This window comes from Kribbella sp. NPDC050124 (assembly GCF_044460355.1).
Taxonomy (GTDB): Bacteria; Actinomycetota; Actinomycetes; order Propionibacteriales; family Kribbellaceae; genus Kribbella.
Map to the genome: position 1 here is coordinate 55627 of NZ_JBITJU010000008.1, position 54417 is coordinate 110043.

General features: G+C 68.4%; 60 protein-coding genes, 1 tRNA gene and 1 pseudogene (1 of these 62 only partly in view). 28 read left to right on the forward strand and 34 right to left on the reverse strand.

Annotation, left to right across the window (positions count from 1 at the left end):
• Positions 1-220, forward strand: the 3' end of a protein-coding gene (locus ACIBL3_RS20040) for a response regulator (protein WP_396354919.1). The gene continues 440 nt to the left of window position 1, outside the view; only the last 220 of its 660 coding nucleotides appear in the window; its start codon lies beyond the left edge, outside the window; the stop codon is at positions 218-220.
• Positions 221-227: 7 nt separating this feature from the next.
• On the opposite strand, the gene ACIBL3_RS20045 is transcribed toward ACIBL3_RS20040, so the two are convergent.
• Positions 228-509, reverse strand: coding sequence for a zinc-binding dehydrogenase (locus tag ACIBL3_RS20045; protein WP_396354920.1), 282 nt, complete (start codon positions 507-509; stop codon positions 228-230).
• A gap of 32 nt (positions 510-541) precedes the next feature.
• On the opposite strand from ACIBL3_RS20045, the gene ACIBL3_RS20050 reads away from it, so the two are divergent.
• Together ACIBL3_RS20050 and ACIBL3_RS20055 are read left to right on the forward strand one after the other, a co-directional pair.
• Positions 542-946 (forward strand): winged helix-turn-helix transcriptional regulator, encoded by a 405-nt coding sequence (locus tag ACIBL3_RS20050; protein WP_396354921.1) that lies wholly within the window; start codon positions 542-544, stop codon positions 944-946.
• Positions 943-1545 carry a DUF2064 domain-containing protein gene (locus ACIBL3_RS20055; RefSeq protein ID WP_396354922.1) on the forward strand — a complete coding sequence of 201 codons (603 nt, stop codon included), beginning with the start codon at positions 943-945 and terminating at the stop codon, positions 1543-1545. Before ACIBL3_RS20050 ends, ACIBL3_RS20055 begins: the two co-directional genes overlap by 4 nt.
• Positions 1546-2343: 798 nt before the next feature.
• Here the strand turns inward: ACIBL3_RS20055 and ACIBL3_RS20060 are convergent.
• A complete protein-coding gene (locus ACIBL3_RS20060; RefSeq protein WP_396354923.1) occupies positions 2344-2904 on the reverse strand; it encodes an NUDIX hydrolase in 561 nt (186 codons plus the stop codon).
• A gap of 83 nt (positions 2905-2987) precedes the next feature.
• Entirely contained in the window at positions 2988-4277 is a 1290-nt protein-coding gene (locus tag ACIBL3_RS20065) for a zinc-dependent metalloprotease (protein ID WP_396354924.1), read from the reverse strand.
• A gap of 250 nt (positions 4278-4527) precedes the next feature.
• On the opposite strand from ACIBL3_RS20065, the gene ACIBL3_RS20070 reads away from it, so the two are divergent.
• Genes ACIBL3_RS20070 through ACIBL3_RS20090 form a run of 5 tightly spaced genes read left to right on the forward strand, consistent with a single transcriptional unit; the run spans position 4528 to position 9950 of the window.
• The gene (locus tag ACIBL3_RS20070) at positions 4528-4953 is read left to right on the forward strand and encodes a molybdenum cofactor biosynthesis protein MoaE (protein ID WP_396354925.1); all 426 of its coding nucleotides are present in this window, start codon (positions 4528-4530) and stop codon (positions 4951-4953) included.
• A 30-nt stretch (positions 4954-4983) separates the two neighbouring features.
• Positions 4984-5253, forward strand: coding sequence for a hypothetical protein (locus ACIBL3_RS20075; RefSeq protein ID WP_396354926.1), 270 nt, complete (start codon positions 4984-4986; stop codon positions 5251-5253).
• The gene (locus tag ACIBL3_RS20080; protein WP_396354927.1) at positions 5250-6287 is read left to right on the forward strand and encodes a PDZ domain-containing protein; all 1038 of its coding nucleotides are present in this window, start codon (positions 5250-5252) and stop codon (positions 6285-6287) included. Before ACIBL3_RS20075 ends, ACIBL3_RS20080 begins: the two co-directional genes overlap by 4 nt.
• A 43-nt stretch (positions 6288-6330) precedes the next feature.
• Positions 6331-6948, forward strand: coding sequence for a PPA1309 family protein (locus tag ACIBL3_RS20085; protein WP_396354928.1), 618 nt, complete (start codon positions 6331-6333; stop codon positions 6946-6948).
• The gene (locus tag ACIBL3_RS20090) at positions 6945-9950 is read left to right on the forward strand and encodes a UPF0182 family protein (protein ID WP_396354929.1); all 3006 of its coding nucleotides are present in this window, start codon (positions 6945-6947) and stop codon (positions 9948-9950) included. Before ACIBL3_RS20085 ends, ACIBL3_RS20090 begins: the two co-directional genes overlap by 4 nt.
• Before the next feature lie 101 nt (positions 9951-10051).
• On the opposite strand, the gene ACIBL3_RS20095 is transcribed toward ACIBL3_RS20090, so the two are convergent.
• Positions 10052-10624: a hypothetical protein gene (locus tag ACIBL3_RS20095; protein ID WP_396354930.1), complete on the reverse strand. Its 573-nt coding sequence runs from the start codon at positions 10622-10624 to the stop codon at positions 10052-10054.
• Between the two features lie 114 nt (positions 10625-10738).
• On the reverse strand, positions 10739-11701 hold the full coding sequence (locus ACIBL3_RS20100) for a GNAT family N-acetyltransferase (protein WP_396354931.1): 963 nt from the start codon (positions 11699-11701) through the stop codon (positions 10739-10741).
• 115 nt (positions 11702-11816) lie between these two features.
• Here ACIBL3_RS20100 and ACIBL3_RS20105 point away from each other — a divergent pair.
• A tRNA-Met gene (locus tag ACIBL3_RS20105) sits at positions 11817-11890 on the forward strand.
• Between the two features lie 365 nt (positions 11891-12255).
• Here ACIBL3_RS20105 and ACIBL3_RS20110 read toward each other — a convergent pair.
• Positions 12256-12975, reverse strand: a complete 720-nt coding sequence (locus ACIBL3_RS20110) for an endonuclease/exonuclease/phosphatase family protein (RefSeq protein WP_396354932.1) — start codon at positions 12973-12975, stop codon at positions 12256-12258.
• 86 nt (positions 12976-13061) lie between these two features.
• Here ACIBL3_RS20110 and ACIBL3_RS20115 point away from each other — a divergent pair, with 86 nt between their 5' ends.
• From ACIBL3_RS20115 to ACIBL3_RS20130, 4 genes are all read left to right on the forward strand, one after another.
• Positions 13062-13355, forward strand: coding sequence for a hypothetical protein (locus ACIBL3_RS20115; protein ID WP_396354933.1), 294 nt, complete (start codon positions 13062-13064; stop codon positions 13353-13355).
• A 10-nt stretch (positions 13356-13365) separates the two neighbouring features.
• Positions 13366-14928 (forward strand): LuxR C-terminal-related transcriptional regulator, encoded by a 1563-nt coding sequence (locus ACIBL3_RS20120; RefSeq protein ID WP_396354934.1) that lies wholly within the window; start codon positions 13366-13368, stop codon positions 14926-14928.
• A gap of 90 nt (positions 14929-15018) precedes the next feature.
• Positions 15019-16098: a flavin-containing monooxygenase gene (locus ACIBL3_RS20125; protein WP_396354935.1), complete on the forward strand. Its 1080-nt coding sequence runs from the start codon at positions 15019-15021 to the stop codon at positions 16096-16098.
• Between the two features lie 17 nt (positions 16099-16115).
• Positions 16116-16538: an SgcJ/EcaC family oxidoreductase gene (locus ACIBL3_RS20130; protein WP_396354936.1), complete on the forward strand. Its 423-nt coding sequence runs from the start codon at positions 16116-16118 to the stop codon at positions 16536-16538.
• Here ACIBL3_RS20130 and ACIBL3_RS20135 read toward each other — a convergent pair.
• From ACIBL3_RS20135 to ACIBL3_RS20145, 3 genes are read right to left on the reverse strand one after another with little or no spacing between them, the layout of a single operon-like run.
• Positions 16531-16854 carry a putative quinol monooxygenase gene (locus ACIBL3_RS20135; RefSeq protein ID WP_396354937.1) on the reverse strand — a complete coding sequence of 108 codons (324 nt, stop codon included), beginning with the start codon at positions 16852-16854 and terminating at the stop codon, positions 16531-16533. The two genes, ACIBL3_RS20130 and ACIBL3_RS20135, sit on opposite strands and share 8 nt — an antisense overlap.
• Before the next feature lie 26 nt (positions 16855-16880).
• Positions 16881-17867, reverse strand: coding sequence for a proline racemase family protein (locus ACIBL3_RS20140; protein WP_396354938.1), 987 nt, complete (start codon positions 17865-17867; stop codon positions 16881-16883).
• Complete coding sequence (locus tag ACIBL3_RS20145) at positions 17867-18757, reverse strand: MurR/RpiR family transcriptional regulator (protein ID WP_396354939.1); 891 nt, start codon at positions 18755-18757, stop codon at positions 17867-17869. Before ACIBL3_RS20145 ends, ACIBL3_RS20140 begins: the two co-directional genes overlap by 1 nt.
• An 81-nt stretch (positions 18758-18838) precedes the next feature.
• Between ACIBL3_RS20145 and ACIBL3_RS20150 the strand changes: the two genes are divergently transcribed.
• From ACIBL3_RS20150 to ACIBL3_RS20160, 3 genes are all read left to right on the forward strand, one after another.
• Positions 18839-19927: a C45 family autoproteolytic acyltransferase/hydolase gene (locus tag ACIBL3_RS20150; RefSeq protein WP_396354940.1), complete on the forward strand. Its 1089-nt coding sequence runs from the start codon at positions 18839-18841 to the stop codon at positions 19925-19927.
• Positions 19928-20063: 136 nt separating this feature from the next.
• Positions 20064-20237 carry a hypothetical protein gene (locus tag ACIBL3_RS20155; RefSeq protein ID WP_396354941.1) on the forward strand — a complete coding sequence of 58 codons (174 nt, stop codon included), beginning with the start codon at positions 20064-20066 and terminating at the stop codon, positions 20235-20237.
• Complete coding sequence (locus tag ACIBL3_RS20160) at positions 20234-21046, forward strand: alpha/beta hydrolase (protein ID WP_396354942.1); 813 nt, start codon at positions 20234-20236, stop codon at positions 21044-21046. The genes ACIBL3_RS20155 and ACIBL3_RS20160 overlap by 4 nt, the downstream gene beginning before the upstream one ends.
• Here the strand turns inward: ACIBL3_RS20160 and ACIBL3_RS20165 are convergent.
• From ACIBL3_RS20165 to ACIBL3_RS20175, 3 genes are all read right to left on the reverse strand, one after another.
• Positions 21033-21680: a response regulator gene (locus tag ACIBL3_RS20165; RefSeq protein ID WP_396354943.1), complete on the reverse strand. Its 648-nt coding sequence runs from the start codon at positions 21678-21680 to the stop codon at positions 21033-21035. The genes ACIBL3_RS20160 and ACIBL3_RS20165 overlap by 14 nt on opposite strands.
• Positions 21665-22876 carry a sensor histidine kinase gene (locus ACIBL3_RS20170; protein ID WP_396354944.1) on the reverse strand — a complete coding sequence of 404 codons (1212 nt, stop codon included), beginning with the start codon at positions 22874-22876 and terminating at the stop codon, positions 21665-21667. Before ACIBL3_RS20170 ends, ACIBL3_RS20165 begins: the two co-directional genes overlap by 16 nt.
• Before the next feature lie 221 nt (positions 22877-23097).
• The gene (locus ACIBL3_RS20175) at positions 23098-23319 is read right to left on the reverse strand and encodes a hypothetical protein (protein WP_396354945.1); all 222 of its coding nucleotides are present in this window, start codon (positions 23317-23319) and stop codon (positions 23098-23100) included.
• A 97-nt stretch (positions 23320-23416) separates the two neighbouring features.
• Here ACIBL3_RS20175 and ACIBL3_RS20180 point away from each other — a divergent pair, with 97 nt between their 5' ends.
• Positions 23417-24577 (forward strand): cytochrome P450, encoded by a 1161-nt coding sequence (locus tag ACIBL3_RS20180; protein ID WP_396354946.1) that lies wholly within the window; start codon positions 23417-23419, stop codon positions 24575-24577.
• A gap of 203 nt (positions 24578-24780) precedes the next feature.
• Here ACIBL3_RS20180 and ACIBL3_RS20185 read toward each other — a convergent pair whose 3' ends face one another.
• Positions 24781-25554, reverse strand: coding sequence for an ABC transporter permease (locus tag ACIBL3_RS20185; RefSeq protein WP_396354947.1), 774 nt, complete (start codon positions 25552-25554; stop codon positions 24781-24783).
• 15 nt (positions 25555-25569) lie between these two features.
• Positions 25570-26514, reverse strand: coding sequence for an ATP-binding cassette domain-containing protein (locus tag ACIBL3_RS20190; protein WP_396354948.1), 945 nt, complete (start codon positions 26512-26514; stop codon positions 25570-25572).
• A gap of 88 nt (positions 26515-26602) precedes the next feature.
• On the opposite strand from ACIBL3_RS20190, the gene ACIBL3_RS20195 reads away from it, so the two are divergent.
• On the forward strand, positions 26603-27343 hold the full coding sequence (locus tag ACIBL3_RS20195; RefSeq protein ID WP_396355245.1) for a TetR/AcrR family transcriptional regulator: 741 nt from the start codon (positions 26603-26605) through the stop codon (positions 27341-27343).
• Here the strand turns inward: ACIBL3_RS20195 and ACIBL3_RS20200 are convergent.
• The 9 genes from ACIBL3_RS20200 to ACIBL3_RS20240 all read right to left on the reverse strand — a co-directional run bounded on the left by ACIBL3_RS20200 (position 27331) and on the right by ACIBL3_RS20240 (position 34718).
• On the reverse strand, positions 27331-27963 hold the full coding sequence (locus ACIBL3_RS20200; RefSeq protein WP_396354949.1) for a nucleoside/nucleotide kinase family protein: 633 nt from the start codon (positions 27961-27963) through the stop codon (positions 27331-27333). The genes ACIBL3_RS20195 and ACIBL3_RS20200 overlap by 13 nt on opposite strands.
• 43 nt (positions 27964-28006) lie before the next feature.
• Complete coding sequence (locus ACIBL3_RS20205) at positions 28007-28684, reverse strand: urease accessory protein UreD (RefSeq protein WP_396354950.1); 678 nt, start codon at positions 28682-28684, stop codon at positions 28007-28009.
• Between the two features lie 34 nt (positions 28685-28718).
• Positions 28719-29432, reverse strand: a complete 714-nt coding sequence (ureG, locus tag ACIBL3_RS20210; protein WP_396354951.1) for an urease accessory protein UreG — start codon at positions 29430-29432, stop codon at positions 28719-28721.
• Positions 29425-30183, reverse strand: a complete 759-nt coding sequence (locus ACIBL3_RS20215; protein WP_396354952.1) for an urease accessory protein UreF — start codon at positions 30181-30183, stop codon at positions 29425-29427. Before ACIBL3_RS20215 ends, ureG begins: the two co-directional genes overlap by 8 nt.
• Positions 30183-31880, reverse strand: a complete 1698-nt coding sequence (locus ACIBL3_RS20220; RefSeq protein ID WP_396354953.1) for an urease subunit alpha — start codon at positions 31878-31880, stop codon at positions 30183-30185. The genes ACIBL3_RS20215 and ACIBL3_RS20220 overlap by 1 nt, the downstream gene beginning before the upstream one ends.
• A complete protein-coding gene (gene ureB, locus ACIBL3_RS20225; RefSeq protein WP_396355246.1) occupies positions 31873-32205 on the reverse strand; it encodes an urease subunit beta in 333 nt (110 codons plus the stop codon). Before ureB ends, ACIBL3_RS20220 begins: the two co-directional genes overlap by 8 nt.
• Before the next feature lie 74 nt (positions 32206-32279).
• On the reverse strand, positions 32280-32582 hold the full coding sequence (locus ACIBL3_RS20230) for an urease subunit gamma (protein ID WP_396354954.1): 303 nt from the start codon (positions 32580-32582) through the stop codon (positions 32280-32282).
• On the reverse strand, positions 32579-34219 hold the full coding sequence (locus ACIBL3_RS20235; RefSeq protein WP_396354955.1) for a purine-cytosine permease family protein: 1641 nt from the start codon (positions 34217-34219) through the stop codon (positions 32579-32581). Before ACIBL3_RS20235 ends, ACIBL3_RS20230 begins: the two co-directional genes overlap by 4 nt.
• A gap of 103 nt (positions 34220-34322) precedes the next feature.
• Positions 34323-34718, reverse strand: coding sequence for a MarR family winged helix-turn-helix transcriptional regulator (locus ACIBL3_RS20240; RefSeq protein ID WP_396354956.1), 396 nt, complete (start codon positions 34716-34718; stop codon positions 34323-34325).
• A 103-nt stretch (positions 34719-34821) separates the two neighbouring features.
• Here ACIBL3_RS20240 and ACIBL3_RS20245 point away from each other — a divergent pair, with 103 nt between their 5' ends.
• The gene (locus tag ACIBL3_RS20245; RefSeq protein WP_396354957.1) at positions 34822-35874 is read left to right on the forward strand and encodes a substrate-binding domain-containing protein; all 1053 of its coding nucleotides are present in this window, start codon (positions 34822-34824) and stop codon (positions 35872-35874) included.
• Positions 35875-35989: 115 nt separating this feature from the next.
• Here ACIBL3_RS20245 and ACIBL3_RS20250 read toward each other — a convergent pair whose 3' ends face one another.
• Positions 35990-37330, reverse strand: a complete 1341-nt coding sequence (locus tag ACIBL3_RS20250) for an FAD-dependent monooxygenase (RefSeq protein WP_396354958.1) — start codon at positions 37328-37330, stop codon at positions 35990-35992.
• 84 nt (positions 37331-37414) lie between these two features.
• On the opposite strand from ACIBL3_RS20250, the gene ACIBL3_RS20255 reads away from it, so the two are divergent.
• A complete protein-coding gene (locus ACIBL3_RS20255) occupies positions 37415-38017 on the forward strand; it encodes a TetR/AcrR family transcriptional regulator (RefSeq protein ID WP_396354959.1) in 603 nt (200 codons plus the stop codon).
• On the opposite strand, the gene ligD is transcribed toward ACIBL3_RS20255, so the two are convergent.
• Genes ligD through ACIBL3_RS20270 form a run of 3 tightly spaced genes read right to left on the reverse strand, consistent with a single transcriptional unit; the run spans position 38014 to position 41344 of the window.
• Positions 38014-38994 carry a non-homologous end-joining DNA ligase gene (gene ligD, locus ACIBL3_RS20260; RefSeq protein WP_396354960.1) on the reverse strand — a complete coding sequence of 327 codons (981 nt, stop codon included), beginning with the start codon at positions 38992-38994 and terminating at the stop codon, positions 38014-38016. The two genes, ACIBL3_RS20255 and ligD, sit on opposite strands and share 4 nt — an antisense overlap.
• A gap of 39 nt (positions 38995-39033) precedes the next feature.
• Positions 39034-40143: a branched-chain amino acid aminotransferase gene (locus ACIBL3_RS20265; protein ID WP_396354961.1), complete on the reverse strand. Its 1110-nt coding sequence runs from the start codon at positions 40141-40143 to the stop codon at positions 39034-39036.
• A gap of 10 nt (positions 40144-40153) precedes the next feature.
• Positions 40154-41344 (reverse strand): helix-turn-helix domain-containing protein, encoded by a 1191-nt coding sequence (locus ACIBL3_RS20270; protein WP_396354962.1) that lies wholly within the window; start codon positions 41342-41344, stop codon positions 40154-40156.
• 177 nt (positions 41345-41521) lie between these two features.
• On the opposite strand from ACIBL3_RS20270, the gene ACIBL3_RS20275 reads away from it, so the two are divergent.
• The gene (locus ACIBL3_RS20275) at positions 41522-41908 is read left to right on the forward strand and encodes a hypothetical protein (RefSeq protein ID WP_396354963.1); all 387 of its coding nucleotides are present in this window, start codon (positions 41522-41524) and stop codon (positions 41906-41908) included.
• An 84-nt stretch (positions 41909-41992) separates the two neighbouring features.
• The gene (locus tag ACIBL3_RS20280; RefSeq protein ID WP_396354964.1) at positions 41993-42748 is read left to right on the forward strand and encodes a hypothetical protein; all 756 of its coding nucleotides are present in this window, start codon (positions 41993-41995) and stop codon (positions 42746-42748) included.
• On the opposite strand, the gene ACIBL3_RS20285 is transcribed toward ACIBL3_RS20280, so the two are convergent.
• The 3 genes and pseudogenes from ACIBL3_RS20285 to ACIBL3_RS20295 form a co-directional block, all read right to left on the reverse strand.
• Positions 42745-43824, reverse strand: a complete 1080-nt coding sequence (locus tag ACIBL3_RS20285) for a hypothetical protein (RefSeq protein ID WP_396355247.1) — start codon at positions 43822-43824, stop codon at positions 42745-42747. The two genes, ACIBL3_RS20280 and ACIBL3_RS20285, sit on opposite strands and share 4 nt — an antisense overlap.
• Positions 43816-45420: pseudogene (locus ACIBL3_RS20290) on the reverse strand (S8 family serine peptidase); the annotation flags it as partial. The pseudogene ACIBL3_RS20290 and the gene ACIBL3_RS20285, both read right to left, overlap by 9 nt.
• Positions 45421-45468: 48 nt before the next feature.
• Positions 45469-45750, reverse strand: coding sequence for a hypothetical protein (locus ACIBL3_RS20295; RefSeq protein ID WP_396354965.1), 282 nt, complete (start codon positions 45748-45750; stop codon positions 45469-45471).
• A 279-nt stretch (positions 45751-46029) separates the two neighbouring features.
• Here ACIBL3_RS20295 and ACIBL3_RS20300 point away from each other — a divergent pair, with 279 nt between their 5' ends.
• The 5 genes from ACIBL3_RS20300 to ACIBL3_RS20320 all read left to right on the forward strand — a co-directional run bounded on the left by ACIBL3_RS20300 (position 46030) and on the right by ACIBL3_RS20320 (position 51233).
• On the forward strand, positions 46030-46284 hold the full coding sequence (locus ACIBL3_RS20300) for a hypothetical protein (protein WP_396354966.1): 255 nt from the start codon (positions 46030-46032) through the stop codon (positions 46282-46284).
• Between the two features lie 15 nt (positions 46285-46299).
• Entirely contained in the window at positions 46300-47790 is a 1491-nt protein-coding gene (locus ACIBL3_RS20305; protein ID WP_396354967.1) for a chitinase, read from the forward strand.
• Positions 47791-47884: 94 nt separating this feature from the next.
• Positions 47885-49546: an FAD-dependent oxidoreductase gene (locus ACIBL3_RS20310; protein ID WP_396354968.1), complete on the forward strand. Its 1662-nt coding sequence runs from the start codon at positions 47885-47887 to the stop codon at positions 49544-49546.
• Positions 49546-51012 (forward strand): ATP-binding protein, encoded by a 1467-nt coding sequence (locus tag ACIBL3_RS20315; protein WP_396354969.1) that lies wholly within the window; start codon positions 49546-49548, stop codon positions 51010-51012. The genes ACIBL3_RS20310 and ACIBL3_RS20315 overlap by 1 nt, the downstream gene beginning before the upstream one ends.
• A 26-nt stretch (positions 51013-51038) precedes the next feature.
• Positions 51039-51233, forward strand: coding sequence for a hypothetical protein (locus ACIBL3_RS20320; protein ID WP_396354970.1), 195 nt, complete (start codon positions 51039-51041; stop codon positions 51231-51233).
• Between the two features lie 36 nt (positions 51234-51269).
• Here the strand turns inward: ACIBL3_RS20320 and ACIBL3_RS20325 are convergent, their stop codons facing one another.
• Positions 51270-51446 carry a hypothetical protein gene (locus ACIBL3_RS20325; RefSeq protein ID WP_396354971.1) on the reverse strand — a complete coding sequence of 59 codons (177 nt, stop codon included), beginning with the start codon at positions 51444-51446 and terminating at the stop codon, positions 51270-51272.
• A gap of 180 nt (positions 51447-51626) precedes the next feature.
• On the opposite strand from ACIBL3_RS20325, the gene ACIBL3_RS20330 reads away from it, so the two are divergent.
• Complete coding sequence (locus tag ACIBL3_RS20330; protein ID WP_396354972.1) at positions 51627-51965, forward strand: antibiotic biosynthesis monooxygenase; 339 nt, start codon at positions 51627-51629, stop codon at positions 51963-51965.
• 9 nt (positions 51966-51974) lie between these two features.
• On the opposite strand, the gene ACIBL3_RS20335 is transcribed toward ACIBL3_RS20330, so the two are convergent.
• From ACIBL3_RS20335 to ACIBL3_RS20345, 3 genes are read right to left on the reverse strand one after another with little or no spacing between them, the layout of a single operon-like run.
• On the reverse strand, positions 51975-52787 hold the full coding sequence (locus ACIBL3_RS20335) for a MerR family transcriptional regulator (RefSeq protein WP_396354973.1): 813 nt from the start codon (positions 52785-52787) through the stop codon (positions 51975-51977).
• A 43-nt stretch (positions 52788-52830) separates the two neighbouring features.
• Complete coding sequence (locus ACIBL3_RS20340) at positions 52831-53766, reverse strand: sugar kinase (protein ID WP_396354974.1); 936 nt, start codon at positions 53764-53766, stop codon at positions 52831-52833.
• A gap of 4 nt (positions 53767-53770) precedes the next feature.
• Entirely contained in the window at positions 53771-54397 is a 627-nt protein-coding gene (locus ACIBL3_RS20345; protein WP_396354975.1) for a bifunctional 4-hydroxy-2-oxoglutarate aldolase/2-dehydro-3-deoxy-phosphogluconate aldolase, read from the reverse strand.
• Between the last annotated feature and the right edge of the window lie 20 nt (positions 54398-54417).

Sequence of the window (54417 nt, forward strand, 5' to 3'; positions counted from 1 at the left end):
GGGAGTCGTGCTGAGTCCACGCGAGTGCGAAGTCCTCGCGCTCCTGGCCACAGGCCTTTCCGTGCCGGCGATCGCCGGCACGATGTTCGTCAGCCTCTCGACGGCGAAGACCTATGTCTCCCGCGTCTACGACAAGCTCGGCGCGACGAACCGCGCCAACGCGATCATGACCGCACTCCGCCTCGGCCTGATCAAACCGGAACTCACCGTCTCGGCCTGACGATTGCCTAAGGCACCAGGACGAGTCGGCCGCGGACGCCGCCTTTGGCGAGCCTGTTGTAGGCCGTCGGTGCTTCGTGCAGGGGATAGGTCTCGGCGACTCGCGTCGCGATCACTCCCGCCTCGGCGAGCTCGACGAGCTCCGCGAGTTCCGCGCGGTTGGCGTGGACGAAGATCTGGTGGACGGTGATGCCGCGCAGGTGCGGTGGAGTCGGGCCTGCCTGTACGTGCGCGTGTGGTGGCTGCTGGTGACACTCTCGGAGAGTTACTCTCTGCGGGGAAGTGCGCACTTCGAAGTGCGCACCGCACGGTGAGGAGAGCCATGCCCACGCATACCGCCGCCCAGCGCCGCGAGGAAGCCGTCCGCGAGTACGACGCCTTCCTGGCCACCTGCCCGGCCCGGCAACTGCTCGACCGGATCAGCGACAAGTGGGTCACCCTGATCATCACCGCCCTGGCCGACGGACCGCAGCGGTACTCGGACCTGTCCCGCCGGATCGCCGGCGTCAGCCAGAAGATGCTCACCCAGACCCTGCGCTCCCTCGAACGCGACGGCCTGCTGACCCGCTCGGTCACCCCGTCGGTACCAGTACGCGTCGACTACGAGCTGACACCGCTCGGCCGGACCCTGCTGCCCCTGATCGCCGCGATCAAGGGGTGGGCCGAGTCCCACGTGCCCGAGGTCGCGGCCGCCCGCACCCAGTACGACGTGGACCTCCCAGCGTGACCGACCGCCGCGTCGTCGTACTGGTCGTGCCTGCCTCTGGGAGTTGGGCGCCACCGGGCCGGGACCCGGAAGCCTGGCGTCTCGCGCTCGCCGAGGACACCTACGAAGTCCTGGCCGCCCTCGATCGCGTCGACGTTGCCGTAGCTGTCTCAGGTGGCGACGACGCCGCGGTGGCCGAGGTAGCTGCCCTCACCTGGCCTGGCACTCCCGTCTTCGCCGTGGACTCCGTGCTCGACGCGGTAGCCCTCGCCGGCCCCGCGGCTGCGGTAGTGGCTGTGAGTCACGACGTACCCGACCTGCCTGGCCTCCTCATCGGCAAGCTCTTCCGCGCCCTCAGCACCGCCGACATCGCCATCACCCCGTCCGAGGACGGCACCCTCGCCGCCATCGGCGTCAACATCCCGATCGCCGACTGGGTCGCCACCGCCGCCCCCACCTTCGACACCCGCCTCTCGGACCTGGAGTCCCACAAACCCCGCCGCCACGCCGTAGCCATCGGCCCCGGCTGGCACCGTCTGCAATCGCCCGCTGACATAGCGCGACTGGATCCCGGCCTCGAAGGCTGGGACGCAACAAGATCCATACTTCGTCACCCCTGACCCGTCACCTTCCCCCTCCCCACTCGTTCACCAGGCAGCGGGATTTCTGGAGGAACCGCCGCCAAGGTGTCGATGCCGTTCAGGGGCGGCACCCGACACCCCGGCGGCGGCCCCCACCAGCAAGCCCAGCAACACCGTGCAGCCGGACCGTGGACCGGCAGCACGACACGACCACGGGGGAACGCCACACAACCAGCACCAACGCAGGGCACGGGGACTGCAGTACGACGGGGGAGCCACGGGGGAACGCCGTACGACCAGCGCTCACGGGGGAGCGCCGTACGACGAAGGCTCAACTGGAACGCAGCACGGGGGATGTGGAGCACAGTACGACGGGGGACAGCGGGCCAACGGGAAAGCAGCAAGGTGCACGTCGACGGGGGCGACAAGCACTCACGGGGGAATTCGGGGCTGCAGTTGGAGGGTTCACGGGGGCTGTCGTAGGCGAATCCCGGGGATGCAGTACGACGGGGCTCCCCGGGCGAAGCGCACTACGACAGGCCCACCTGGCAGAGCGCAGTACGACGGGGCAGCAGGTCAACGGGGGAGCAGGAACGTGCGTGTCGACACGGGGTCGACGCGCACGGGAATGCAGTGCACGGGGGCGAAGGGGTCGTAATGCACGAGGGACGACGGGCGCGGGGATCACGGGGGACGAGGGGCGGGGATTACGGGGAGGGAAGTGCCACGGGGGCGGGGGAAGCAAGCGGCAGGTGTTGAGGGCCGCTTGTCTGAGGGGGTGCGGGCCGGCTTGAATCAGCCGGCCCGCAGCCTCGACGTGGGTCAGCGGGCGGGCTGCTAGCTACCAAGTGGGTTTGTTGTGAGCGCGAGGCGGTGGCGGGTTCTGGTGACCAGGTCCTGGACGCTGTGGTCGACGTCTGGCAGGGCTTCTATCGGGAACCAGGCGAGGTCGTGCGCCTCCTCGCTCACGACGTAGTTCGTTGCGCCGGTCGCCGTCACCAGGAACTGAACGTCAAGGTGGTACGCGCCTGCGCATCCGCCGGCCAGTAGTTGGTGGCGCGAAAGCTGTATGGGGCTCGGGTCGATGGATAGGCCAGTCAAGCCCGACTCCTCGGTTGCTTCTCGCAGTGCGGCGCCGGCGAGGGTTGTGTCACCAGCCTCGCAGTGGCCGCCGAGTTGGAGCCATTGGCCGACTGTCTTGTGCAAGGTCAGCAGCACCCTGCTCCCGGACGCATCGATTACCAGGGCGCTGGATGTCACATGCTCCGGCCGGCAGCTCCGCCACATCCCGTCCGCGTGCTCGCTCAGATGCCTCAGATAATGCGCCCGCAACGCCTCCTGCTCCTCGTCCGGCGCACTCCACCCCTCTAACGTCTCCACAGCATCCCCAAGCAGCACCCCGCCAGTCTCCCCCATTCCACTGACGACAGCACCCGGCGCCCGGTCCGGGTGGGACTGGGCGCCGGTGGGGTGGGATGGGGTTACTTGGGGGTGTCGGGGTTGTTGTCTTGGTCGTCTTCGGTGGGGAGGAAGTCGGTGATGTCGATGTCGGCCAGTTCGCCGGCGTGTTGGGCGAAGCCGATGGGGTCGTCGAGGTCGGAAGCGCTGGGGAGGAGGTCGGGGTGGGACCAGAGCTCGTCGCGGCCCTCGACTCCGCGGGCGTCGCGTACGGCGGCCCACAGGTTGGCGGCGTCGCGGAGACGACGCGGGCGGAGTTGGAGGCCGACCAGGGTGGCGAACGTCTGCTCGGCCGGACCACCAGCGGCGCGGCGACGCCGTACTGTCTCGGCGAGTTGGACTGCGGCCGGCATCCGGTCCTTGGTGGACTGCCGTACGACGTCGTCCACCCAGCCCTCGACCAGTGCGAGCGCGGTCTCCAGGCGGACCAGGGCTGCCTTCTGCTGCTCGGAGTCCTCCGGCTCGAACAGGCCGCCCGCGAGCGCCTCTTGCATGGCTTCCGGGTTCTGCGGGTCGATGTCGGCCATCGCGCGCTCGATCTTGCCGGTGTCGACCTCGATGCCCGCTGCGTAGTCGGCTACGGCGGCGAGTACGTGCTGGCGCAGCCAGGGCACCCCGGCGTACAGCCGCTGGTGAGCGACCTCGCGCAGCGCGAGGTACAGGCGGACGTCCTCGTCGGCCAGCCCCAGGCCTTCTGCGAACTTCGCGACGTTGTCCGGGAGTAGTACAGCCTGTCCGGTCGGCCCGAGCGGCAGCCCGATGTCGGACGAGCTCACCACCTCGCCGGCCAGCTCACCAAGCGCTTGACCAACCTGCGCGCCGAAGATCGAGCCGCCCAGCTGCCGCAGCATGCCCGCCATCGGCCCGGCCAGCTGCTGGGCCTCGGCAGGCAGCGCGTTGCCCATGGCACCGGCGACGTGTTCGGCGACCGGGTCGACGATCGTCTGCCAGACCGGCAGCGTGTTCTCCACCCACTCGGCTCGGCTCCAGGCCGCGGAGGTCGTGGACGCCTCCGGCAGCGTGGTCGCCTCGTCCAGCCAGTGCTCGGCGAGCCGGACCGCGTCGGCCACCCGGTCCGAGTCGGTCGGCGTGATCGATCGGTCCCCGCCGGCGGACACGGTCTTGCGGGCGATGTCCTTGGCCAGGTCCCAGTTCACCGGCTTCCCGTCGCCGGAACCGCTGAGCAGCTGCTGGACCTGCGCGAAGATCGCGTTCAGGTCGGGAGCGCCGCCCGCGCCGGCCGCACCGGAGAACTGCTGGAACATGGCCTCGAACGGAGTTCCCTTGAACGGGTTGTCCGGTTCGTCGCTCATCGGAGTGGGCCTTCCTGTGCGGGTGGGGCGTACAACTCCAACGTACTGGTTCCACCCGCCGGTTCCTCCCCCGGCGAACGCATTACCCCTCTACTTCGCCCCTGGCAGACCCCTGACTTTCCCCGACCTTCCCGGGCTCGGGAGGCCGTGGAGTGGCCGGGCGTACGGCGTGCGGCCCGGGTGGGGGAGAATTGTGGGCGTTGGGGGTGGATTGTGGTTGGGTGGGGGACTCTGGTGGGAGGAGGGACGGATGAGCGGCGCGATCAGGTTGCTGGACGTGCGGGACGGGGTGCTGTCCTGCGATGAGGTGCTGGCCGCTATCGCGGATCCGACCGCCGGCGGTACTGCTCTCTTCATCGGCACTGTGCGCAACCATGACCACGAGAAGCCGGTGGATCGACTGAGCTACGAGGCTCACCCGGATGCGCTGAAGCACCTGCAGGCGGTTGCGGAGCGTGTTTGCGAGGATCCGGCTGTGACCGCGCTGGCCGCCGTACACCGGACCGGGGACCTGAAGATCGGGGACGCCGCAGTGATCGTCGCGGTGGCCGCGTCGCACCGGGACGTTGCGTTCGCCGCCTGCCGGCGGCTGATCGACGATCTCAAGGCCGAGGTTCCGATTTGGAAACACCAGCACTTCAGCGACGGTGCCAGCGAGTGGGTCGGCGCTCACTGACCCGTACGCTGGGCGCATGAGGGTGTCCGGATGAAGGTTTTGGCGTGGCTGGCGTTCCCGCTGGTCGCCACGCTCCTGGCCATGGGCTGGGCCGCGTGGCGCGGGCGGAGCCGTGGTCCGCGCCGGTCCGGCGGCGCCTTCGCATCGGTCGAGGACTTCCGCCGCTTCAACGAGACCCTCGCCGCGCCCGGCCCGCGAGCCACTCCGGAGCGGCGTCGTGGCCCGTTCCGCCGCGCCACCAGGAAGCTCGGTTCGGCCGAGACGTTCGGTTCCACCAAGATCGCAGGGCAGGGTTCGTGACACGTCGTACCGCCACGCTGGTCGCTTCGATCGTCGTGCTCGTCATCTCGCTCGGGCTGGTCACCGCCTTCCCGGTGCCGTTCGTCTCGTTCAGCCCGGGGCCTGTGAAGAACACCCTCGGCGAGTCCAAGGGCAAGCCCGTGATCGAGATCAGCGGGCACGAGACGTTCCCGACCACCGGCCAGCTCGACCTGACCACCGTGTCGGTCACCTCGCCCGAGCGTGAGCTCACCCTGCCGCAGGCGATGCGCAACTGGCTCGACCCGCACCACGACCTGTTCCCGCGCGACATCATCTACCCGCCGGACCAGAGCGCCGACGAGGTCGAGGAGCAGAACACCGCGGAGATGACCGGCTCGCAGGACAGCGCGATCGCCGCCGCTCTGCAGGCAGCCAAGGTGCCGTTCCACCCGAAGGTCTCGACCGTGGCCAAGGACTCTCCGGCGGACGGCAAGCTCAAGCCGGGCGACGTCGTACTCGCGGTCGATGGGCAGGCGGTGTCGCAGGTCGCGCAGGTGGGCGAACTCGTCCGCAAGCACAAGGTCGGCGAGGACGTGATCTTCCTGATCCGCCGCGGCACCGCCGAGCAGACCGTGCTGCTGAAGACCGCGGCCACGCCGGGCGAGGCCACCCGCCCGATGGTCGGCATCACCATCGGCATCGACTCGCAGGTGAAGGTCACGGTCAACCTCGGCCAGGACATCGGCGGCCCGAGCGCCGGCACGATGTTCGCGCTGGCCATCTACGACAAGCTGACACCGGGAGCGTTGCTGGACGGCAAGCACGTGGCCGGCACCGGGACCATCGATGCCCTCGGCCAGGTCGGGGCGATCGGCGGGATCCAGCAGAAGATCGCCGGCGCCAAGGAGGACGGGGCAACCGTCTTCCTGGTCCCGGGACCGAACTGTGAGGCCGCGCTGCACGCGGACGTGAAGGACATCCAGTTGGTGAAGATCACCACGCTGAACGAGGCGATCGGCGCCCTGCAGGCGTTGTCCAGCGGAAACGGATCGGTCCCGACATGTACGCCGTGAGGCACCCGAACGTACTGGCCAGCCGAAGGGGAGATCAGGCGGCATGGATTCCGTAGGCACTCTGCCTCCCGACGCGCTGAGCCGCGCGGTGATCGAGATCGAGAAGCACGTGAGCAGCGCGGGCTGGGACCAGCCCGCGCAACTGTTCGCGCTGGTCCCGACCGATGAACTGCTGCGCGCCGAGCCGCAACTGGCCGCCGAGCTCGGCGCTGAGGACGCTTCCCAGCCGCTGACCCCGGTCGCGCAGGGCGAGCTGCCCGGCGGTCTCGAGGACGAGCATCTGGCCGACGCCCTGGGCCGCATCGAGTGGCCGGACGGCGTCAGCGGCTGTGCACTCGCGATCGAGCGGGTCGTGCTGCCGGCGTCGGCCGAAGCCGGTCTCTCAGGGGCCGAGTCCGACGCGGAGCTCGTCCGGATGGCGGGCAGCGATCCGCGCCGCCACGAGGTCCGGATGGTCGCCGCGGTCCTGCGCGAAGGCACCCGGTTCGGGGCCGTCCGGCTACGTTCACATGACGAGGACAGCGCCGTGCTGACCGGCACCGACTTGGTCCCCACGCTGTGCGAAGTACTGTCTTTGACATTCGAACCTTCGGTCGGCATCCGGCCGGGCGAAGGTCCTGGGGTCGACGGCATCAGTGACGACGAGGAGAACCGACCATGAGCGACGGCGTCTACGACATGCCGGAGGAGCCGCGGCGACCGCGGCGAACATCTGGCGGACGGCCCCGGGCACTGCTGCCGACGATCGCGACGCTGATCGTCCTGCTCATCCTGTTCAGCGTCTTCACCGACGTCTGGACGCAGCGGCTGTGGTACCGCTCGGTGGACCTGGGCTCGGTCTTCAGCACAGTGCTCGGGACCCGGGTGCTGCTGTTCTTCGTGATCGGCCTGCTGATGGCCGCGGCTGTGGTCGCGAACATCATCATCGCGTTCCGCACCCGGCCGCGGGTCGCCCTCGCGCCGTCGCCGAGCCCCGGCTTCGAGCGGTACGGCGACCTGCTGCAGCAGCGCGGCAAGATCGCCATCGGCGTGATCGCGACCCTGATGCTCGTGTTCGGCGGCTCGGCCGCGTCGGGGGAGTGGAAGGTCTTCCTGGCCTGGCGGAACCGGACCCCGTTCGGGGTCACCGACAAGCACTTCAACAAGGACATCGCTTTCTTCGTCTTCGACTACCCGTGGCTGCGCGTCCTCCTCGGCTTCGGCTACTCGATCGTGCTGCTGTCGCTGGTCGCGGCAGTCATCACGCATTACCTGTACGGCGGCTTCCGTCCGTCCGCCAAGGGTCAGAAGGCGTCCGGTGCGGCGCAGGTGCAGTTCTCCGTGCTGCTCGGGCTGCTGGTCCTGCTCAAGGCGTTCAGCTACTGGCTGGACCGCTACGGGCTGACGACGTCGGAGAGCAGGCTGTTCACCGGTATCTCCTACACAGGTGACAACGCGGTCTTGCCCAGCAAGGAGATCCTCGCGGTCATCGCTGTGCTGTGCGCTGGCCTGTTCTTCGCCAACGTGGTCCGCCGGACCTGGCTGCTGCCGGGGGTGGGGACCGTCGTACTGATCCTGTCGGCGATCCTGCTCGGTGCGTTGTGGCCGGCGGCCCTGCAGCAACTGCGGGTGCGGCCGAGCGAGCCGGTGCGTGAGGCGCCGTACATCACCAAGAACATCCAGGCGACGCGTGAGGCGTACGGCCTGGAGGACAGCGAGGTCATCAACTACCAGGCCAAGACGACGGCGACCCCGGCCGAGCTCGCGCGTGACGCCGAGGTCCTGCCCGGTATCCGGCTGATCGACCCGAGCGTGGTCGGGCCGACATTCGAGCAGCTGCAACAGGTCCGGGGCTTCTACTCGTTCCCGACCGACCTCGACGTCGACCGGTACAAGATCCGCAACGAGGTCAAGGACACCGTGATCGCGGTCCGCGAGGTGCAGGTCGACCGCCTGCCGGCAGGTCAGCGCAACTGGAACAACGACCACACCGTCTACACCCACGGCTACGGCGTCGTCGCGGCGAACGGTAACCAGCGCGCGGTGGACGGTGCGCCGGTCTGGTCGGAGAAGGACCTGCCGCCGACCGGTGACCTCGGTGACTACGAGCCGCGGATCTACTTCGGCGAGCAGTCCCCGGACTACTCGATCGTCGGCGGCCCGAAGGGCGGGCAGGCGGTCGAGCTGGACACGCCGGAAGGCAAGAACGGCGGCGACCCGACGCTGAACACCTACGCCGGCAAGGGCGGCGTGCCGGTCGGCACGTTCTTCAACCGGCTGCTCTACGCCACCAAGTTCCGGGACGCGAACATCCTGCTGTCCAGCCGGGTGAACACCGAGTCGAAGATCCTCTACGACCGCAACCCGCGGGAACGCGTCGAGAAGGCCGCGCCCTGGCTGACTCCGGACGGCGACCCGTACCCGGCCATCGTGGACGGCCAGGTCGTCTGGATCGTCGACGGCTACACCACCTCGGCGAACTACCCGTACTCCGAGAAGGTCGCCCTGGACGACAGCACCCGGGACACCACCACCGGCCGCGGCACCATCGCGCAGCAGCCGAGTGAGGAGATCAACTACATCCGCAACTCGGTCAAGGCTGTCGTCAACGCGTACGACGGCTCGGTCGAGCTGTACGCCTGGGACGAGGACGACCCGGTCCTGAAGACCTGGATGAAGGCCTTCCCGGGCACGGTCAAGCCGCGCGCGGACATCTCGCCCCAGCTGATGTCGCACCTGCGCTACCCGGAGGACATGTTCAAGGTTCAGCGCGACCTGCTGGCCAAGTACCACGTGCAGGACTCGACCACCTGGTACCAGAACAGCGATCTGTGGCGCGTCCCGGCGGACCCGACCGCGGTCTCGTCCGGTGCGGACTCGTCGGCTCAAGTGAAACAACCTCCGTTCTATCTCTCGCTGCGGATGCCCGACCAGGACGCTCCGAAGTTCTCTCTCACCTCGGTGTACGTGCCGAACGCGGAACGGGAGAACCTGACCGCGTTCATGGCCGTCGATGCCGAGGCGACCTCGCCGGACTACGGCAAGTTCCGGATCCTTCGACTACCCGGGAACGTGCAGATCCCCGGTCCTGGACAGGTGTTCAACAAGTTCCAGACCGATGACGGGATCAGAACCGCGCTGCTCCCGATCAACCAGCCGACCAGCGGCGCCAGAGCGCAGTTCGGCAACCTGCTGACGCTGCCGCTCGGTGGTGGTCTGCTCTACGTCCAGCCCGTCTACTCGGTCCGGACCAGTGGTCCTGGTAGCTATCCGGTGCTCCGGTACGTGCTGGTCTCCTTCGGCGACCGCGTCGCCTACGGCAGCACGCTGCAGGAGGCGCTGACCAAGGTGTTCGACACCAACGTCAGCACCGGTGAGCAACCACCGAACCAGAACCCCAACCAGAACCCGCCGACCACCAACCAGACGGTCAGACAGGCGCTGGCTCAGGCACAGGCGGCGTACGCGGCGGCCACGGCAGCCTTGCAGGCCGGGAACCTCGCCGAGTACCAGAAGCAGGTCAACCTGATGAAGTTGGCGATCGACCGCGCCGTGGCGGCAGGAGCCACACCGACGCCGAGCACACCGGCGCCGAGCGGTGCCCCGACCACGGCACCGTCCGCGACACCGGCACCGTCCGCGACACCGGCACCGTCCACTCCACCGTCGTCGCCGTCAGGCTGATTCGACGGCTGCTCATCGGGGGCGGCGACACCGACTTCGAGTCGGGGTCGCCGCCCCGTGTCATTGCCTGCGGCATCAGTTGCCTGAGGCACTGACTGGGCTCAGCCCTCCGGATGGAAGCCCGTCGCCGTGTCGAGGAGATCCTGCTCGGAGAAACGCCCGCGATCGAGGGACACCTCGGCTGCCACCCCCGGCGCGACGAGGTAGAACACCTCGTCGCCGTCGGCGATCAGACCGTCGTACTCGCCGACTTTGACCGGGCGCAGCTCCCAGGTCTCCGGATCCTTCTCCTCGTACTCGGCCAGGAAGGCCTTCAGCGCCTCGAGATCCGTCAGTTTCTCGCCGCGCAGCGTCTTCACCGTGAGATCGACCTTGTAGGCGCCCTCGGGATCAGGCCCGGTCTCCCAGACCCGGCTGTGGAAGCTGATGTCCTCCCACTCGTACTCGAAGTCGGTCGGCGTGCCGATGCCGGCCGGAAGGTGCTCGATGACGAAGCCGTCCAAGATGTCCGCCCTCTGCTCGGTCGATGGGGGAGCCACGACGTACTCGGGACGCGGCTCGGCGGCGGCCGGGGTGGCCGTCCAGGCGCCGAGTGTGGCGAGGACCGCCGCGGTCCCGATCACGATACGACGGGCCGGTGGGATGACTCGGGAACCAAGGGAAGAACGCGACATGGCTGCCTCCTGAGCAACGTCGACGCCCCGCTGCAGAGCGTCTTCTTGCCTTGGAAGATGCACCGATCGCCGCCCTTCCCGGTCGGCGAATTCGAAGCTGTGGAAAAGCTTCGTTCAGAACCCGATCAGGCGATGGAGCCGGTAGAAGGTCTGCTGAAATCCGAGCCGCGGCCACGTCCGCGACGACAACAGGTTCGTCACCCGCCAGTCGGTGACCACGGACGTGTAGCCGGTGTCAGCTGCCCACTGCAACACCGCCTCACCCAGCGCGCGCCCAGCGCCGTGACCCCGTGCCTCCGGCAGTACGGCGGCGAAGCCCAAGAAGCCCGCGTTGTCCGGTCGAGCCAGCCCACTGTGCGCACTCGACTTCTCCAGTGAGCACCCGACCGACGAGCCGATCACGCGACCGTCGTACTCGGCGACGAAGGTCGCGTAGTCCTGGTCGTCGATCGACTCCTCCCAGTCGGCCAGCGCTTCCTCGAGCGTGGGCAACTCGCCGGCGTTGAACACCGGCGAGCGTCCCTGGTGCAGCGGCAGCACCAGGTCGAGCTCGGCCAGTACGGCGATGTCGTCGCGCGTGGCACGCCGTACTGTCAGATCAGCTGGTGCGACCAGCGGTGTGCTCGGCGCCGGCTGGATGGCGTGTGCGTGCTGCGAGCCGAAGCCCAGCCGGAACCACGCGTCCACCAGGTCCGCATCGTCCGGCACCAGCGCGTAGTGCGCCGTGCGGCCCTCGTCCACCCACTTGGCGGCGGCAACGGCGTACAGGTCGCGGATGTGTTCAGGCTCACGTACAGCGTGGCCGGCGGCTTCGACCCAGACGTTGGGACCCCAGGACTTGGCCTTAGGCACACCCAGCACGTAGCCGGTCACCTCGTTCGCCTCCGTCAGCACGGCGCCGGACGCGCTCTCGCTCTCCCAGAGCGCTGTGACCTCGACCACTGCGAGCTGCTCGTCCTCATAGTCCGCCGGCAGCAGAGGGTGCCGCTTCCGGTGCTCTTTGTGCCGCTCCGCGAGCAGCCGGGCCGCCGCGGGCAGATCCGCCTCCTCGAACGGGCGGATGACGTGTCGGGCCATACCCGGAAGGTACGCCGTACCACCCGCAGCTGGCACGGGGTTTGAGTCACCCAGCACCGCCCGGGGAGCCGATTTGGTTGCTCGGCCCCGATCCACTAAACTAAAACCACAACGACGCGGGGTGGAGCAGCTCGGTAGCTCGCTGGGCTCATAACCCAGAGGTCGCAGGTTCAAATCCTGCCCCCGCTACGGAAGAAGGCCCGGACCATCAGGTCCGGGCCTTCGCTTTGTGTGGGGCTGACCCTCCGGCTGGTGGACCATCGGCAGAGGGGATCGGATGAGCACCCACGATGTGCCTCGCGACGGCGGCGGGCAGGTTGTGTGGGATGCCGCGGTGGTTGGGTGGTGGTTGGGGCGGGTCCGGGGTGACGGTGGGTTCGGCAGTCAGTCGAACCAGGGAGAGCATCATGACGTCATCGTTGAGGGGACAGGACGTCGGGAGGAGCCCGTCTTCACCGGAAGGACCCGGTGGGCGGCGGCGCTGCTGGTGACGGTGGGCACTGCGTTGCAGGTTGTGGAGTCGTTGATCGGTGCACTAGCGCTCCTGCTGGTCGTCAGGCGGAGATGCTCAGCCTGACGGATAGCCCGAGGTGGTCGGAGAGGTCGGGGCGGTCGGTGAAGAGCAGGTCGGCTGACTCGACGTTGATCGCTCCCGTGACCAGGACGAAGTCGATGCACTGAGAGGTGCGGCCCGGCGGGAGGTACTCGGCGCGGAACGTCGGGGGACAGGCGCCGGCGAAGGCATCCACCAGGAACGCTTTCGCGATGAAGGTTCGGAACAGGTCGCTGTCCCGCGGCACGTTGAAGTCGCCGCACACGATCGCCGGTCCGGGTAGTGCGTCGACAATATCCGCGAGTACGGCGAGCTGCTCGCGATGCGTGCCGTAGAAGCGATTGGACTCCGACCAGTCCCCGTCCACGTTGGCAGTCGGATGCGTGTTGACGACGTATCCGACCGGCAAGCGCGTGACCAGGGTGCCCTTGAACATCGACGGGAAGCGGACGTAGTCCGTGGCCTCGACCGGTCGGCGCGAGAAGGTCACCAACCCGCCGGCAGGCCCGACCAGCGACCGCCGGTAGCTGATCCACCGGTACGACGGCATCCATCGCACCAACTGCCTCAGGTGGTAGTACGTCAACACTTCCTGCACGTTGACGACATCCACGTCCGACGCCTCGAATTCACGCCCGATCACGCCGTAGCGCGCACGCAACTGTGATCCGACGACCGGGATCCCGCGGGTGTTGAAAGTTGCAACGGACAACCTGTGCATACGCCTCCAGTCGTAGGTCGGATCAGGGTACGGCTCGGCCTAAACCCCGATGTGGTCACCGTGGGGCAATCAGTAGCTTGCGGGGTGTGATGACTTATGAGGTGGTGATCCGGGGCGGGGAGCTCGACCTGCAGGAGATGGTGGCTCGGGTTTTGTGTCCGGTGGAGGGGCACGCGGGGCCGTGTGAGGTGCCGTGGGGGTTCTCGGTGAGTGGGGACGACGACCTGGTGCTGGGGATCTACGCGTCGCCGGCGAAGGCAACTGAGGTGGTGGAGCGGGTGCAGGAGGTCGTCGGCGGGCGGGAGGTCGTGCTGACGCCGGCGCCGGCGGATCACTTCGAAGAGCTGGAAGAGCAGTACCGGATCGAGCACGGCGGCTGATACTGGGCTCGTGGACGCTATTGCCGAGGCCAGGAGTGCGTACGACGTACGCCGGTGGGCACGGGCGTACGAGCTGTTCGCCGCGGCGGACGGCCTCGACGCCGACGACCTGGATCGGTACGCCGTCGCGGCGATGCTGGTGGGCCGAATGGACGACTACCACGCCATCCGCGAGCGCGCCTACGAGCAACTGCTAGCCCAAGGCGACCTGCTGGGCGCGGGCGGCGCAGCGCTCTGGACCGGCATGCAGCGGATGGTCGAGGGCGATGTCGTCGTCGGTGGCGGCTGGCTGGCGCGTGCGGCCCGGCTGATCGAGGAGGACGGCACCGACTCGGTGCCGGCGGCAGTACTGCGGATGAGCCAGGCCTTCCAGGCCTCAGAGCTCGAGCAAGCGATCGCGATCGTCGGAGAGGCGGTCGCAGCCGGTCGCCGACTCGGCAGCAAAGACCTGGTCGGGCTGGCGCTGCACCAGCAAGGGCTGCTCCTGCTGGAGGCCGGCCGCTCGACTGAAGGCCTGGCCAGACTGGACGAGGCCATGGTCGAGCTGGCGTCCGGTGAGCTGTCGCCGATGGTGACCGGCATCGTCTACTGCGGTGCGATCACCGGCTGCTGGACGGTGTACGAGCTGGGCCGCGCGGAGGCGTGGACTGCCGCGATGACGCGCTGGTGCGACAGCCAGCCCGAGCTGGGCAACTTCACCGGTGAGTGCAAGGTACGGCGGGCCGAGCTCAAGCAACTGCGTGGCGACTGGACCGATGCCCGCGAGGACCTGGCCCGCGTGAACCAGGTCGACCTGTGGGCCGTCGGGTTCGCGGCCTATGTCCGGGGGAATCTCGACCGGCTCCAGGGTCACTTCGCGGATGCCGAGGAGTGCTTCACCGAGGCGAGCCGGCTCGGCACCGACCCGCAGCCTGGGCTGGCCCTGCTGCGGCTCCAGCAGGGCAGTGTGCAGGCGGCCGCGGCGATGATCCGGCGCTGCCTGTCCGAGGCGCAGGAGGACGCGAAGCGCATCGAGGTGCTGTTCGCCGCGACCGAGATCCTGCTGGCGGCGGGGGACACCAAGGCAGCCGCATCAGCGGTCGAGAACCTGAGCGTCCTCGCGGACAAGTGCCGCACCGCGGTGGTCGGCGCACTGTGCGAACAGGCCCAAGCGATGGTCCAGCTCGCCGGAGATCACCCGGAGGCCGCGCTCACCCCGGCGCGTGCCGCGCTGAGACAGTGGGTCGAGCTGCGAGCGCCGTACCAGGAGGCTCGCACGCGGTTGCTGATCTCGGACGCTTGCCGCGCGCTCGGCGACGCCGAGTCGGCAGACCGGGAGACTGTGACTGCGCTCGCGACGCTCGAGAAGCTCGGCGCGAAGACCGACCTGCACCGGCAGGACGGCCGGCTGACACAGCGCGAGATCGAGGTACTGCGTCTCGTCGCCACCGGAGCCACCAACCGGGCGATCGCGGCGAAGCTCGTGCTCAGCGAGCGGACCGTCGACCGGCACGTGAGCAACATCTTCACCAAGCTCGGCGTCTCGTCGCGCTCAGCGGCCACGGCGTACGGCTTCGAGCACAAGCTCGTCTGACCGGTACCCATTCCAGCGGTTGGGTGATTTCGCGGACGCGCCGCCCGAGCCTGGATTCCTACCTTCGAAGCACCACCGAAGGAGGGGACCATGAGGTACGAGACAGTAGTGATCGGAGCCGGGCAAGCCGGTCTGTCGGCGGGTTACCACCTGGCGCAGCGCGGCAAACCGTTCGTCATCCTGGACGGTGCCGACCGGGTCGGCGGGTCGTGGCTGAACCGCTGGGACTCGCTAGCCCTGTTCACGCCGTCCAGTCGCAACAACCTGCCCGGCGAGAAGTTCGGCGGTGGCCACACCTTCGCGTCCAAGGACGAGTTGGTCGCCTACCTGGAGGGGTACGCCGAACGGCACGCGCTGCCGATCCGCCTCGGCGTCAGGGTGGACGGCCTGTTCCGTGAGGGCGACGGCTACCGGGTCACCGCCGGCATCGAGTCGTTCGAGGCGAACAACGTGATCGTGGCGACCGGCTTCCACCGGGTGCCGAAGGTCCCCGACTTCGCCGGTGAACTGTCGCCGGACATCGTCCAGCTGCACTCGGCCGACTACCGCAACCCCGGCCAGTTGCAGCCGGGGACCGTGCTGATCGTCGGCGCGGCGAACTCCGGCGCCGAGATCGGGGTCGAGGTCGGCAAGACGCACAAGGTGCTGCTGGCCGGCCGGAACGTCGGCTACATCCCGATCGAGATCCGCGGCTGGCAGGGCCGGCTGGCCTTTCCGCTGATCTGGTGGGTCTGGGAGCACGTCCTGACCGAGGACAAGAAGCCGGGCCGCAAGGTGCAGGCCGAGGCGCTCGAGGGACACGGCGAGTTCCTGATCCGGCAGAAGGAGAAGGACCTCCTTGCCGTCGGCATCGAACGCGTCGCGCGCATCGGCGCGGTCGCCGACGGCCGGCCGCAGACCGAGGACGGCGACCTGCTCGACGTCGCGAACGTCATCTGGGCTACCGGGTTCCGGCCGGACTTCGGCTGGATCGACCTGCCCGGCCTGGACTCGTCCGGGCGGCTCGCGAACGAGCGCGGCGCGGTCCCCGGGCAGCCGGGGCTCTACGTGCTGGGGCAGGAGTTCCAGTACATGTTCAACTCGCACACCATCGGCGGAGTCGGCAAGGACGCGGCGTACGTCGTCCGGCAGATCGCCGGCCGGAGCGTCTTGACCTCAAGCGTGGTTTAGCTACCACGATCGGGGTCATGAAGATCGAAGGACAGATCCCGAGCCAGGCCGACGTCGACGCGATCCGGGCGCTGGTCGACGCCGTACAGGATGCCCAGAGCAGGGAGGACGTGGACGCGTTCATCGCGTTGTTCCGCAAGGACGCGCTGTGGGTGACCGGGCACGGAAAGCGGCTGTACGGGCGGGACACCATCGCGGAGTTCACCAGCCGGGTGCTGCCCGGGGCGATGCGGGACTCGTACGCGACCTACGTCCCGGACCACCTGCTGTTCGTCCGGCCGGACATCGCGGTCGTCAACGTCAACCAGACCTACCAACGCCGCGAGGGCTCCACCACCGAACTGGCGGTGGAGCACGGCAGCCCTGTCTACTTCCTCGCCAAGGACGACGGGACCTGGCAGATCGCCGCCGCGCAGAACACTGTGGTCGTGACTACTTGACCGCGAGCTCGCCGAGCTCGGACCACTCGTTCTGGGGGAGCTTGAAGTTGACGATCCGCGGCGTCTCGACCAGGTACTGCGGCAGGTGCTGCTGAGCCGCCTTGAAGTGGTCCGAGGTGACGTGCGCGGTGGCCGCGTCGTCGTCGGCGAAGGCCTCGACCAGCACGTACTCGTCGGTGTCGTCGATCGAGCGGGACCAGTCGAACCACAGGCACCCGGGCTCGGACCGGGTCGCCTGGGTGAACTCGGCGGTGATCGAGGGCCAGTTCGAGGCGTGCTCGGGCTGAACGCGGAACTTCGCGGTGATGAAGATCATGAGCCGATGCTAGGCCGTGTCCGTCCTCACCGCAGCGTGAAGCCGGTGCCGAGGGGGTCGCGGGGGTCGAGGGTGAAGGTGGCGGTGCCGGTCCGGTACGCCGCTCCCTCGACCTCCGTGATCACTCCACCGTCTTCCTCCGCCACGACCCGGCCGAGGAAGGTGCTGCCGACGATCGACTCGTGCCGCAGCACCTGGCCGTCCGCCAGTCGGCCCTCGTCGTACAGGAGGGCGAGGCGAGCCGACGTACCGGAGCCGCACGGTGACCTGTCCACCTCACCGTCGGCGAAGATCGCCACGTTCCGCTGGCGCGGTCCGCCCTCCCACGAGCCCAGGTCGTCGTAGAAGATCGTGCCGTACATCCCACTCAGCCGCGGATCGACCGGGTGCACCGCCTGTGAGTCCAACGCCCACTTGATCTCCCGCCCGACCGCGATCAGGTCGGCGTAGCACGCAGGCGTCACCGACAGCCCGACCGACGACGCCGCGACAGAGGCGTAGAACGCGCCGCCGAAGCTGATGTCCGCCACTGTGTCCCTACGCGAGGTCGACACCGGCACACCGCGAGCGAAGACGTACGACGGAACGTTGCGAAAGGCAACGCTGGACACGACGCCACCGGAGCACGTGACCCGCGCGACCACTCGCCCGGACGGTACGTCGATGACCACGTCCGTCATCCCGTCAGGCGAAGCGGCCACCAGACCGGTCTCGACCGCCCATGCGCCGAGCGCGATCGTGCCGTGTCCGCAAGCCGTCGAGTATCCGTCCTTGTGCCAGAACAGCACCCCGAAGTGCGCCCCGGAATCATCGCCCGGCACAACGAACCCGCCGTACATGTCCGCATGCCCGCGCGGCTCGTTCACCAACAGTTGCCGGACCCTGTCGACGTCCGCGGAAGTCTGTGCAAACTCTCGCCGTGCGGGCACCGAGGCGCCGGGGACCTCCACCGACGTCACGATCCGGAACGGCTCGCCGCCCGTGTGGTAGTCGACCACGTTCACCGAAAGCATCAGAACCCCAACTGCTGCCGAAGCGACTCGAGTGTGTGCGCGGACTCCAGCGTCAGCTCGGTGTCCGCAGCGGCGACTGCCTGGGCGAGCGCATCGGTGGTGACGATCGTGGTCAGCACCTCCGCGGTGATCCCGGTGACCGTGTTCGGGACGTGGATCGCGACGGTGACGTCGGAGGCCAGCCGCTCGGCGATGAGTTGCTCGCTGAGCAGGATGATGCCGGCGCCGACCGCCCGAGCCCGGTCGATCACGACCTCGGCGTCGATTACCAGGCGACCGGGGGCGATCACGATCACCACGTCGTCCGGCCCGATCGCGAGCAGGTCGTCGGCGAGCCGGAAGCCGGCGGTCTGGATGCACCGGCTGCGGCGGCCGAACCGGCGCAGCTTCAGGGTCAGGTGTTCCGCCGCCACATAGTTGGCGCCGAATCCGTACGTCGCGATCTCACGCGCGTCGAGCATCAGCCGGACCGCCTCCTGGAAGGCATCGAGCGACATGTGCTGGTTGAGGAACTCGATCCGCTCCAGCGCCTCGGTGATCACCCGGTCCCACACGTGCTTGGGATTGCCGCCGGTCGCCTCCATCCGGCTCCGCAGCCGCTCCTCCCGCCGGCTCGGGTGCTGGAACGGTGACGCCACCATGTCCTTCAGCTCGGCGAGTCCGGCGTACCCGAGGGACTGCAGGGTGCGCACGACGGTGGCGTTGCTGGTCTTGCTCAGCTGTCCCAGCTCGGCGGCGGACAGGTAGAGCAGCCGCTCAGGCGAGATCTCCGAGAGCGATCGGCAGACCGCCCGGGACGCCGGGGTGAACTCGTCCCAGTGGTCCCGGATGCGGCTCCGAAGCTCGGCGATCGCCGGATTCCTCGTAACCCCTGTTACATCATCGGCCATCTGTGTATCATCCGTTCCCATCGCCGTTGTAACAACTCATCCAAGAACATCAGTTCTGTAACACCTCGTCAAAGGAAGCCGATGCGGATCATCGAAGTGTCCAGTCCCTCCGCTCATGATCGCGGACGGCAGTACGGTCGCGCCGCAGCGGACCTGATCGGTGCGGCGATCGAGTACTACGGTCAGGCGTTCGAGCTGCAGACCGGGCGCACCTGGACCCAGATCCTCGATCAGTCCGCTCCTTGGGAGCGCCTGATCAGCAGCGACTTCCCTGAGCTGTACGACGAGCTCCGCGGCATCGCGGACGGCGCCGGCGTCTCCGCCCGGGAGATCGTGGTGCTGAACTGCCGCGGCGAGATCGTGTACGACGCCCCGCTGCCCGCCGAGGCGGACGAGATCCCCGACGGCTGTACGTCGTACTCGCTGACGGCAGCCGACGGGCACGTGTACGTCGGCCAGAACTGGGACTGGCGGCACGCCGTCCGCGACACCGTCGTCATCCTGCGGATCGTCCAGCCCCCGAAGCCGACAGTGATCATGCAGGTCGAGGCCGGCCAGATCGGCCGGCACGGCGCCAACGACCGCGGGTTCGCGCTGAACGCCAACGGGCTCGGCGGCCGGTTCGACGACACCGTCGGTGTGCCGCAGACCGTGATCCGCCGGCTCGTCCTCGACTCGGCCTCGATCTCCGACGCCCTCAAGGTGCTGGTCAAGACTCGCGCGCACATCGCGAGCAACGCGCTGCTGACCGACCGATCCGGTTACAGCATCGACCTGGAGACCACCCCCGGCGCCCACGGCTGGGAGTACCCCACCGACGGGCTGCTGGTGCACGGAAATCACTACCAGGCGTTCGTGCCGCCGCAGCTGGCGGCGAACCATCGCCCGATGTCGCCGGACTCGCTGCTCCGCGTCCCGCGCGCCCAACAGGGTCTGCGCGAGGCCCAGACGTCGACCGACGTCCGCAAGGCGATCCGCACCGCCATGTCCGACCACCTGGGCCACCCCGACTCGCTCTGCGCCCACCCGGACGATCGGCTGCACCCACTGCGCCAGTGGTCGACGTTGCTGTCCAGCTGTGTCGATCTGACCACCGGCGAGTACTACGTGACCCCCGGAACCCCCTGCGAGCACGACTACGAGCTCGTCCCCTTCAACCTATACAGCTAGGAGTCCCATGTCCGCCAAGCCAGCGAGTGCGGTGCTCTGTGCCTCCGCCGGCACCGGTCGGACGCACCCGCCGACGAGGTCAACCGGCTGCTCGACGAGGTGGGCCTGGACCAACGCCTCCTGGCCTCGCGACCGCATGAGCTCAGTGGTGGCCAGCGGCAACGAGCAGGACGACACCGGCGCACTGCTGCGCCGACCCCGGCACCCTTACACCCAGATGCTGCTCTCCTCCGCGCCCGGACCCGGCTGGCAGCCGGAGCGGGTCGGCGAGCTGAGAGCCGCGTTCGCACTCACCGAAGGACGTCCATGACCCACACCTCGACCTTCTACCAGCGCGGGGCGACGCCGATCTTCGCGTCCCAGGCCGACCCGCGGCTGCACTACTGCCTGTACGTGCCGCAGCAGCTGGCCGACGACGACCGCGCGCCGCTGGTCGTGGTCCAGCACGGCACGGCGCGATCGGCGACGAACTACCGCACTCGGCTGAAGGACTTCGCCGAGGAGCAGGGCGCGGTCATCCTGACTCCGATCTTCCCGGCTGGGCTGGTCGACCCGACCGACCTGCACAACTTCAAGTTCATCGAGTACCAGGGGATCCGGTTCGACCGGATGCTGCTGTCGATCGTCGACGAGGTCGCGGACCGGTTCCCGGTGGCGGTGGAGAAGTTCTACCTGCACGGGTTCTCCGGCGGCGGTCAGTTCACGCACCGGTTCCTCTACCTGCACCCGGACCGTCTCGCCGCCGCCTCGATCGGCGCACCCGGCCGGATCACCCAGCTCGACGACACCCTGCCCTGGTGGCTGGGGACGAAGGGCTTCGAGGAGAAGTTCGGCCAGCCGATCGACGTCGACGCGCTGCGCCGGGTGCCGATCCAGCTCGTGGTCGGCTCCGAGGACGTCGAGACCTGGGAGATCATGAACCGCGGCGAGTCCAACTGGATGGACGGCGCCGAGCTCACCGGCAGCACCCGGATCGAGCGGCTCCGCACCTTGGAGAAGAACTACCGCTCACACGGCCTCGACGTCACCTTCGACGTCGTACCCGGTGCCGCCCACTCGGGGCGCAAGATCCTCCCGACGGTCGAACGCTTCCTCACCGAACAGCTCAAGAACCGGTGAGTCCCAGGTAGGTGAGCACGGCGAGGACGCGGCGGTTGCTGCTGTCGTCGTCGTGGATGCCGAGCTTGCCGAACAGCGAGGTCGTGTACTTGCTGATGGCGCTCTCGCTCAGGAACAGCCGCCGGCCGATGGCCTGGTTGGACAGGCCCTCGGCCATCAGCGAGAGGACTGCGTTCTCGCGTTCGGTCAGCTTGTCGATCGGCTGCTTCGAGCTCGACATCATCTTGGTGATCACCGCCGGGTCCATCGCGGTCCCGCCGGCGGCGACCCGCTGCAGCGCGTCGACGAACTGATCGGCCTCGAACACGCTCTCCTTGAGCAGGTACCCGACGCCGGCAGCGCCGTCGGCGAGGAGCTCGCGGGCATAGAGCTGCTCGACGTGCTGCGAGAGGATCAGCACCGGCAGCCCCGGCACTTCGCGGCGCGCGGCCAGGGCAGCCTTCAGGCCTTCGTCCGACTGGGTCGGCGGCATCCGGACGTCGATCACCGACACGTCCGGCCGCCATTTCAGCAGCGCGGCGAGCGTCTCCGGACCGGTGGCCGCTGTCGCCACGACCTCATGCCCGTACGCCTCGATGAGACGGACCATCCCATCGCGCAGCAGGTAGAGGTCTTCGGCTACAACGATTCGCATGGCACCGTCATCCTCGCACGGGTCGGCCCGCCGGCCGGGCTGGTCAGGTCCAGGGTGCCGTCGAACGCGGCGAGCCGCCGACGCAACCCGTCCAGTCCGCCCGCGGCGTTCACGCTCGCGCCGCCCTGGCCGTCGTCCTCGACCCGGACCCCGATCGCGGTCTCGTCGCGCGTGATGGAGATCTGTGCCCGCGACGCGTGCGCGTGCTTGACCGCGTTGGTGAGGAGTTCGGCGATACCGAAGTACAGCGCGGACTCGATCGGCGGATCCAGGGTCAGTGGCCCTTCGGCATTGACCGTGGTCTCGAGTGGGCAGTCCATCGCGAGTGCGCGGACGGCGTCGACCAGACCGCGCTCGTTCAGTACTGGCGGGTTGATGCCGCGGACGAGTTCGCGCAACTCGGACAAGGAGGTGGCGGCGCCGACTCGCGCTTCCCGCAGCAGTGCCTTGGCCTGGTCGGGGTTCGTCTCCATCAGCTTCTCCGCGGTCGCCAGCGAGAGCCCGAGCGCAACCAGGCGGGCCTGCGCTCCGTCATGCAGGTCCCGCTCGATCCGCCGGATCTCAGCCGCCTGCGCGACCGTCGTGTCCGCCCGCTGCGATGTCAACTCGTCAACCCGGTGCGCCAACGCCATCGCCGCAGACGGACGCAGGAACCGTACGGCGAGCGGCGCAAACGGACGCCACCCGTACGGCGCAGTCGCGATCGCCACGACCAGTCCGGCAATCCCGAGCACCGGCATCGAGCCCACGAAGCCGAGTACGGCGACCACCACGCCACCCGGCGGGACGGCAGCGACCAGTCCGGCGGCGATCGGTGCGATCGCCACGAACTGCAGGTCCCGCCAGTTGGCCGGGTCCTTGAATCGCAGCCGCAGCTCCTGGTCCTCACGAGCCTCCTTACTGGTTCGCGAGTACGACGTCCCGTTCCACCAGAACCCGGTCGACAGCTGCGCGATCGGTCCGACCTCCAGATAGCCGCCGGGGAGCTCGGTGTCCGTCCATCGAGCGACGAGGGCACGTGTCATCCGGCAGACCGGGCGGGCGAGGGCCAGCGTGGCGACGCCGGCCACGACGACCAACGGGATCCAGGACCACGGGTTGCCCGCCCACCAGACGGCGAGGGTCACGGCGATCACCCAAACGACCGGGACCAGCATGGTCACGACCGTGACGGCGCACGCCCGGACGAATCCCACGCTGACTTTCCTTGCCCACGACATCGGAAACCTCTTCTCGCCACGACTGGTGCTTTCACTGTGCACCACCCGTCCGGCGAATCCGGCCGAATCGGCCCAGGAGTGGGTCCAGCCCCACCCATCCATATGCCCAGCCACACACCAGACAGACGTCAGCCGCTGTGCCCGGGTGGGCACAGCGGCTGATGGTGTCTTCGAGCGCCTGAAGAAGAGGGTGCAGGTCAGGCGGCCTGCAGCTCGCGAGTGCGGTTCTTCTGCGCCCAGACGGCCCGGCGCAGTTTCGCCTTGTCCGGATAGCCGGCGGCTCGGCCGATCACGTAGACGTCGTGGCTGCGCAGGTTGACCATGCCGGCGACGAACCAGACCGGGCTGCCCTCGGCCAGCATCGTGATGATCAGGTTGGTGGTGGCGGTGTCGACGGTGGCGGTGGTGGTGGTGTTCATTGTGACCCTCTCCTTTGGTCGCTCTCACTGATACGTCGGACCAGATCGGCCGGATTCGACACACCTCGCCAAACTTTTCTCGGCTACTTTTGGGCCGGTGACGATCACGCCCAGCGATCCGTACGCCGCCTACTCCGCCCTCCGCTCCACCGGGCCCGTCCACCCCATCGCCGGACCGGACGGCAGCCCCTCCTGGCTGGTCACCCGGTACGACGACGTCCGCCAGGCGCTCGCGGACCCGAGACTGTCCGTCGACCGGCGGCACGCGCTGCCCGGCAACTACCGCGGCCTCAACCTCCCGCCCGCCCTCGACGCCAACCTCCTGAACCTGGATCCGCCGGACCACACCCGGATCCGCGCGCTGGTCACCAAGGCCTTCACCCCGGGCCGCGTCGAAGCGCTCGCCGGACCGATCCGTCGTACGGCGGACGCCCTGCTGGAGCCCGTGGTCCGCCGAGGCCAGGCCGACCTGGTCGCCGAGTACGCCGCTCCGCTGCCGATCACCGTGATCTGCGAGCTGCTCGGCGTACCGGAGGGCGTCCGGACCGACTTCCGCGCCTGGACCGACGCCATGCTCGCGCCACCGCGCCCGGAGGACGCGCGGGCCGCGATCGGGGCGATGCTGACCTTCTTCGCGGGTCTGATCGCGGGCAAGCGGGCGGTGCCGGGAGACGACCTGATCAGTGACCTGATCGCGGCCCGGGACCACGACGACCGGATCACCGACGACGAACTGACCTCCCTGGTGTTCCTCATCCTGTTCGCCGGCTACGAGAACGTCGTCCACCTGATCGGCAACGCGACCCTCGCGTTGCTCACCGATCGGGCCCTGTGGGATCGATTGCGGACGGATCGCTCGCTGCTGCCCGCCGCGGTCGAGGAGCTGATGCGGTACGACGGTCCGGCGCCACTCGCGATCCGGCGCTTCCCGACCGAGGACGTGGAAATCGGCGGCGTGGTGATCCCGGCGGGAGAGACCGTGCTCCTCGGTCTCTCCTCGGCCAACCGCGACCCGGACCGTTTCCCGGATCCGGACCACATCGACCTCGACCGCAGTACGCGCGGCCACCTCGCCCTGGGCCACGGCATCCACCACTGCCTGGGTGCTCCGCTGGCCCGCCTCGAGACCACGATCGCCCTCGAAGCGCTGCTCGATCACACCCCTGAGCTGAGCCTGGCCGCACCACCCGAGGACCTCGAGTGGCGCGACTCGATCCGCACCCGCGGGCTCCGGGCGCTGCCCGTCACGTGCAATTGAGGTCCAGTCCGGAATCCCTTGTCCTGCAGGGGAAAACAGAGCGCCCCGATCAGAGATCGGGGCGCTTGTCCGTGCGGGTCCCGGGGGGAGTGGGACCACCACACGTTGGGGGGACTTGAACCGTAACCCGGTCGAGGGGTCATGTTCGAACCAAACCGGCACGTCGCGCCGACCGATTTCGCCGAGCGGCCCGAAACCTGCGCTCAACGGCGGATCCGGCGCTTGTAGAACGACGTCGCGAGTGTTACCGAGAACAGGAGCAGACCGGTACACCAGGCCAGCGCGGTCCAGCCGTTGTCGCCCATCGGGGTCCCGATCAGGAAGCTGCGCACGGTCTCGATCACCGGCGTGATCGGCTGGTGCTCACTGATCGGCCGCAGCCACGACGGCATCGTCTCGGGCTGCACGAACGCACTGCTCAAGTACGGCAGGAACAGCATGAAGAAGCTCAGAGTGCTGGCCGACTCCACCGACTTCGCGACCACGCCGAGACCGGCCGCGAGCCAGGAGAGCGCGAGGACGTACAGCAGGAGCAGTCCGATCGCAGCCAGCCAGTCGCCCAGCCCGGCGACCGGCCGGAAACCCATCGCGAGCGAGGCGAGGACGACGATCGCCGTCGACACCGAGTTGCGCGCGATACTCGCAGTCACGTGGCCGGTCAGGACGGCGAAGCTGCGGATCGGCAACGACCGCAGCCGGTCGATCATCCCGCTGGTCATGTCGTCGGCGACCGCCATCGCCGTGTTGGAGGCGCCGTACCCGGTGGTGAGCAGCAGGATCCCCGGGACCACGTAGTTGATGTACTCCGTGCCGGTGTTGATCGCGCCACCGAACACGTAGACGAACAGGGCCATCATCAGCAGCGGCAGCAGGATCGACACGAACAGCGTGTCGACGTTGCGCCGCATCAGCCGCACCGAGCGGTCGATCATCGTGACCACGTCGGACACCGCGGCCGCGGCTCCTTGATGTGACATCTCCTCAACCCCTCCTCAGGCCGTCAGGGCCAGGAACACGTCGTCCAGCGTTGGCCGGTGCGACGAGACGCGCTCCGGCTGCACGCCGTTGTCGCGCAACACGTCCAGCACGTGGTGCAGGTGGGCCGCCGAACCGTCCGACGGCAGACTCACCACCAGCTGATCCACCACGACCCCATCGGTCCCGCTCCAGTCCCCGGTGCCGTCCGGCGCCTCGCCCCGGAGCACCCCGGTTGCCTTCAGCAACTGCAGGTCGTCCGCGAAACTGAGCTCGATCCGCTCGCCGCCGAGCTGCGCCTTGAGCGCGTCCGCGGTGCCGGTGGCGACGACCCGGCCCCGGTCGAGCACCACGATCCGGTCGGCGAGCCGGTCCGCCTCCTCCAGGTACTGCGTGGTCAGCAGGATCGTGGTGCCCTCGCGGACCAACTCGCCGATGGCGTCCCACATCGTCGACCGGCTGGCCGGGTCGAGCCCGGTGGTCGGCTCGTCCAGGAAGATCACCCGCGGCTGCGCGATCAGGCTCATCGCCAGGTCGAGCCGACGGCGCATGCCGCCGGAGTACGTCTTCACCCGCCGGTCCATCGCATCGGTCAGCCCGAATCGTTCGAGCAGTTCCCCGGTACGGCGGCGCGCTGCCGGGCGACCGAGATGCATCAGCCGGCCGACCATCACCAGGTTCTCCCGGCCGGTCTGGTTCTCGTCGACCGCGGCGTACTGCCCGGTCAGGCTGATGACCCCGCGGACCTGAGCCGGCTCGCGCAGGACGTCGTACCCGGCGATGGTGGCCTGGCCGGCGTCCGGTCGGGTCAGCGTGGTCAGGATCCGCACGGTCGTGGTCTTGCCGGCGCCGTTCGGCCCGAGCAGGGCGAGCACCGATCCCTCCCGGACCCGCAGGTCGACCCCGGTCAGCACCTCGGTCGCGCCGTACGACTTCCGGAGCCCGGTTGCCTCGACGATCATCGTCCCCTCCTTACTGCGTATCGAGTACGCTAAATAGCGTAGCAGGTACGCAGTGCCGGTGCGCAAGCCCTAGACTGAGGCGGTGGAGATGAGTGAGTTGCCGGCCGACGTGGCGTTGATGTGGCGGTTGCGAGAAGGCAACCGGCGCGGGCCGAAGCCGTCGCTGACCATCGAGGACATCACCCGGGCGGCGATCGAGCTCGCCGATGCCGAGGGACTGGCCGCGGTCTCGATGGCGCGGGTCGCCGAGCGGCTCGGCAACTCGACGATGGCGCTCTACCGGCACGTGAAGAGCAAGGACGAGCTCCTGGTGCTGATGTCGGACGCCGCGCTCGAACGCCCCGAACCGCTCCCCGACGGGATCGACTGGCGGACCGGCCTGACGTTCTGGGCCGAGGGCGTGATGGTCGCGATCCGCAAACACCGCTGGTACTCGAAGCTTCCGATCTCCGGTCCGCCCGCCGGGCCGAACAACCTGGCCTGGTTCGACTCCGCGCTCGGCGCCCTCGAGGACACCGGCCTGCCGGAGGAGGCCAAGGTCGGCGTCGTGATGGGCCTGATGACGTACGTGCACGGCGAGATCCGGCTGTCCCTCGACCTGGCCGCTGGGTTCGCCGACAACCCCTCGGCCTTCAGCGCGTACGGCGCTGTCCTGGCCCGGGTCGTCGATTCGCGCCAGCTGCCGGCCCTGGCCCGGGTCCTGGATGCCGGCGTGTTCGACACCGTCGGCGCCTTCGAGGAAGAGTCCGACGAGGACTTCGACTTCGGCCTGCAGCTCTACCTGGACGGCGTGGAGCGCTTCATCGAGCGGATCCGTCAGGACAGCTGAACGATCGCGTCCGCTGCGGAGGCTGTGGCGGCGATCAGGCGGGCGTTGTGCTCGTCGGTGCCGTAGGTGCGGGCGTGCGCTTCCTCGGGTGAGCGGCCGAACTGACGGTGGCGGGCTTCGAGCCGGTCGTGCCGCAGTTGCTCGGGCACCTCGACGTACCAGCACTGGTCGAGCAGCGTCCGGATGGTTGTCCACGGCATCTGGTCGAGCAGCAGGTAGTTGCCCTCGGTCACGACCAGCGTGACGTCCGGCGCGATGCCGATACTCGCGGCGATCGAGTCCTCGATCCCGCGGTCGAACCGCGGCGCCCAGATCTGCTCGTCCGCCGACTGCTTCAACCTGCTGAGCATGGCGACGAACCCGTACCCGTCGAAGGTGTGCGGCGCCCCCTTCACGTCGGCGATCCCGAGTTCCTCCAGCACGGACTGGGCCAGGTGGTACCCGTCCATCGGCACCAACGCGACCTTGTGCCCGTCGGCGACCAGCTTCGCCGTCAACTGCTCGGCGTACGTCGACTTCCCCGCTGCCGGCGCCCCGGTGATCCCCAGAATCGCCCGCCGCCCCCGGGCAGCAAGCCCAACCGCACGCTCATACGCCACGGCCGGGTCCAGTCTCTGCACCCGACGATTCTAGGTGTGCAGCTCGACAGGACGTATACGTCTACTACCCGCGTCCCACCGCCTGATTCCTCGGGACGTCCGGCCCGGTCGCCCGACACCTCCTGTCGGCCTGCACACCTAGGTCGCTCTCGTGCTGCTCGTTCACCAGTCGCCGAGCGATCGACCCGCTGCCCTCGAGTTGCATCGTGTGCGCGTCGTCCGGCAGTCGGAAGCCGAGCGTGGTGACGGTGTCCAGACAACGGGCGCTTCCAAGCACCGCCCAGCCCATCCTCGCGTCCGGGGACAGATCCAGGTCCTCGGCCAACGTCAGCTCGTCGCCGATCCACGCTCGCGTTGTCGTGTGCAACGAGCCGCCGATCTCGCCGTGCCGTCCGAGGACCAAGGATTCCCGCAGCTCAGCCGTGCAGCCGGGCTCCAGGCGTACGGCGGTCGAGCGGGTGACTGCCGCATCCGCGGAGACGACGAACGGTTCGCCGTACCAGTGCAGGCTCGCCCCATCGGTGAGCCGGATGTCGACGTCCCACCGCGCCGACCCTCCCCGCATCCCATACGCGACCGTCCCCGCCGTCTCGATGATCTCGACCCTGCGCGGCCCTTTCGCGGCGATCTCGATGCGTACCTCATCGCCGGCCAGCAGCAACGCACCGGCCGCCACGAGCGCGACCCGCACCACACCAGTTGGGGCGGGGAGCCGACGCGGTGACAAGTGCTCGGTGCTCATGACGCACCGATCACGGACCGGATCCGCAATGACCTCAATGCGCGTGGACATGGGTGATGACTTCGCCGTTCTCGCCGACGTGGGAGTGCGGCGCCATCGGGCCGGGATCGACGGGCGTGTGACCGCCGCCGCGGACGATCGAGGTCATCGACAGCACCCACTCCCTCAACCGCGCGACCGACGCGGGATCGTGGCGGGAGAGCGCGAGTACCGGCTTCCCGTCGCGGGCGGCCTCGGCATCCTTCACCATCTGCTCGACGTCGACCCCGACGTACGGGGAGAGATCCGTCTTGTTGACCACGAGCAGGTCCGCCCGGGCGATCCCCGGGCCACCCTTGCGCGCGACGTCCCCACCACCCGCGACGTCGAGCACGAAGATCTGCGCGTCGACGAGCGCGGGGGAGAAGGTGGCGGTCAGGTTGTCGCCGCCGGACTCGACCAGTACGACGTCGAGCGGCGCGAAGTCCCGCTCCAGATCCTCGACCGCGATCAGGTTCGGCGTCACGTCGTCCCGGATCGCGGTGTGCGGGCAGGCGCCGGTCTCGACCGCCCGAATCCGCTCCGGATCCAGTACGCCGGCCGACCGCAACAGCCGCGCATCCTCGTCGGTGTAGATGTCGTTGGTGATCACGCCGAGCCGGAGCTCGTCGGCGAGCTCGCGGCAGACCGTCGCGATCAGCGAGCTCTTCCCGGTCCCGACCGGTCCTGCCACTCCCAACCGGAACGAACGCGTGCTGTCTTCATGCATGGAACAACCTCATTCTCTCGGCGGCATGGTTGTGGGCGAGTACGTCGATCAGCGGCGCACCGTCGGCCGGGAGCTTCTCGATCTCGGTCAGCGGCGCCACGTCGGTGACGAGCCGCTCGATGTCGTCGTGCAATCCAGCCAGCCAGCCCGCCGCGTCGGCCGGATCCACCGGGAGCAGCTTGAGCGAGGCGGACACGACTGTCTGCGCATCGTCGTACGCGACCAACCGCGCAACCTGCTCCGCCGACAACCCGGTAACCGCTCCGATCACCCCAACGACGACGGGCCGCGGGGTCTCGCTATCCGCTGCCAGGTGCTGCAGCACGTCCGGCCAAACCCTTGTCGCCAGCCGCAAATACGCCCGCCCCTGCCGCCGCGACACCCTCCGCAGCACCTCACTAGGCGTCCTAGCCGCCCACGCCCCCTCCACCGCCCCGAGGCGCGCGGCTGAGTCGTCGCTCACTGGTGGATCTTGGTCGCCCGAGGCCGGATTCTTCAGCCCAAATCGACGACTCGGCGATCCCGAACCCGGCGGGAGGGCGACGTGGCGGGCGAGAACGGCGACGGCGGCTTCGACGCGGGTGATGGTGCGGAGGCGGTCCCGGGCGTAGGCCGCGACATCGGCGAGTTGTTCGCCGTCAGCACCTAATCCGGCGCGGACGGCCGGCTCGAGACCGGCGGACTGCGTGTGCCCGCCGGTCGGCAACCGCCCGTCCGCGAGCATCAACGCGACCACTTCCGGCGAGGTCATCAGAACATCGCATAGAGCTGGGCGAGTGGCAGGACCTCGGCCGGCGCCGGTTCGACCAAGTCGCCGTCGACCTTGATCGCGAACGTCTCCGGATCGATGTCGATCCTCGGCAGCGCACTGTTGTTCCTCATGTCCGTCTTGCCGATCTCGCGCGTGGACCGTACGGCGAGCAACCGCCGGCGCAACCGCAATCGCTCGGCCAGCCCGTCGTCGAGCGCGGCAGGGGAGACGAACGTGAACGAGAGGTCCGCCCCGATCGCATCCCCGAACGCCGGCCGCATCAGCACCGGCTGCGGAGTCGGGATCGACGCGTTCGGATCACCCAGCGCGGCCCACGCGATCGCGCCGCCCTTGATCACCAGGTTCGGGCGGACACCGAAGTACCGCGGATCCCACAGGGTGAGGTCCGCCAGCTTCCCGGCCTCCACCGAGCCGACCACGTGATCGATGCCGTGGGCAACCGCGGGGTTGATCGTGTACTTGGCGACGTACCGCTTGGCCCGCTCGTTGTCGGCCTTGTCTCCGAGCGATCCGCGACGTGCTTTCATCACGTGCGCGACCTGCCAGGTCCGGGTGATCACCTCGCCGATCCGGCCCATCGCCTGCGCGTCCGACGAGGTGATCGACAACGCGCCCAGGTCGTGCAGGATGTCCTCGGCCGCGATCGTGGTCGCCCGGATCCGCGACTCCGCGAACGCGAGGTCCTCCGGCACGTCCGGGCTGAGGTGATGGCAGACCATCAGCATGTCCAGGTGCTCCGCGACGGTGTTGACCGTGTGCGGCAACGTCGGGTTGGTCGATCCGGGGATGACATGCGGGTACGACGCGATCGACAGGATGTCCGGGGCATGCCCACCGCCCGCGCCTTCGACGTGGAAGGCGTGAATCCCACGGCCCGCGATCGCGTTCAGCGTCGACTCGACGAAACCGGCCTCGTTGAGACTGTCCGCGTGCAGGGCGACCTGCAGCCCCCACTCGTCCGCGGCCCGCAAGGCGGCGTCGATCGCGGCCGGCGTCGAACCCCAGTCCTCGTGCACCTTGTAGCCGGCCGCACCGGCGAGCGCCTGCTCGGCGAGTGCCTCCGCGCTCACCGTGTTCCCCTTGCCCAGCAGCAACACGTTGAGCGGGAACGCGTCGAGGCTCCGATGCATCTGCTCGAGATGCCACGCACCGGGCGTCACCGTGGTCGCCTTCGAGCCCTCGCTCGGCCCGGTCCCGCCACCGACGATCGTGGTGATCCCGGTCGCGAGCGCCTCGTGCAACTGCGAGGGCGACAGGAGGTGGACGTGGGAGTCGATCGCTCCCGCGGTGAGGATCCGGCCCTCGCCCGCGATCACGTCAGTCGACGGTCCGATCCGGAGGTCGGGGTGCACGCCGTCGGCGATATCCGGGTTCCCGGCTCGGCCGAGGGCGACGATGTGGCCGTCGCGGATCCCCACGTCCGCGCGCACCACGCCCCACCAATCGAGCACGAGCACGTTGGTGATGACGGTGTCCGGGGCCCCTTCCGCGCGGGTCGTCGTACCTTGAGCCATCGACTCGCGGATCGACTTGCCCCCGCCGAACACCACCTCCTCCCCGCCGATGGTGAGATCCTGCTCCACCTCGATCCACAGATCGGTGTCGGCCAGCCGGACCTGATCCCCGACCGTCGGTCCGTACAACGCGGCATACGCCTCGCGGGAGATCTCAACCATCACGCTTCACCTGAATCCCCGGGACCTTCCGGTTCCCACGCAGCGCCACCAGCTTGACTTCGCGGGACGCGCCGGGCTCAAAGCGCTGCGACGTACCGGACGGGATGTCGAGGCGGAAACCTTGTGCGGCTTCCCGGTCGAAGGCCAGTGCGCCGTTGGCGTCGGGCAGGTGCAGGTGCGACCCGATCTGCACCGGCCGGTCTCCGGTGTTCACAAGCACCAGACTCAGACGCTCATCGTCGGTGCGGTCGGCGTTCAGCACGTGCGTGCCGGGTAGGACACGGATGGCACCCGGACCCGGAGCGGCGGTTGCGCCGGCCCCCATCCCCGGTGTGGCGGTTGCGCCCGCCCCCTGTTCTTCCTTGCTAAGTCTAATCTTGTTCGGCATGGATTCCGCCCTCAAATGATTGGGCTGTGGATAGTCACGAGTTTGCGGCCGTCTGGGAAGGATGCTTCGACCTGGACGTCGGTGAGGAGGTCGGCGACTCCGGGTAGCACGTCGTCGCGGGTGAGGACGGTGCGGCCGCGTTCCATCAGGTCGGCGACGCGGGCGCCTTCGCGGGCGCGCTCGAGCACCCAGGTGCTGAGCAGCGCGACCGCTTCGGGGTGGTTGAGCCGGACTCCCCGGGCCAGCCGGTCGCGGGCGACCATGCCGGCCACGGAGAGCAGCAGCTTCTCGACTTCGGCGGGACTGAAGTTCACGGCGCGGCCGGGAGGACGTGGTCGGCCACCTTGTCGGTGCTCAGGCACAGCGAGCACACCGCCGCGTCATGGGTCTGGCACGCGGTCATGTCCGGCCGCTCGTACTCCTGCCGGCACACATGACACGTCAGTACGGCGCCCGACGGGTTGCCGTGCTCGTCGTACATCGGCAAGTCGAGACCGTCATCCGTACGACGCAGGTAGTACTTGCCACGCGTGACGACGGCCAGGATCGGCGGCAGCACCACCGCGAGACCGATCGCGACCAGTGGCGAGTACGGCTTGATCGTGTCGCCGAGACCGCCGAAGAAGACCAGGATCGAGACACCCGCGGCCGCGGCCATCGAGACGAAGCCGACCGGGTTGACGGCGTACAGCATGCCGCGCCGGAACTCGGGCTCCTTCGGCGACAGCTTCAGCAGGTACTTGTTGAAGACGATGTCGGAGGCAACGACCACGATCCAGGCCATCCCGCAGTTCGCGTAGAAGCCGAGGATGGTGTTGAGGAAGTCGAACATGTTCGCCTCCATCAGCACCAGCGCGATCACCAGGTTGAAGGCCAGGAACACCAGCCGGCCCGGGTAGTGCCGGGTGATCCGGGTGTAGGAGTTGGTCCACGCGAGCGAACCCGAGTAGGCGTTCGTCACGTTGATCTTCACCTGGCTGATCACGACCAGTACGACGGCCAGCGTCATCGCCAGCCACCCCGGCAGGAAGCCCTGGTAGATCTCCAGGAACTGGTGCACCGGCTGGTTGGCGATCGCGGACGAGTCCGCGACGTTCGCGATGATGTAGACGGCCAGGAACAGGCCGATCGCCTGCTTGAGCGCGCCGAAGATCACCCAGCCCGGACCAGCCAGCAGCATCGCGGTCCACCAGCGACGGGAGTTCTCCGGCGTCTTCGGCGGCATGAACCGCAGGTAGTCGATCTGCTCGGCGATCTGCGCGATCAGCGACAGGCACACGCCCGCCGCGAGCAGCATCGAGCCGACGTTCGCGTCGACGCCGTAGTTGAAGAACGTCGACACCGAGTCCGGGTGCGAGACGACCAAGTAGACGAACGGCAGCACCATCAGGATCAGCCACAGCGGCGTCGTCCACACCTGCAACGTGGACAGCACCTTCATGCCGTAGATCACCAGCGGGAAGATCACCAACGTGGACACGGCATAGCCGAGCCACAACGGGATGTGCAGCCCGAGTTCGAGGCCCTGCGCCATGATCGAGCCTTCGAGGGCGAAGAAGATGAACGTGAACGACGCGAAGATCACGTTGGTCACCACCGACCCGTAGTACCCGAATCCGCTGCCGCGGGTGATCAGGTCGAGGTCGATGTTGTAGCGGGCGGCGTAGTACGCGAGCGGCAGGCCGGTCACGAAGATCACCACGGCGAAGATCGCGATTCCCCAGAGCGCGTTCGTCGTTCCGTACGCGATGCCGATGTTCGCGCCGATCGCGAAGTCGGCCAGGTAGGCGATCCCGCCGAGGGCCGAGATGGCGACGACGCCGGTCGACCACTTCCGGTAGCTGCGCGGCGCGAACCGGAGGGTGTAGTCCTCCAGCGTCTCGCGGGTCGCGGTGGATTGTGTCGGTGGTTCAGGTGTCGTGCGTTGATCGATCGAGGGTTCGACAGTCATGGCGGAACTCCTGCGGCACCTTCGGGCGGTGGATGCTCCAGCCCACCCGGCGACGCTGCCGGCGGTGGATGCACCCGAATGGAAGGAACCTAGGAACGGGGTGTTACCGCTGTGTTGCCGAACCGCTACGTTCGTGTATTTCCATCTGGAAGTAATCCGCGAGCTCCGCCTCGAGCTCGCGCTGCGCGGTCGCGATCCGATCCGCGACGGTCGCGCCGACGGGGGAGAGGGCGGTGACGATCCGGCGCTTGTCGTCCGGGTGGATCCGCCGCAGCACCAGGCCGCGCTCGACCAGCTTGTCCACGTGCCGGGTCAGGCTGGCAGCCGGCAGTACGGCGGCCTCGGCGAGCACCGACATCGGCTGGCCGGGCTCCTCGTGCAGCGCCGACATCACCCGCCACTGCTCGATGGACAGCCCGAACTCGTCGAGCAACGGCTGCAGGCCGGTCTCGATCCGGCGTTCGGTCTGCTTGAGCAGCAGGAGCAGGCTGGACGGCATCCACTCCTCCTCGGTTCGGGTGCTGGGAAATATAGCCGTTCGCTCGAAGTTGCGCCTCCGATTCGGCCACACTGTTCGGATCCGCGGGCTCTTGGAGGTGACTGTGCGGCGTACTGACGTGGTGTCGATCGCGTTCGTGGTGCCATTGCAGGGGCCCACCGGAATCTACGGGCCGTCCTGTCTGGCCTGTGGTCAGCTCGCTGTCGAGCAGCTCAACGTCCGCGACGGCATCGCCGGTCGCCAGGTCGAGCTCGTTCAGGTCGACGCCGGTCGCCCACCCGAGGTCGTCGCCGAGGAGGTCGGGCGGTTGGTCGACACCGGTCGCGTCGACGCGGTGGCCGGCTGGCACATCTCCGCCGTACGGGTCGCTCTCACCCGGCGGATCGGCGGGCGGGTCATCTACGCCTTCGCCGCGATGCACGAGGGCAGCGACGACACCCCGGGTGTCTTCATGCTCGGCGAGCGCCCGGTCAACCAGTTGCTCCCGGCAACGCATTGGCTGCGGGAGCACCGCGGCGCCCGGCGCTGGGTGGTCGTCGGCAACGACTACGTCTACCCGCGGGTGACTGGTTCCGTAGCCCAGGAGGCCTTGCAGGGAACGGGATCCGAGATCGTCCAGTCGGAGTACGTGCCGCTCGGTACCTCGGACTTCCGCTCGGTCCTCGACAACCTGTCGGCTGCCAAGGCGGACGGGGTGATCATGCTCCTGATGGGGCAGGACGCCGTCCACTTCAACCGCCAGTTTGCCCGGCAGGGTTTGAGTGAGAAGTTACTGCGGCTCAGCACGGCGATCGAGGAGAACACTCTGCTCGGCGCCGGGCCGGGCGCCAACGAGGGTGTCTACGCGGCGGCGGCGTACTTCGACGGGTTGGAGACCGTGGAGAGCGGCAAGTTCGCCCAGCAGTACTACGCGCGCTTCGGACGGTTCGCCCCGGCGCTGAACGCGGTCGGGGAGTCCTGCTACGAGGCGATCCGCTTCCTCGCTCGGCTGGGCGAGGTGAGCGGATCGATCGCCAGGTCGGCCGCGCTGCCCACCGGCCACTTCTACGACAGCCCGCGCGGTCTGATGCGCCTCGACGGCAACCTCGTCGACCAGGACGTGTACCTGGCCGCCGCCGACGGCCTCGAGTTCCGCATCCAGGAGCAGATCGCCTAGGCGAGGGTTTACCTGCCGCACTCATCAAACCGGCCGTCCGTCGCTGCCTGCCGCTCGGTCGAGCGTGAGCCGCGCGGATTGCGCGTGGTTGGTGAGTGGGGCAGGTCCGCTCCATTCAGGCGAGGTAGCCGTCTGGGCGGATCAGGAACTCGTCGCCGGCGGCCGCGTGGTAGTGGGCGAAGGCTTCGGGGGAGGTGTAGGTCTCCGATCCGACCTCGACCGTGGTGGCCGTGAAGCGGAGGCGGGTCTCGTGGGGTCCGCGGAAGAGGTCGAAGAGGCGCAGCTTGTTGCCGTGGGCATCCACGAGCGGCGCGTCGGGAGCGCGGTCGCCGGGGGCGATCGCGCGGGCGTCGGCCGGGTCGCGGTAGGAGACGTCGAGTTGGCGGGTGTTCTCGCCGCGTTCCATCGCGCTCTCGTCGCCGTCGACATGCTTCTGCATCAGCTCCTCACTGATCCCGAGCACCCGCAGCGCGTTCCGCCGCCGCTCGTCCTCGTACGACGCCAGCACTTCTTCACGCCCGTCGGCCAGCTTCCAGCCGAGGTTGTACGCGTCCTGGACACCCGTGTTCAGGCCCTGACCACCAGTCGGCGGGTGCACGTGCGCCGCGTCGCCGGCGATGAACACGCGTCCGGCCCGGAACTTCGCGGCCAGTCGGACGTTCGGCCGCCACACCGTCGACCACGTCAGATCGCGGAGCTTCGCCACCCCCGGACCGGCGTACTGGTCGACTCGTTGTTGCAGCGTCTCGAGTGATGGATCGACCTGATCGTGGTCCAGCGGCGCACCGAACTGGAACTGGTCCCCGCCGGCCAACGGCGTCAGCGCGATCCCCGCCATCGGGTTGTCCTGCTTCGCGAACCAGTAGCCGAACTCGTGGTCGAGCCCGTCCGCCGCGACGTCGCCGAGCAGCATCCGGATCGACTCGTCCGTCGCCCCCTCGAACGCGATCCCGAGGTGCTTGCGGACGAAGCTCCGGCCGCCGTCCGCCCCGACCAGGTACTGCGCCTCGACGGTCTCCCCGGTCGACAGTTCGGCTCGCACGACGTCGTCGTACTGGGTGAAGCCGACGATCGCGGTGTCGAGCTCGACGCGGACGCCGTACTCGGCCAGCTTGTCGCGGAGGATCTGCTCGGTGCGGGACTGGCCGAGCATCCACGCGTTCGGGTAGGGGATATCCGGGGTCGGCTCGAGGATCGGGGCCATCCGGCGCTCGTCGGCCAGGCTCCCGCCGAGGTAGACGCGCATCAGCGGGAGCGACCGGCCTTGCCGCAGTACCTCCTCGATGACGCCGAGATCGTCGAACACCTCCAGGGTCCGCGGCTGGAGCCCGTCGCCCCGGGATCCGTTGAAGTACTCGGTCGCCTTGTCGATCAGGCGTACGGCGATCCCGCGCCGGGCCAGGTCGATCGCCAGCGTCAGCCCGGTCGGGCCGGCGCCCGCCACCAGAACAGTCATCTCTTGCTCCTTTGAATGAATCCTGATTCACTGAATCTGGATTCACTATGAACTTGGCTAGGGTTCGGTGTCAAGGAGGTTCTGGTGACGGACACGGTGAGCCGCCGGCAACGGGCGGCCGGGACCGAGGCGGCGCTGAAGCAGGCGGCCCGGGAGGTGTTCGCCGAGCGCGGGTACCTGAACACGAAGATCACCGACATCACCGCGGCCGCGGGCCGGGCGACGGGGTCCTTCTACAACCACTTCGCCGGCAAGGAGGAGCTCCTCGAGGCGCTCCTGAAGGACATGCTGAGCGAGGCTGACGAGGCCGTGGTGGAGGTCGCCGGCCACGACCCGGACTTCAGCAAGATCTCAGCGATCCGCTGGCACGTGGCGGCGTTCTGGTCGTTCTACCGGGCGCATCTGCCGGAGATGATCGCGGTGAAACAGGCCGCGATGGTCGATCCGGAGCTCGGCCGGCGGTTGCAGCAGATCATGGCCGACGACGACCAGCACATGATCGACCACTTCGCCCACCTGCCGAACCCGCCGACCGACCCGCTGGTCACCATCTCGGCAATGAACGCCTTGATGGAGGGCTTCGCCTACACCTGGCTCGTCGCCAACCCCGACGACGGCCGCACCATCCCCGACGAACTCGCCATCGACACCCTCACCAACCTCCTGCACCACGGATTGACTGGTTAGTCCTCGGGTGGCGGTGGTTCTTCGGCGCCTTCCTGCTCGTCGCGCTCGGCCCACTCGAGCAGGGTGTCGAGGGAATGGACGTTGTCGTCGATGGTCTCGTGCAGGTCGCCGAGCTCCGCGAAGCGGGCAGGCACGGTCTCGATCGTGAACGCCTTCGGGTCCACGTCGTCGATCTCGTCCCAGCGGATCGGCGTCGACACGGTGCCTTCCGGGTTCCCGCGGACCGAGTACGCGCTGGCGATCGTGTGGTCCCGCGCGTTCTGGTTGTAGTCGACGAACAGCTTCTTCGGGTCGCGATCCTTGCGCCACCACGTCGTCGTCACGTCATCCGGTGCGCGCCGCTCGACCTCCCGCGCGAACGCCAACGCGGCCCGCCGTACGTCGGAGAACCCGTACTCCGGCTTCACCCGCACATAGATATGAATGCCAGACCCGCCGGACGTCTTCGGATAGCCCACCGCCCCGAGCTCGTCCAGGACCTCGTGTACGACGTGCGCCACCTGGCGGACCCGGTCGAACGGGCACTCCGGCATCGGGTCGAGGTCGATCCGCCACTCGTCCGGCTTCTCGGTGTCGGCGCGGCGCGAGTTCCACGGGTGGAACTCGACTGTCGACATCTGCACCGCCCACGCAACGTGCGCGACCTCGGTGACGCACAGCTCGTCCGCCGTACGGTTGTAGCGCGGGAACTTCACCCGCACGGTCTCCATCCACGGCGGCGCCCCGTGCGGCAACCGCTTCTGGTGCACCTTCTCGCCGGACACGCCTTCGGGGAACCGGTGCAGCATGCACGGCCGCTCCCGCAGCGCCCGGACGATCCCGTCGCCGACGGACAGGTAGTACTTGACCAGATCCAGCTTCGTCTCCCCGCGCGCCGGGAAGTACACCCGGTCCGGATTCGAGATCCGCACCGTGCGCTCACCCACCTCCAGCTCGATCGCCGGAGTCTTCGACTTCCCCGCCTTGGACTCAGCCATGTGGCCAACTTAACCGCCGCCGGGGACAACCGGCAGCAACTACGCCAGCCGGGTCAGCCAACCACGCTCGTCGGGGACCCGACCGTACTGGAGGTCCAGCAGCGCCGAGCGGATCGACTTGGTGACTGGGCCGACGCCGTAGTCGACTGAGTGGTCGCCGATCGTCAGGTCGCCGGCGGGCCAGGCGAGTCGGCCGATCGGGGTGATCACGGCGGCGGTGCCGGAGGCGAAGACCTCGGTGATCTCGCCGCTGCGGACGCCGTCCTTCCACTCGTCCGCGGAGACCCGGCGCTCCTCCACCTTGTGACCGAGGTCGGCGGCGAGCTCGAGCACCGAAGCCCGGGTGACGCCTTCGAGGATCGAGCCGTTCAGCTCCGGGGTGACGATGCGGCCGTCGGCGTAGACGAAGAACATGTTCATGCTGCCGATCTCCTCGAGCCACTTGTGCTCGGCGGCGTCGACGAACGCGACCTGCTCGCAGTTGTTGGCGACAGCTTCGGCCAGCCCGGCCAGGCTGGCGGCGTAGTTCCCGCCGCACTTGGCCGCCCCGGTGCCGCCCGGCGTCGCGCGGACGGTGGCGGTCGTCAGCCAGATCGACACCGGCTTGGGACCGGTGTCGAAGTACGGACCCGCAGGCGAGGCGATGACGCCGAACAGCACCTCACGGGCCGGCCGCACGCTCAGTGCAGCCTCGGTGGCGATCATGTAGGGCCGCAGGTACAGGCTGGTCTCGCCACTGTCGGCTGTCGGCACCCACGGCTCGTCGACCGTCACCAGCGCGCGCAGTGCCGACACGAATGCGTCCTCCGGCACCTCCGGCAGCGCAAGCCGCGCGGCGCTCGCCGTGAACCGGGCAGCGTTGCGATCTGGACGGAACGCCCACACTGACCCGTCCGCGTGCCGGTAGGCCTTGAGCCCTTCGAAGATCTCCTGTGAGTAATGCAGTACGGCGGCAGCCGGGCTGACTGTTAGCGGCGCGTACCCGGTCACCTTCTGGTCGTGCCAGCCACGCTCGACCGTCCAGTTGGCCACCACCATGTGGTCCGTGAACGCCTGCCCGAACGCCGGCTTGGCCAGCACCGCCGTCCGCGTCTCCGCGCTGGCCGGATCGCTACGCACCTCAACTGCAAAGTCCCAGGTATCACTCACCTCCGGCACGTTACCCCTGCCACTGGAGTGCGCTCGACCCAGTGCCCACTCTGCGACCACCGAGATAGACCTGCCGCCTCAGCACCTCCTGCAGATCCCACGCCGCCGTCAGCCCTGGCTCCTGTGCGCGTACGACGTTCAGCACGCGCTCGGCGGCGTCGTACAAGTAATAGGTGTGCCACTCGTCCGGCAGCTCCACCAACACCCGCAGAGCCAGCGCCACGCTCGCGGCGACCTCCCCGTCCACGGCCAGACACTCGGCCAGCCCGAGCTCCACTCCGGCACGCTCACCCAGCCACGTCTCGGGGCACTCCTCCAACGCGCGTCCTAGCAGCACACAACCGGCGCCGCCGTACCCGAGTCGGGCACAGATGCGCCCCTCGGCCCACCGCACCTGGTACGACGCCCAGTCAGTCAGCCAGTCGTTCGTCGTGCTTGCCACCGGCAACACGTCCGCCACACTCAGGAGCTCCTGAAGCGCGCGGTGCGCCTCGGCACCACGACCCAGCTCGGCCAGCACCTGCGCCCGCGCCGCGTGCGCCTGAAGAAGACAGCCTGGTGACTGTCGCCCGAGGGCCAAGGCCTCTTCGGTGAGCTCGAGAAGCTGGGGCAGAGGTCGCCGCTCCGCGAGCCCACTGGCCGCCTCCAACGCACGCACCGAGCTGCGGACGGGTGGTTCCGCCGAGCGGTCCGCTGTGGTCCGGGCCGTATGCCACCAGCGCCTGGCGGCGTGCACCTGACCGAGGCCGGTCAACGTCAGCGCAATGAGCGCGGTCAGTCGAGCGACCTGGGTCGGCATGCTCGCCGGAAGCGCGCGGAGATCCATGATCAGCTCCGGCAGCAAACGCCCAGGGGGAACGCTGCGGAAGTCCTCGAGCTCGGCAGCCGGATCAACGATGCCGAAGGACTGGACGAGCTCGTGCCAAGCCGCCTGCAGCGGATCCGCCGCCACCGGTGACTCGGCCGGCTGCAGCCGGCCCGCGGTGGAGCGACCCTGCTCGAAGGCAGCGGTCAGCCGGCTCTCAGTGCCGAGCTCGCGATCACAGAGCCGGGCCAAGTCGGCAGAGCCGGGCCGCTGGCCGCGCTCCACCTGCGACAAGTAGCTGTGGTCGTAGCCGACCCGGCCGGCCAGTTGGCGCAGGCTCAAGCCGACTGCCTGCCTGCACTGCCTCAATTGCGCGCCGAACGCTGCCTCAGCCACAGGACCACCCCCGTTTGCGCTTCGAGCTCATGTGGTGCGTGCCCAAGACAGTACAAGCCCACGCCGACAAAACGCTGCCAGAACCCTTGTAGGCAAGGGCATGTGGGCTGTGGGCTGTTCACACAGCCCACAGCCCACACCTGTTGTGAACAGCAGCCGCTGGGCAAAGGTGGAGAGGTGAACTCGACGCAGCGGCACCCTCGCCTCTTCCGACTGGTCCGCCACGTCCACGCCTCCGGCATCCGCGGCACAGGCACCCTCGCCGAAGGCGTCCAGTGGTCCGACGGAGCCGTGGCCCTGAGATGGCGCGGCCGCTGGCCCAGCACGTCCACCTGGGACGACGGCATCGACGCCCTCCTGGCCGCCCACGGCAACGGCGGCCGCACCCAGATCCACTGGATTCCGGGCAGCCCACACCCGGCGCCCAGCCGGGCTGGGCCGGTCGCCAGTCGTTCGACGCAGAGCGCCGTACTGGTCAGCCCACTCTGGCTGCCGGCCCCGGCCCTCGACGGCTGCTGCGCCCGCTGCGGACGGCCGTGGCCGTGCCCCGGGCTGTGCCCTTGACAGCTGAGTGAGACATCGCTGCCGGGCGTCCGCTAATTCGGTTTAGTGTGAGGTCGGTGGTTGCCGGTGTGGGGAGGAGTTGCGGTGGCGGACGGGGCGGTGGTGGATCCCCTGGACGAGCTGGACGCGCAGCTGTCGAGGCTGCGGATGGTGGCGGACGAGCTGCGTGGTGCCCGGGGCCGGCCGGTGCTGGAGGGGAATCAGATCGAGCTGATCGAGGACGGGCCGACACTGCTCAGAGCTTATGAGGAGTTGCAGAAGAGCTCTGAGCGGGAGGTGCGGGTGCTGGATCGGCCGCCGTACGTGACGCCGCCGTCGACGCAGCAGCGGTTGGAGCTGGAGCGGCTGGCGGACGGGGTCGAGTACCGGGCGATCTACGGCACCGAGGTGTTCGAGTCCGAGGACATCATGGGGGTGCTGCCGGAGCTGCAGTCGGCGGGCGAGGTGAGTCGGGTGCTGGCCCAGGTGCCGATGAAGATGGCGGTGGGGGACGACCACACCGCGCTGATCGGGTTGACCAAGCGGGCGCCGGCCGAGTCCAACCTGCTGATCCGGTCGTCCGGGCTGCTGGACGGGCTGATCGCGACGTTCGAGATGTTGTGGGCGCTGGCGATTCCGATGCCGGCGTTGCTCGCCAATGGTGAGGTGCCGGCCCTGCGGTCGCCGGATCGGGACATCCTGCTGCTGCTCGCGGGCGGCGCAACCGACGACATGATCAGCCGCCGGCTGCGGATAAGCCCTAGGACGACCCAGCGCCGGGTCCGCGCGCTGATGGAGTCACTCGGCGCGCAGACCCGGTTCCAAGCGGGCGTTCAGGCCGCCCGCCGTCGCTGGATCTAGTTGATCGTCACTACCGTGCCCGCCCGGTTCGGGAACTCGACGAAGCCGGTGGAGCGCTGACCGGTCGGCAGCCCGGACCAGGACGCGGTGACCTGGAAGGGGTTGAAGGCGGTCGGTGCGGCCGTCGGGGTGACCTTGAGGGCGCTGCCCGCGGTGGAGGTCACGACGTTGGTCTGCATCGTGTACTTCGTGGTGTCAGCGCCAGGCGGGTTGGTCAGGGTGATCGCAAGAACTCCCCACACGCCCGGAGCCGGTGCAGCCAGAGTTGCGGAGGCCTGGTTGGACCCGTTGCCGACGAACGACAGCAACTGCTTCTGGCCGTTCACGACCTTGTAGAGCACCAGCCAGATGCTCCCGGCGGGGTCAACGGTCTTGATGTTCCACTGCACCGCCTTGGTCTGAGCCGTGACGGTCACCGGGTAGTCCGGCAGGTCCGCGTCCGCGGCACCGGCGGGCACTGCACCAGGTACGAGTGGAGCGGACACGACGCCGTACGCCCTGATCGGTGAGCCGGCCTTGCCCACAGTGGCCTGGAAGGTCGCCGTACCGGATGCTCCGGTCCCGCTGACCTCGGTTGGCGCGAGGACAGAGGTCGGTACGACGGCGATCGGGCTACGGACCGCCTTGCCGGCGCCCTGCCACGTCAGCCAGCCGCTGGTGGTCTCGCCGGAGGCAGCGGTGTCGAGGGTGAGCTTGACCGTGAACGTCTTGGTCTGACCGGCGGCCGTGAAGTTCAGGATGGACGGGGTCACCGTCGCCTTCATGCCTGGCACAGAGACTGTGGCTCGGTAGAGCCCTGGGGTCACTGCGGTCACCCGGCGAGTGATCGTCTGCGTGCCGAGCAGTTGCCCGACCGCGATCGACGGAGCGTTGTAGTCGCTCGGGTCGACAGCCGGTACGCCGGTGCCAGTCGCGACACCAGTGCCCTCGAGGTAGCTCTGCCAGTCCACGTCACCGGAGTCGTAGACCAGACCCGGGTCGAGCATCTTCGACGGCTGCACCTCGCCAGCACCCCGTGCGAACGGGTCGCTCTCGACGTCGCCAGTAGAAGACAGTACGTCGGAAGTCGTCGTCATCAGCGCGGACTTGACTGCCATCGGCGACCAGTCTGGGTGCTTCGCTAGGTACAGCGCGGCCAGACCGGCCACGTGCGGCGCGGCCATCGACGTACCGGAGTAGAAGGCGTAGCTGTGTCCGTCGTTGCTTGGCGGTGCGACAGCGGCAAGCACGTTGACACCGGGCGCAGCGATGTCTGGCTTCAGCAGGTCGCCATTGCTTGACGTTGACGGGCCGCGCGACGAGAAGTCGGCCATCTGCGGGTACGGCTCGCTCTGCCCGCTGGTGTTGCCCGGCACGAGCTCTGCCGTGGCGTTCGGACTGGCGGCGTACGCCTTGACTGTCAGAGCCGACGGGACGTTGAGGTGCACGGTCGGTACGACGTGCGAGTCGCCAAGCGCATCCTGGTCGAACAGATTGAGCAGGACCATCCCGGCACCACCAGCCCGCAGTACCTCGGCGGACTTGTCCACCCGGGCACCCACACCGCGCTCGCAGACCACGATCTTGCCGCCGGTCTTGGCCGGGTCCAGCGTGCCGGGCAGACAGCCCAGTGCGTCAGTGTCAGTGGCAGACGCGGTCTTGACGGCCGGGCCGGTCACCAGCGGACGGGTTCCGGTCGCCGCCGCGATGCTCGTGCTCACTCCGGCGTACTTCTGCCCGTTGCCCAGGACCACAGTGCCCGCGTACGGCGCCACGGTGCTTGCGCCGACCGTGGTCACCCACGGGGAGGTGTTGTCGAGGGTGGACGCGTACGGACCGGAGTTGCCGCCCGCTGCGGAGACGAAGATGCCGGCCGACGCCGCGGACAGGAACGCGAGCTGGATCGGGTCGGTGTGCGCGGACTCGAAGATGGAGCCGACCGAGTAGTTGATCACGTCGACACCGTCGGCCACGGCCTGGTCGATCGCGGCCAGGATGTCGGAGGTCAGTCCGCCGGAGTTCTTGCCGTCCTTGGCTTCCCACAGTGCCTTGTAGACGGCGACCTTGGCCGCCGGCGCGACACCGGAGATGGTGCCGAAGTTGATGCTGCTCTCTGCGACGTCGACGCCGGCCTTACCCGCTGCGGTGGAAGCAGTGTGGGTGCCGTGGCCGTTGCCGTCCCGGGGCGAGGCGTAGTCGGCGCGCTGATCCGGTGGGACCAGGTTGAGCCAGCCGTCGCCGAAGTACCTGGCGCTGATCAGCTTGGTGTTGCACAGGTCGGCGGTGAAGCTCTCACCGGTCTCGCAGCTACCAGTGAAGGTGTTGCCGTCGGCCTTCTGCATCACGGTGCCGGCGCCGGCGCGGTACGGCTGGTAGGGGTCTGCTGCGGTCGGGGGAGTGGTGCCGAGAGCAGGGCCCGAGAACGACGCGCTCTCCGGCCAGACGCCGGTGTCCACTACGCCGACCACGACACCCTTGCCGGCTTCCGCCGTACCGCCGACTGTCTTCCAGACGCCGTCGTTGCCGGACAGCTTGAGGAAGTCGGCGGGGTTGCGGTCGTCCAGAGCCTTGTGCAGCTGGTTCGGAACCACGGAGACCACGCCGCGCGTCTTGCTGAGCTCGTTGACCTGCTTGGAGGTCAGCGACGCAGTGAAGGCGTTCAGAGCGGTCGAGTAGTCGTGGCTGACCTTCGCACCGACCTTGGCGGCGACCTGTGCGTGCTTGGTGCCGAGGAAGGACCGTTAGCGCTGGGAGTCCGTGCTGTTGACGTCCACCTTGCGACCCTTGGCCGGCTTGGTGGCCTTCAGCCCGCTGACGCCGCCTTGGTACGTCGCGAGCGGCTTGTCGGCCAGTGTCACGACGTACCGGCCCGGTGCGAAGGTCGGCAGGGCCATCGAGGTGGCCTCTGCCGCAGGCGGCGGTGCGGTCGGTGCCGCCGAGCCTGGTGGAGCCACCAGGGCGGTGGTGATCAGCGCGGCGCCCGCGAGCAAAGCGGTGCGCCGACGCAGGTTGGGATGGTTCACGTGATGCCTCCACGGAGGGACGCGCGCCTGGCGTCCCGTAGTCCTGACCGCCGGCTGTAGCCGCGGTCGCCCGCCCCCGAGCTCCGGACGACGAAGAGCCTGCCAAGGCGTAGCGACGGCTACACGGTTTTGGCTTCAACTGGCCGCTGGCGAAAACCTGCCAAACAACCGGCGACGGGGTCCCGACAGCGTCGGGAAGCCGACAGCCGTCGCACATTGACCAGGAAGTTACGGAGCGTCTCTACTTAATGAACTCCATCCGCCCCGGGAGGTTCGCCCATGCGTTCACGGTGCCTTGCTGTCGTCCTCGGTCTGCTTCTGCTGCTCGTCGGTGGGACGCAGTCCGCGCAGGCGGCGAACGTCCTGACCAATCCGGGCTTCGAGACCGGGTCGCTGAGCGGGTGGACCTGTTCTGGCGGGTCTGTCGTCAGCAGCCCGGTGCGGACTGGCGGCTATGCGCTCAACGGGGCAGTGACGAGCTCGGACCATGCACAGTGCAGCCAGACCGTGTCAGTGCAGCCCAATACGGCGTGAACGCTGTCGGGTTGGGTGCGTGGGTCGTACGTCTACCTGGGCGTCACTGGCGGTGCGTCGACCTGGACGCCGTCTGCGTCGAGCTACACGCAGCTGAGCGTCTCGTTCACGACGGGTGCGAGTCAGACGTCGGTGCAGGTGTACGTGCATGGCTGGTACGGGCAACCGGCGTACCAGGCGGACGACATCAGCCTCGACGGTCCCGGTGGCAACCCGTCCGGTCCTGGCGTTCCCGGAACGCCTTCAGTCACCGGTACGACGAACAGCAGCATCTCGCTCGGTTGGGGCGCCTCCACTGGCACAGTCACTGGCTACCGCGTGTACGAAGGCGCCAACGTCGTACAGACCGTCACTGGTACGACGGCCACCCTCGGCGGACTCGGGACGTGCACGAGTCACACCTACTCGGTCGCGGCGTACAACGGGACAGGTGAGTCGGCCAAGTCCCCAGCGGTGACAGGTACGACGGGAGGCTGCACGAGCACGGGGTTGCCCAAGCATGCGCTGATCGGATACCTCCACGCGAGCTTCGCCAACGGGTCCGGGTACGTGCGGATGGCCGACGTACCGGCGGAGTGGAACATCATCAACCTGGCCTTCGGTGAGCCGACGTCGGTGACGTCGGGGGACATCCGGTTCAACCGCTGCCCGGTCGCGGAGTGCCCGAACGTGGAGAGCGAGGCGGAGTTCGTCAGCGCGATCCGGGCCAAGCAGGCGGCTGGGAAGAAGGTGCTGATCTCCATCGGCGGCGCCAACGGGCAGGTGCAGCTCACCTCCACTGCTGCCCGGGACGCGTTCGTCAGCTCGGTCAGCGCGATCATCGACCGCTACGGTCTCGACGGACTGGACATCGACTTCGAAGGACACTCGCTGTACCTGAACGCCGGTGACACCGACTTCCGCAACCCGACCACACCGGTGATCGTCAACCTGATCTCGGCGCTGAAGTCACTGAAGGCGAAGTACGGCGCGAACTTCGTGCTGACGATGGCGCCAGAGACGTTCTTTGTGCAGGTCGGGTACCAGTTCTACGGCGGTGCGGGCGGCGGCGACAACCGGACCGGGTCGTACCTGCCGGTCATCCACGCGCTGCGCGACGCACTGACCGTGCTGCACGTCCAGGATTACAACTCCGGTCCGGTGATGGGGCTGGACAACCAGTACCACAACATGGGCGGCGCGGACTTCCACATCGCGATGACCGACATGATCAAGGCCGGCTTCCCGGTCGCCAACACCGGTCAGACCTTCCCAGGGCTCCGGCAGGACCAGATCGCTTTCGGACTCCCGGCAGCGGTCAGCGCAGGCAACGGCTACACCGCCCCGGCAGCCGTGCACCAAGCGCTCGACTGCCTGGTCAAGGGCCAGAACTGCGGCGGTTACAGCCTCCGTGGCGGCGCCTCGCCGGCCTTCCGCGGGCTGATGACGTGGTCGATCAACTGGGATCGGTACTACGGCTGGGAGTTCAAGAACAGTCACGCGCCGTACCTCGCCGCGCTGCCCTGAGGTTTCCCGCAGGTCCCGACTGCGGGAAACCGCAGCGAAAGTGTGCGGCAAATACCCTTCCCGATTCCTGGCCCGGCGCTGGTATGAAGGAGGCATGACAGCGTCAACGACCCGCCCGGTGATCCTCACCGTGGACGACGACCCCGGCGTTTCCCGGTCGATCGCCCGTGACCTCCGCCGTCGGTACGGCGAGGAGCACCGCATCGTCCGGGCGGAGAATCCGGTCCAGGCGCTGGACGCCCTGCGCGAGCTCAAGCTGCGGGGCGAGCCGGTGGCGCTGCTGCTGGCCGACTACCGGATGCCCCAGCTGTCCGGGATCGAGTTCCTCGAGGCCGCGATGGATCTGTTCCCGCTCGCGCGCCGCGTGCTGCTCACCGCGTACGCCGACACCGACGCGGCGATCCAGGCGATCAACGTGGTCGACCTCGACCACTACCTGCTGAAGCCGTGGAACCCGCCGGAGGAGAAGCTCTACCCGGTGGTCGACGCGATGCTCGACCTGTGGAAGTCGACCCCGGAGCCGTCCACCGACGAGACCCGGGTGATCGGCCACCGCTGGTCGGCGCCGTCGTTCGCGGCCCGCGACTTCCTGGCCCGCAACGCCGTGCCGTATCGGTGGTACGGCGTGGACGAGGACGAGAGCAAGCGCCTGCTGGAGGCAGCCGGGGTGGACGGCTCGACGCTCCCGGTGATCATCACTCCGGACGGCTCGGTCATGGTGGCGCCGAGCGAGTCCGAGCTGGCGAGCAAGGTGGGGCTGTCGACCGCGCCCGCCTCGGAGTTCTACGACCTGGTCGTCGTCGGTGGTGGTCCGGCGGGTCTGGGTGCGGCCGTGTACGGCGCCAGCGAAGGACTGCGGACCGTGCTGGTCGAGCAGTTGGCGACCGGCGGCCAGGCCGGCCAGTCGAGCCGGATCGAGAACTACCTGGGCTTTCCCGACGGGGTGTCGGGCGCTCAGTTGACCGACCGGGCCCGGCGGCAGGCGGTGCGGTTCGGCGCTGAGTTGCTGACCGCGCGTCAGGTGGTCGGTCTGGAGACGCTCGGGTCCGCGCGCAAGCTGCGGTTCTCGGACGGCAGCGAGATCTCGTCGCACTCGGTGATCCTGGCGACCGGCGTCTCGTACCGGACGCTCGACGCCCCCGGTGTGGACGACCTGTGCGGCCGGGGCATCTACTACGGCTCGGCCACGACCGAGGGGCCCAGCTGCGCCGGACAGGAGGTCTACATCATCGGCGGGGCGAACTCCGCCGGCCAGGCTGCGGTGTACTTCTCGAGACATGCCAAACGCGTGCATATGCTGGTAAGAGGACCATCGCTGACGGCGACCATGTCGTCGTACCTGATCAATCAGATCGACGAGATCGACAATATCGAGGTCCACACCTGTACGCAGGTGGTCGACTGCAAGGGCTCCGACCACCTCGAACGGGCAACCCTGCGGAACAGTGTGACCGGTGAGTCGCGCGAGGTGGACACGGAGTGGATGTTCGTGTTCATCGGCGCGGCCCCGCGGACGGACTGGCTGCCGGGTGACCTGCTCCGCGACCAGCGCGGGTTCGTCCTCACCGGGCCGGACCTGCACGGGAAGCCACCGGGCTGGGCGTTGGAGCGGGAGCCGTACCACCTGGAGACGAGCATGCCGGGCGTGTTCGCCGCCGGGGACGTACGGGCCGAGTCGGTGAAGCGGGTCGCCTCCGCGGTTGGCGACGGAGCGATGGCCGTGACACTGGTGCACCGATACCTGGAGATGCTCTGATGACTGTCGAGACCGAGCAGCCGCGCCGGCTGACCCCGGACGAGTTGCGCACGCTCTTCCTGTTCGAGTCGCTGACCGACGAGCAGTTGCAGTGGCTGTCCGATGCCGGGTACGTCGAGTCGGTGCACGACGGGATCGTGTTCGCCGAGGGAGATCCGGCGACCTGCTGCTACGTGCTGCTGTCCGGTGAGCTCCGGCTCTGCAAGCTGTCGCACGGTGAAGAGATCGAGATCAACCGGACCCGCCAGCGCGGGGTCTACGCCGGTGCGTTCAACGCCTTCTTCGGCGCCACCGACCACAAGACCTACACGGCGACGATGCGGGTGACCGAGCCGTCGGAGTTCTACGTGATCGGCGCCGAGACCATGGCGACGATGATGAACACCTGGTTCCCGATGGCGGTGCACCTGATCGAGGGCTTCATCATGGGGATGCGCCGGACCAACGAGACGCTGGGGGAGCGCGAGCGGCTGCTCGCCCTCGGGTCGTTGTCGGCCGGTCTGACACACGAGCTCAACAACCCCGCCGCCGCGGCGGTCCGGGCCGCGGCGACGCTGCGGCAGCGGGTCGCGGGGATGCGGTCCAAGCTGGCGATGCTTGCCGACGGCACCTTGGACGCGACCAAACTGCACCAGATCGTCGAGTTGCAGGAGGCGGCGGTCGAGCGGCTGGACAAGACCAAGGACAAGGACATCTCGCCGATGGAGCTGTCCGATGCCGAGGACTCGCTGACCGACTGGCTGGACGACCACGACGTTCAGGCCAGCTGGGACGTCGCGCCGGTGCTGGCCGCGGCCGGGCTCGACGTGCCGTGGATGGAGGAGGTGCTGGCCGCGGTCGGGCCGAAGTACCTCGAGGGCGCCGTGCGCTGGTTGATGTACACGATCGACACCGAGTCGCTGATGAACGAGATCGACGACTCCGTCACCCGGATCTCGACGCTGGTCGGCGCCGCGAAGCAGTACTCGCAGATCGACAGGGCGCCGTACCAGATCGTCGATCTGCGCGAGTTGCTGAAGTCGACGCTGGTGATGATGTCGGGGAAGCTGCAGGGGTACGAGGTGGTGAAGGACTTCGATCCGGAGTTGCCACCGATCCCGGCGTACGCCGCCGAGCTCAACCAGGTGTGGACCAACATCATCGACAACGCGGTCAGCGCGATGGGCGGATCGGGCACGCTGACCATCCGGACCAAGAAGGACGGCGCCTACGCGGTCGTCGAGATCGGCGACACCGGTCCGGGGATCCCGCGGGAGATCCGGAACCGGATCTTCGAGCCGTTCTTCACCACCAAACCGATCGGCGAGGGCACCGGCCTGGGCCTCGACATCTCCTGGCGCATCGTGGTCAAGAAACACCACGGCGACCTGCGCGTCGAATCCCAACCCGGCGACACCCGCTTCAAGATCGTCCTCCCCCTCGAACCAGACAAAGAACTCGAAACCGACCCCGACCTCCTCACCTGACGGAGTCGGTACGCCGGAACGCCGACGTGGAGCCGCAGTTCTACTGGGAGGCGGCCGAGTCCGACCAGCGCGCGGACCTGGAGGAAGCCGAGAACGAGATCCACGATGCGTGCAACCGCATTGTGGATCTCGTGCCGGACGACCCGACCAGTCCGAGGGAACGCTCCCGCGATCTGCTCAGCCCGATCCTGTTCCCGGTCGAGGATTCAGAGGATTGCTGAGCGCGCCAGCTGATCGGGCGGGCTTGCAGGCGCTCGTCAGGTTTGGCTTTCCTTGGTCGGGGGTTGTGGAGTGTCGTTGCGGTCGGAGTCCGGTCGCGCGCCTTCGTCGTGGCGGATCTCCTGGCCGCGTACGTCGACGTCGCCACGCTCGAGAGCCTCGTTGACCTCGGTGTCGGTGACCTCGGCCGGGTCTTCATGCGCCGCGGGAGTCAAACCCTCGTAAGGGCCACTGGGACTGGTGATAACCGCCCCTCCGTTCCTGAGTGCTGTTTCTGCTCCCCGGTGCCCAGCAACCCCCGGATCCACTCAACCTGCACACCCGCGAGCGGCCCCGTCACATCTCCTCGCCGACATCCGTCAACAGCACGTACCCAAGATCAAGAGGAGAACATCATGCAGGCGACACAGCAGACCCAGGCAGAGCACACAACGGATGCGACCGCAGGAGTTGTGCGGATCCACACGTACTCGGTCGAGCCGGAGAAGCTGGCCGAGTTTCTCGAGCGGCGGGCGACCGTGATCGGGGTGATCCGGTCCGCCCACCCCGGACTGACCTCCACGCAGCTCGTGCGGCTCGAGGACGGGACGTACACCGACACCTGGCGGTGGGAGTCGTTCCAGGCGATGGCTGCTGCCTTCCCGTTGGCGCAATCGCCGGAGGCAGTCGCCGCGTGGTCGCTGGTGTCCGCACCCCCGACGGCCACCAACGCCGAAATCATCGACGAACGCTGACCCCGCGGGTTAGGTCAGTTCGAGTTGGAGTTCCACGATCCAGTGGGTTTCGTCGTCGCCGTCTGCTTCGAGGAAGTGCTGGCGCCAGCGAGGTGACTCCAGGAGCTTGTGATGGCCGTTCGCCTCGGCCCACCGAGCAAGCTCCTGGTAGGCGGTGGCGATCCCCGACATCGGGCCCTGGTGAATGGTTGAAGCCACCTCGACCACCGGCAGCGACCGGGCCTGCAGGCCCGGGACCGAGTCGCCGGGCAAGGCATAGCCGGCGATAACCTCGACCGACGCACGGCCGTCCGCCGAGATGAACCAAGCGACGGGGGTGGTGCGGTCGGCGTGGACGGCTTCCATTCGCTCGATGACCTGGTCGAAGAGGTCGCGCAGCACGTGGCCGGTGCTCTGCGGGCTAGCGTCGATCGCGGTTGCCGAGAGGGATGCGATGGTGACTGCGTCGGCTTGTTTGGTTTCGATGGTCGTGTTCATGCGGGTCTCCTGCTCGATCAGTCGGAGTCGCGCTGTCACCCGGTCGAGGATGTGCCGGTCGTGCCGCACCCGGCGTTCGAACTCGGCCTGCCGCAACCGCAGCATCCCCTTCATTTCCGCGGGATCCACGCCTTCACCGAGCAGCCGGCCGATTTCGTCCAGGCTGAACCCGAGCCCTTTGAGGGCGACCAAACGGTTCAGGGTCGCCAGTTGCGTGACGTCGTACGAGCGTCGGCCGCTGGACGGATCGACGTGCGCAGGCTTGAGTACGCCGATGGCGTCGTAGTGCCGCAGCATGCGGGTCGACACCCCGCCGAGACGAGCGAATTCTCCGATGTTCACCATGACGACCCGACTCTCTGCCTTGACACAGTGTCAAGTGCAAGCGTCAGCGGAGCGCGGTGCCTTGGGTGTGCGACAGCAGCGAGAGGTCGTCGCGGGTGGGGAGGGACTCCCAGTCGCCGGTCGCGGTGACGCAGAAGGCGCCGGACGTGGTGGCGCGGTCGAGGCGGTGTTCCGGGGAGAGGTCGTCGAGAGTGCCGGACAGGTAGCCGGACACGAACGCGTCGCCGGCGCCGATGCTGTCGACGACGGTCACCGGGAGGGCGGGCCGGTGGATCGTGCCGTCGGCGGTGTGCGTCCAGGCGCCCTTGCCGCCGGCGGTCACGACGACCTCGGTGCTGCCGCCGTCCAGCAAGGCGCGGACTGGTTCGGCGGCGTCGGTGAGGATGTCGAGTTCGTCGTCGGACGCGAAAACCGTGTGTACGAAGGGAAGCAGGTCACGCAGCGCAGTCGCCGCGTCGGCGCGTGACCAGAGGCGAGCGCGGTAGTTGACGTCCAGCGACACGCGTACGGCGGACTCCGCAGCCGCACGTACGACGGCCAGCGTCGCAGCACGCGTGGAGTCGGAGAGGGCCGGCGTGATGCCAGTGACATGAAGCAGCCGAGGCGCGGACGCTTCCAACGCGGCGATGCTCTCCGCACTAGTCAGCGTGGAACCGGCCGAGCCGCGGCGGTGGTAGCTGACCCGGGTGATGTCGTGCGACGGCTGGTCGAAGGCGATGAACCCGGTGAACGACTCGTCCGAGAACCGGAGCCACTCCGTGTCCACACCCTCGGCCCGCAGCGTGCGCTGGATCAGCCGACCGGGCTCGTCGTTGCCGACAGCACCCAGCCAGGCGGCCTGGTGCCCCAGACGAGAGAGGCCGATGGCGACGTTGCTCTCCGAGCCGGCGATCGACAGGTGCGCATCACCGCCGAGCCGCATCGGACGCGCAGTCCGCAACGAAACCATCGTCTCGCCGATGGTCAGGAGATCAGTCATCGGTCTACTCCGTGGGGGCCACTGCGGCGAGGAAGGTTTTGGCTCGGGCGGCTAGGTCGGACAACGAGCCGCCGGTGGCGGCGTTGCCCAGGAGCGGGGAGGCTACGCCGACGGCCAGGGCGCCGGCGGCGAGGTATTCGGGGGCGGTGGTCGCGTCGACGCCGCCTACTGCGATCAGGGGCGCGTCGGGGAGTGGGGCGCGGAGTTCGCGGAAGTAGCCGGGACCGTAGACCTTGGCGGGGAAAATCTTGACCGCGGTGGCGCCGAGGTCGAGCGCGGCGACGACCTCGGTGGGGGTGAGCGCGCCACAGAGCAGCGGAAGGCCGAGCTCCACGCTGCGGTGGGCGCCGCGGGTGATCGCCGGTGTGACCGCGAACCCCGCGCCCGCCGCGGCGACCTCGTCGGCTTGGGCTGGGGTGACGACGGTGCCTGCGCCGATCAGGATCGACGGGTCGTACGTCGAGCGCGCCTTGGCGATCGCCTCGACCCCGCCCGGCGTGGTGAGCGACACCTCGAGGGCGGTGATCCCCGCCTCGATGAGGGTGTGGATGCACTCCAGGGCGCGGTCGGGGTCGTCGGTCCGGATGATGGCGAGCACCTTGCGGCGCCGGAGTTCGGCAAGCAGATCCATGGGTTCCTCCTCGGGGTCCA

Bases quoted from the DNA above. Each gene is read 5' to 3' on its own strand.
- ligD (WP_396354960.1), bottom strand. From the start codon at position 38,994: ATGGCTGAGTCCAAGGCGGGGAAGTCGAAGACTCCGGCGATCGAGCTG.
- ACIBL3_RS20085 (WP_396354928.1), top strand. From the start codon at position 6,331: ATGGATTCCGTAGGCACTCTGCCTCCCGACGCGCTGAGCCGCGCGGTG.
- ACIBL3_RS20335 (WP_396354973.1), bottom strand. From the start codon at position 52,787: ATGGTGAACATCGGAGAATTCGCTCGTCTCGGCGGGGTGTCGACCCGC.
- ACIBL3_RS20155 (WP_396354941.1), top strand. From the start codon at position 20,064: ATGAGCTCAGTGGTGGCCAGCGGCAACGAGCAGGACGACACCGGCGCA.
- ACIBL3_RS20175 (WP_396354945.1), bottom strand. From the start codon at position 23,319: ATGAACACCACCACCACCGCCACCGTCGACACCGCCACCACCAACCTG.
- ACIBL3_RS20110 (WP_396354932.1), bottom strand. From the start codon at position 12,975: ATGCACAGGTTGTCCGTTGCAACTTTCAACACCCGCGGGATCCCGGTC.
- ACIBL3_RS20185 (WP_396354947.1), bottom strand. From the start codon at position 25,554: ATGTCACATCAAGGAGCCGCGGCCGCGGTGTCCGACGTGGTCACGATG.
- ACIBL3_RS20140 (WP_396354938.1), bottom strand. From the start codon at position 17,867: ATGCTTTCGGTGAACGTGGTCGACTACCACACGGGCGGCGAGCCGTTC.
- ACIBL3_RS20205 (WP_396354950.1), bottom strand. From the start codon at position 28,684: ATGAGCACCGAGCACTTGTCACCGCGTCGGCTCCCCGCCCCAACTGGT.
- ureG (WP_396354951.1), bottom strand. From the start codon at position 29,432: ATGCATGAAGACAGCACGCGTTCGTTCCGGTTGGGAGTGGCAGGACCG.
- ACIBL3_RS20145 (WP_396354939.1), bottom strand. From the start codon at position 18,757: ATGGCCGATGATGTAACAGGGGTTACGAGGAATCCGGCGATCGCCGAG.
- ACIBL3_RS20345 (WP_396354975.1), bottom strand. From the start codon at position 54,397: ATGGATCTGCTTGCCGAACTCCGGCGCCGCAAGGTGCTCGCCATCATC.
- ACIBL3_RS20330 (WP_396354972.1), top strand. From the start codon at position 51,627: ATGCAGGCGACACAGCAGACCCAGGCAGAGCACACAACGGATGCGACC.
- ACIBL3_RS20130 (WP_396354936.1), top strand. From the start codon at position 16,116: ATGAAGATCGAAGGACAGATCCCGAGCCAGGCCGACGTCGACGCGATC.
- ACIBL3_RS20250 (WP_396354958.1), bottom strand. From the start codon at position 37,330: ATGACTGTTCTGGTGGCGGGCGCCGGCCCGACCGGGCTGACGCTGGCG.
- ACIBL3_RS20100 (WP_396354931.1), bottom strand. From the start codon at position 11,701: ATGGCCCGACACGTCATCCGCCCGTTCGAGGAGGCGGATCTGCCCGCG.
- ACIBL3_RS20095 (WP_396354930.1), bottom strand. From the start codon at position 10,624: ATGTCGCGTTCTTCCCTTGGTTCCCGAGTCATCCCACCGGCCCGTCGT.
- ACIBL3_RS20215 (WP_396354952.1), bottom strand. From the start codon at position 30,183: ATGACCTCGCCGGAAGTGGTCGCGTTGATGCTCGCGGACGGGCGGTTG.
- ACIBL3_RS20285 (WP_396355247.1), bottom strand. From the start codon at position 43,824: ATGACGACGACTTCCGACGTACTGTCTTCTACTGGCGACGTCGAGAGC.
- ACIBL3_RS20240 (WP_396354956.1), bottom strand. From the start codon at position 34,718: ATGCCGTCCAGCCTGCTCCTGCTGCTCAAGCAGACCGAACGCCGGATC.
- ACIBL3_RS20235 (WP_396354955.1), bottom strand. From the start codon at position 34,219: ATGACTGTCGAACCCTCGATCGATCAACGCACGACACCTGAACCACCG.
- ACIBL3_RS20070 (WP_396354925.1), top strand. From the start codon at position 4,528: ATGAGCGGCGCGATCAGGTTGCTGGACGTGCGGGACGGGGTGCTGTCC.
- ACIBL3_RS20150 (WP_396354940.1), top strand. From the start codon at position 18,839: ATGCGGATCATCGAAGTGTCCAGTCCCTCCGCTCATGATCGCGGACGG.
- ACIBL3_RS20125 (WP_396354935.1), top strand. From the start codon at position 15,019: ATGAGGTACGAGACAGTAGTGATCGGAGCCGGGCAAGCCGGTCTGTCG.
- ACIBL3_RS20195 (WP_396355245.1), top strand. From the start codon at position 26,603: ATGAGTGAGTTGCCGGCCGACGTGGCGTTGATGTGGCGGTTGCGAGAA.
- ureB (WP_396355246.1), bottom strand. From the start codon at position 32,205: ATGGGGGCCGGCGCAACCGCCGCTCCGGGTCCGGGTGCCATCCGTGTC.
- ACIBL3_RS20160 (WP_396354942.1), top strand. From the start codon at position 20,234: ATGACCCACACCTCGACCTTCTACCAGCGCGGGGCGACGCCGATCTTC.
- ACIBL3_RS20315 (WP_396354969.1), top strand. From the start codon at position 49,546: ATGACTGTCGAGACCGAGCAGCCGCGCCGGCTGACCCCGGACGAGTTG.
- ACIBL3_RS20165 (WP_396354943.1), bottom strand. From the start codon at position 21,680: ATGCGAATCGTTGTAGCCGAAGACCTCTACCTGCTGCGCGATGGGATG.
- ACIBL3_RS20090 (WP_396354929.1), top strand. From the start codon at position 6,945: ATGAGCGACGGCGTCTACGACATGCCGGAGGAGCCGCGGCGACCGCGG.
- ACIBL3_RS20310 (WP_396354968.1), top strand. From the start codon at position 47,885: ATGACAGCGTCAACGACCCGCCCGGTGATCCTCACCGTGGACGACGAC.
- ACIBL3_RS20300 (WP_396354966.1), top strand. From the start codon at position 46,030: ATGCGTTCACGGTGCCTTGCTGTCGTCCTCGGTCTGCTTCTGCTGCTC.
- ACIBL3_RS20135 (WP_396354937.1), bottom strand. From the start codon at position 16,854: ATGATCTTCATCACCGCGAAGTTCCGCGTTCAGCCCGAGCACGCCTCG.
- ACIBL3_RS20075 (WP_396354926.1), top strand. From the start codon at position 4,984: ATGAAGGTTTTGGCGTGGCTGGCGTTCCCGCTGGTCGCCACGCTCCTG.
- ACIBL3_RS20050 (WP_396354921.1), top strand. From the start codon at position 542: ATGCCCACGCATACCGCCGCCCAGCGCCGCGAGGAAGCCGTCCGCGAG.
- ACIBL3_RS20065 (WP_396354924.1), bottom strand. From the start codon at position 4,277: ATGAGCGACGAACCGGACAACCCGTTCAAGGGAACTCCGTTCGAGGCC.
- ACIBL3_RS20190 (WP_396354948.1), bottom strand. From the start codon at position 26,514: ATGATCGTCGAGGCAACCGGGCTCCGGAAGTCGTACGGCGCGACCGAG.
- ACIBL3_RS20220 (WP_396354953.1), bottom strand. From the start codon at position 31,880: ATGGTTGAGATCTCCCGCGAGGCGTATGCCGCGTTGTACGGACCGACG.
- ACIBL3_RS20340 (WP_396354974.1), bottom strand. From the start codon at position 53,766: ATGACTGATCTCCTGACCATCGGCGAGACGATGGTTTCGTTGCGGACT.